Origin of the sequence: Marinobacter sp. UBA3604 (assembly GCF_002375325.1) — a bacterium.
Classification (GTDB): Bacteria; Pseudomonadota; Gammaproteobacteria; order Pseudomonadales; family Oleiphilaceae; genus Marinobacter; species Marinobacter salarius.
The window spans coordinates 55,820-96,927 of the sequence record NZ_DFMB01000014.1 but is presented as its reverse complement, the minus strand read 5'-3'; the positions used below and the strand labels follow the sequence as shown (position 1 = coordinate 96,927).

Annotated in this window: 33 protein-coding genes (1 of these 33 cut by a window edge); 8 read left to right on the top strand and 25 right to left on the bottom strand. The window is 59.1% G+C overall.

Going from position 1 to position 41,108, the window contains the following annotated elements; genetic code table 11:
• A partial coding sequence (locus B2590_RS04100) for a choice-of-anchor I family protein (protein WP_286811484.1) occupies positions 1 to 1,567 on the top strand: 1,567 nt, incomplete at its 5' end.
• Positions 1,568 to 1,627: 60 nt separating this feature from the next.
• Here the strand turns inward: B2590_RS04100 and B2590_RS04095 are convergent.
• The 7 genes from B2590_RS04095 to B2590_RS04065 all read right to left on the bottom strand — a co-directional run bounded on the left by B2590_RS04095 (position 1,628) and on the right by B2590_RS04065 (position 9,174).
• Complete coding sequence (locus B2590_RS04095) at positions 1,628 to 2,758, bottom strand: NAD(P)/FAD-dependent oxidoreductase (RefSeq protein WP_286811483.1); 1,131 nt, start codon at positions 2,756 to 2,758, stop codon at positions 1,628 to 1,630.
• Positions 2,759 to 2,760: 2 nt separating this feature from the next.
• Entirely contained in the window at positions 2,761 to 4,080 is a 1,320-nt protein-coding gene (locus tag B2590_RS04090; protein ID WP_286811482.1) for an SAM-dependent methyltransferase, read from the bottom strand.
• 287 nt (positions 4,081 to 4,367) lie between these two features.
• Entirely contained in the window at positions 4,368 to 5,663 is a 1,296-nt protein-coding gene (locus B2590_RS04085; protein WP_007154199.1) for a TRAP transporter large permease, read from the bottom strand.
• Positions 5,660 to 6,205 carry a TRAP transporter small permease subunit gene (locus B2590_RS04080; protein ID WP_286811481.1) on the bottom strand — a complete coding sequence of 182 codons (546 nt, stop codon included), beginning with the start codon at positions 6,203 to 6,205 and terminating at the stop codon, positions 5,660 to 5,662. The genes B2590_RS04085 and B2590_RS04080 overlap by 4 nt, the downstream gene beginning before the upstream one ends.
• Positions 6,206 to 6,304: 99 nt before the next feature.
• Positions 6,305 to 7,381, bottom strand: coding sequence for a TRAP transporter substrate-binding protein (locus B2590_RS04075; RefSeq protein ID WP_286811480.1), 1,077 nt, complete (start codon positions 7,379 to 7,381; stop codon positions 6,305 to 6,307).
• 182 nt (positions 7,382 to 7,563) lie between these two features.
• Positions 7,564 to 8,625, bottom strand: a complete 1,062-nt coding sequence (locus B2590_RS04070; RefSeq protein WP_286847862.1) for a PA0069 family radical SAM protein — start codon at positions 8,623 to 8,625, stop codon at positions 7,564 to 7,566.
• Between the two features lie 84 nt (positions 8,626 to 8,709).
• Positions 8,710 to 9,174, bottom strand: a complete 465-nt coding sequence (locus B2590_RS04065; protein WP_286811478.1) for an ATPase — start codon at positions 9,172 to 9,174, stop codon at positions 8,710 to 8,712.
• Between the two features lie 161 nt (positions 9,175 to 9,335).
• On the opposite strand from B2590_RS04065, the gene B2590_RS04060 reads away from it, so the two are divergent.
• Positions 9,336 to 10,409, top strand: a complete 1,074-nt coding sequence (locus B2590_RS04060) for a beta-N-acetylglucosaminidase domain-containing protein (protein ID WP_286811477.1) — start codon at positions 9,336 to 9,338, stop codon at positions 10,407 to 10,409.
• 14 nt (positions 10,410 to 10,423) lie between these two features.
• On the opposite strand, the gene B2590_RS04055 is transcribed toward B2590_RS04060, so the two are convergent.
• From B2590_RS04055 to ptsP, 4 genes are all read right to left on the bottom strand, one after another.
• Entirely contained in the window at positions 10,424 to 11,131 is a 708-nt protein-coding gene (locus B2590_RS04055) for an SIMPL domain-containing protein (protein WP_286811476.1), read from the bottom strand.
• Between the two features lie 82 nt (positions 11,132 to 11,213).
• Positions 11,214 to 12,953, bottom strand: coding sequence for a PTS fructose-like transporter subunit IIB (locus B2590_RS04050; RefSeq protein ID WP_286811475.1), 1,740 nt, complete (start codon positions 12,951 to 12,953; stop codon positions 11,214 to 11,216).
• Positions 12,950 to 13,924, bottom strand: a complete 975-nt coding sequence (pfkB, locus tag B2590_RS04045; RefSeq protein ID WP_286811474.1) for a 1-phosphofructokinase — start codon at positions 13,922 to 13,924, stop codon at positions 12,950 to 12,952. The genes B2590_RS04050 and pfkB overlap by 4 nt, the downstream gene beginning before the upstream one ends.
• Positions 13,924 to 16,752, bottom strand: coding sequence for a phosphoenolpyruvate--protein phosphotransferase (gene ptsP, locus B2590_RS04040; RefSeq protein WP_414673895.1), 2,829 nt, complete (start codon positions 16,750 to 16,752; stop codon positions 13,924 to 13,926). Before ptsP ends, pfkB begins: the two co-directional genes overlap by 1 nt.
• Before the next feature lie 167 nt (positions 16,753 to 16,919).
• On the opposite strand from ptsP, the gene cra reads away from it, so the two are divergent.
• Positions 16,920 to 17,903 carry a catabolite repressor/activator gene (cra, locus tag B2590_RS04035; protein WP_286810757.1) on the top strand — a complete coding sequence of 328 codons (984 nt, stop codon included), beginning with the start codon at positions 16,920 to 16,922 and terminating at the stop codon, positions 17,901 to 17,903.
• A 58-nt stretch (positions 17,904 to 17,961) separates the two neighbouring features.
• Here the strand turns inward: cra and B2590_RS04030 are convergent, their stop codons facing one another.
• Positions 17,962 to 19,014, bottom strand: coding sequence for a ChaN family lipoprotein (locus tag B2590_RS04030; protein WP_349677118.1), 1,053 nt, complete (start codon positions 19,012 to 19,014; stop codon positions 17,962 to 17,964).
• 132 nt (positions 19,015 to 19,146) lie between these two features.
• Here B2590_RS04030 and B2590_RS04025 point away from each other — a divergent pair, with 132 nt between their 5' ends.
• Both B2590_RS04025 and B2590_RS04020 read left to right on the top strand, forming a co-directional pair.
• Positions 19,147 to 21,093, top strand: coding sequence for a CASTOR/POLLUX-related putative ion channel (locus tag B2590_RS04025; protein ID WP_286810758.1), 1,947 nt, complete (start codon positions 19,147 to 19,149; stop codon positions 21,091 to 21,093).
• 190 nt (positions 21,094 to 21,283) lie between these two features.
• On the top strand, positions 21,284 to 22,873 hold the full coding sequence (locus B2590_RS04020) for an isocitrate lyase (protein ID WP_286847858.1): 1,590 nt from the start codon (positions 21,284 to 21,286) through the stop codon (positions 22,871 to 22,873).
• A 125-nt stretch (positions 22,874 to 22,998) separates the two neighbouring features.
• On the opposite strand, the gene B2590_RS04015 is transcribed toward B2590_RS04020, so the two are convergent.
• Genes B2590_RS04015 through B2590_RS04005 form a run of 3 tightly spaced genes read right to left on the bottom strand, consistent with a single transcriptional unit; the run spans position 22,999 to position 25,902 of the window.
• The gene (locus B2590_RS04015; protein ID WP_036210582.1) at positions 22,999 to 23,493 is read right to left on the bottom strand and encodes an acyl-CoA thioesterase; all 495 of its coding nucleotides are present in this window, start codon (positions 23,491 to 23,493) and stop codon (positions 22,999 to 23,001) included.
• A gap of 41 nt (positions 23,494 to 23,534) precedes the next feature.
• Positions 23,535 to 24,605, bottom strand: coding sequence for a M48 family metallopeptidase (locus tag B2590_RS04010; RefSeq protein ID WP_286810761.1), 1,071 nt, complete (start codon positions 24,603 to 24,605; stop codon positions 23,535 to 23,537).
• Positions 24,583 to 25,902: a YjgN family protein gene (locus tag B2590_RS04005; protein ID WP_286810762.1), complete on the bottom strand. Its 1,320-nt coding sequence runs from the start codon at positions 25,900 to 25,902 to the stop codon at positions 24,583 to 24,585. Before B2590_RS04005 ends, B2590_RS04010 begins: the two co-directional genes overlap by 23 nt.
• Before the next feature lie 194 nt (positions 25,903 to 26,096).
• Here B2590_RS04005 and B2590_RS04000 point away from each other — a divergent pair, with 194 nt between their 5' ends.
• Genes B2590_RS04000 through B2590_RS03990 form a run of 3 tightly spaced genes read left to right on the top strand, consistent with a single transcriptional unit; the run spans position 26,097 to position 30,174 of the window.
• Positions 26,097 to 27,911 (top strand): SLC13 family permease, encoded by a 1,815-nt coding sequence (locus B2590_RS04000; RefSeq protein WP_286810763.1) that lies wholly within the window; start codon positions 26,097 to 26,099, stop codon positions 27,909 to 27,911.
• A 39-nt stretch (positions 27,912 to 27,950) separates the two neighbouring features.
• Positions 27,951 to 29,420 (top strand): selenoneine synthase SenA, encoded by a 1,470-nt coding sequence (gene senA, locus B2590_RS03995; RefSeq protein WP_226910029.1) that lies wholly within the window; start codon positions 27,951 to 27,953, stop codon positions 29,418 to 29,420.
• A 10-nt stretch (positions 29,421 to 29,430) separates the two neighbouring features.
• Positions 29,431 to 30,174 carry a putative 4-mercaptohistidine N1-methyltransferase gene (locus B2590_RS03990; protein WP_041332547.1) on the top strand — a complete coding sequence of 248 codons (744 nt, stop codon included), beginning with the start codon at positions 29,431 to 29,433 and terminating at the stop codon, positions 30,172 to 30,174.
• On the opposite strand, the gene B2590_RS03985 is transcribed toward B2590_RS03990, so the two are convergent.
• From B2590_RS03985 to accC, 10 genes are all read right to left on the bottom strand, one after another.
• Positions 30,175 to 30,816 carry a methyltransferase domain-containing protein gene (locus tag B2590_RS03985; protein ID WP_286810764.1) on the bottom strand — a complete coding sequence of 214 codons (642 nt, stop codon included), beginning with the start codon at positions 30,814 to 30,816 and terminating at the stop codon, positions 30,175 to 30,177.
• Entirely contained in the window at positions 30,816 to 32,390 is a 1,575-nt protein-coding gene (locus B2590_RS03980; RefSeq protein ID WP_286810765.1) for a cation:proton antiporter family protein, read from the bottom strand. The genes B2590_RS03985 and B2590_RS03980 overlap by 1 nt, the downstream gene beginning before the upstream one ends.
• 105 nt (positions 32,391 to 32,495) lie before the next feature.
• Positions 32,496 to 33,443 (bottom strand): alpha/beta fold hydrolase, encoded by a 948-nt coding sequence (locus B2590_RS03975; RefSeq protein WP_286810766.1) that lies wholly within the window; start codon positions 33,441 to 33,443, stop codon positions 32,496 to 32,498.
• Positions 33,444 to 33,487: 44 nt separating this feature from the next.
• Complete coding sequence (gene purD / locus B2590_RS03970; RefSeq protein WP_075194257.1) at positions 33,488 to 34,774, bottom strand: phosphoribosylamine--glycine ligase; 1,287 nt, start codon at positions 34,772 to 34,774, stop codon at positions 33,488 to 33,490.
• A gap of 21 nt (positions 34,775 to 34,795) precedes the next feature.
• Positions 34,796 to 36,376, bottom strand: a complete 1,581-nt coding sequence (gene purH, locus B2590_RS03965; RefSeq protein ID WP_228210080.1) for a bifunctional phosphoribosylaminoimidazolecarboxamide formyltransferase/IMP cyclohydrolase — start codon at positions 36,374 to 36,376, stop codon at positions 34,796 to 34,798.
• 85 nt (positions 36,377 to 36,461) lie between these two features.
• Positions 36,462 to 36,779, bottom strand: a complete 318-nt coding sequence (gene fis, locus B2590_RS03960; RefSeq protein ID WP_007154166.1) for a DNA-binding transcriptional regulator Fis — start codon at positions 36,777 to 36,779, stop codon at positions 36,462 to 36,464.
• On the bottom strand, positions 36,776 to 37,771 hold the full coding sequence (dusB, locus tag B2590_RS03955) for a tRNA dihydrouridine synthase DusB (RefSeq protein WP_286810771.1): 996 nt from the start codon (positions 37,769 to 37,771) through the stop codon (positions 36,776 to 36,778). The genes fis and dusB overlap by 4 nt, the downstream gene beginning before the upstream one ends.
• A gap of 219 nt (positions 37,772 to 37,990) precedes the next feature.
• Positions 37,991 to 39,247 (bottom strand): DUF3426 domain-containing protein, encoded by a 1,257-nt coding sequence (locus B2590_RS03950; protein ID WP_085678870.1) that lies wholly within the window; start codon positions 39,245 to 39,247, stop codon positions 37,991 to 37,993.
• A gap of 62 nt (positions 39,248 to 39,309) precedes the next feature.
• Positions 39,310 to 40,206 carry a 50S ribosomal protein L11 methyltransferase gene (gene prmA, locus B2590_RS03945; RefSeq protein WP_007154163.1) on the bottom strand — a complete coding sequence of 299 codons (897 nt, stop codon included), beginning with the start codon at positions 40,204 to 40,206 and terminating at the stop codon, positions 39,310 to 39,312.
• 38 nt (positions 40,207 to 40,244) lie between these two features.
• Positions 40,245 to 41,108: the 3' portion of an acetyl-CoA carboxylase biotin carboxylase subunit gene (accC, locus tag B2590_RS03940; protein ID WP_036210545.1), read on the bottom strand. It continues 483 nt past the right edge of the window; only the last 864 of its 1,347 coding nucleotides appear in the window; its start codon lies off the right edge, out of view; it ends in the stop codon at positions 40,245 to 40,247.

The following is a 41,108-nucleotide window of genomic DNA, read 5'->3' as shown; positions in this document are numbered from 1 at the left end:
TCAGTATTACTCCGGCGGTGACACTTTTGATGAAGGCGCAGCGGAAATCGTGGCCCACGATCCGGCCAACCAACGTCTGTTTGTCATCAATGCCAACGATTCAACCGTGGACGTGCTGGACATCCAGGACCCGGAGATGCCGCTCAAGCTCAGCACCATTGATGCCACGGCCGAAGGTGCTTCCGCGAACAGCGTGGCGGTATACGGCGGTTTCGTGGCTGTCGCCATTGAAGCCAATGTCAAGCAGGACAACGGCAAGGTAGTGTTCTATAACAGCACCGACCTGAACAAGGTGGGTGAAGTAGAGGTGGGCGCCCTGCCGGATATGCTGACGTTTACTGGCGATGGCCAGAAACTCCTGGTGGCCAACGAGGGCGAACCCAGTGATGACTACAGTGTTGACCCGGAGGGCTCCGTTAGCATTGTTGACCTGTCCAACGGCGTGGCTGCGGCGACGGTAACCAGGGTCGGGTTCGCCAGCTTCAACGGTCAGCAGGCCGAGCTTATGGAGCAGGGCTTGAGAGTGTTTGGGCCGGGCGCCACCCTGGCCCAGGATCTGGAGCCGGAATACATCGCGATCTCTATCGACGGTAAAAAAGCCTGGGTCGCGATGCAGGAGGCAAATGCCGTTGCCGAACTGGACATCGCGGCCGGGGAAATTACCGCCATTATTCCGCTGGGCTTCAAGGATCACAGCATCATCGGCAACGAATTGGATGCTAGCAACGACGATAGCGGTATCAACATTCGCAACTGGCCGGTGAAGGGTATTTACCATCCGGATGCCATGACCAGCTACGGCTTTAACGGAAAAACCTATTACATCACCGCCAACGAGGGTGATTCCCGTGATTACGACGGCTTCAGTGAGGAATTCCGCGTCGCCGACCTGACGCTGGATGCCACGGCCTTCCCGAACGCCGCCGAGCTACAGGAAGACGCTAACCTGGGACGCCTGAACGTTACATCTACCCTGGGTTTTGCCAATTCCTGCGCGCCTAGCGATCCGGCCAACGTTACTCTCATGGGCGGAGAGTACGACCGTAGCTATGTGGAGAACAACTGTGTCTACAATGAGCTCTACGCCTACGGTGCGCGATCGTTTTCAATCTGGTCGGAAACCGGCGAGAGGGTCTTCGACAGCGGCAGTGAATTCGAGCGCATTACCGCGAGCCTGATTCCGGACAACTTCAACAGCAATAACGACGAAAACGCGTTCGACAACCGCTCCGACGACAAGGGGCCAGAGCCTGAGGCGGTCACCGTGGGTACCATCAATGGTCAGACCTTTGCCTTTATTGGCCTTGAACGGGTCGGGGGCATCATGGTCTATAACGTGACCAATCCGCAGAACCCGGAATTCGTCCAGTACCTCAATAACCGCGATTTTTCTGCCTCCCAGACCGATCTTGAGAATGGCATGGCCGGTGATCTCGGGCCCGAGGGACTTGCTTTTATCGCTGCTGACGACAGCCCCAATGGCAAGCCTATGTTAGTGGTGGGTAACGAGGTGAGTGGTACGACCACTCTGTATGGTATCGATGTGATTGAACTGGCCGCTGACTGACCGTCGTCGTGGTAAGGAAAGCCGGAGCGGGAGCTGCCCGATCCGGCTTTATACGTTCTCTCAGCCTTGGGAAACCGTCGCCAGTGGTGGAACCTGCTGATGCAGGAACCATTTTTCGGTGACGACCTTGCGGGTGAACCAGTGGGACCGCATCAGGGTACTGGCCAATGGCATTTTTACCCAGTCAGGCACTTGCCAGCCCCCATCCTGAGGCATGGCGCGATTACCAAAACGGCTGGCAATAGCTTCGCCGTAGGCTTGTAGGGCCTGGGCGGAATAATCCTCCTGGTCGCGAATAATGTCTGCCGCCATCAACGCGGACTCTATGGCAGGGCGAATACCCTCGCCGCTCTGGGTGTAAGCCAGGCCAGCAGAATCACCAATCAACAGCAGGCCGTCATCGGCCAGTGGTCTCTCCGCGTGGGCGTATAGCAGGTAGGCATGACCTTTGAACTTGCCCGGTAAATCGGCCGGTATGCGTCCTTCGGTTTTCATCTCCTCCACGAAAGCATTGAGGTGCTCGGTCAGTTTGTGATTGTCTTCCCGACCAAGGCCGATATTGAGGAAATTACCTTTTCGGAACACCCAGGCGTAGCCCTTCAGGTCACGGCAGAACCAGAGCTCGGGGGTGTCGCCACGGGCTTCGCACACCTCGGCCTGTTGAGGCGTCATCTCGAATTCCACCTCTTTGGCTGCCACCACGACTTCGTGGCTGCCGGGGCCGTCTCCCATCAGCTTCGCCACTGGGCAGAAATGGCCCCCGGCACCTACGATCAGGGGCGCCTCCCAGGTATCGTTGATCACCCAGTTGCCATCGCGACGAACAATGGACTTGACCGGTGTATTCAGTTGCTTCGGCACGGTTGTCCTGTCCAGAAGAAACGCATCGAATTCGCAGCGCCGTATGCCGTAACTGACAGTGTCACCGTGGTCATTTTCCACCGCCGATTGTCCCATCATGCCTATACGGAACCGCCGGATGGGCTGGAGGGTTCGCCCGGTGCCGTAGTGGTTGATGTCGATGTCGAGACTGTCCATCACCGCGGGGGTAACCCAGCCGGCGCAGGTCTTGTCCCGAGGGAAGTCCTTCTTATCGATCACCAGAATGCGTTTGCCAGTGTCCTGAAGTGCGTGGGCGAGGGTAGAGCCTGCAGGCCCGGCACCCACGATAATCAGGTCGTAGTAGTCCATGATTATGCCTCCGGAGCTGCGGGGGACGAATAGATATCCTGGCGGTTTTGTGGCAGTTGGTTGTTCCCGCCATGGGTGAAGACCACCTGGAACAGTTGCAGTGACCCGGCCCGGAAGGCGGCTATGGAGCCGGCGAGGTACATTTCCCAGGCCCGGGCAAAGTGCCCGTCGTACATCTCTGTGACCTTGTCCATGTTGCTTCTGAACCGTTCCATCCAGTGGGTGAGCGTCTGGGCGTAGTGCAGTCTGAGGTTTTCGACATCCAGCACCGAAAAGTCGCTGTGTTCGCAGATGCTCATGAACTCAGAGATACTCGGTGGGTAAGCACCCGGAAAGATGCGTTTCTCAATCCAGGCGTTCATCAGCATGGGCCGGTTGCGGCCGATGCTGTGCAGTAACGCCAGGCCGCCCGGCTTCAGGGAGCGACTGATCAGCTCCGACAGCGCCTGGTAATTGTCCGTGCCGACATGCTCCAGCATGCCGATGGACACAAAGGCATCGTATTGGCCGCTGATATTGCGATAGTCATCTTCAACGTATTCAATCAGGTGGTCCAGCTGCTGACGTTTGGCTTCTTCCCGGGCGTACGTCAGCTGTTCTTTCGAGATGTTGTAGGAATGCACCTTCACGCCGTAGTTCCTGGCCATATATCGCGCCAGACCACCCCAGCCACAGCCGGCTTCCACAACCGTCATGCCGGGTTTCAGCCGTAACTTGCGACAAACGTGCTCCAGCTTGGCCAATTGGGCCTGTTCCAGGGTCAAATCCGGCGTTTCGTAATAGGCGCAGGTGTACTGCATTTCGGCATGGTCCAGCCAGAGCCGGTAAAACTCGTTGCCCAGATCGTAATGGTGGTGAATGTTCTCCCTGGCTTCAGAGACGCCGGTTGAGCGAGGGTTGTGGTTGCGCCAAAGGGCTTCCAGCCATTTGGGCCATTTCTGTCTGGCGTTGTGAATTGAGCGGTAAAGTGTCTCCATCAGCTCCGAAAGATCGCCATCTACCTGCAGCCTGCCTGCGCTGTACAGGTCCCCAAAAGCAAGGTTGGGGTTGGTGACCAGCGTAAACAGCGCCTTGGGGTCTGTCAGTTTGAGCGTAAAGCGGGCATTGCCCTCTTCGGGGTCAATGAATTCATTGTTCCATAACTGGAACCGTAGCGGTGGTGACCCGGCCATGCGCATCAGCTTGGCGATCAGCCAGCGCTCATAACTGTGAGGCTCACGGTCTGCCTGCTGCTCTTCCAGGGGCAACGTCAGGACGTGAGGCCTGTTCTCCGGTCGGTCGTTGGTGGGCGCTGGGGTCTTCCGGGCGGTGCTTTGGCTCATGGATACATATCTCCCTTTTTCAGCTGGTTAATCACGGACTGACGTCGGCGGGTTTGGCCGACAGTGATTCAGCATCAGGGCGTGTCCCGATATCACAACTGAGAATCGCCTGCTTCGTCTTCAGTATAGAAAACAAGCGTGTTTTGTCATATCCCCCACCACACACCAAAGAATGGAGGGTTGCTATTGGGGCAATAGGTAAAAGGGGTAAAAGCGGGAGTGGCGGGCGAAAAAAACCGGGGCTGCAAGGCCCCGGTTTATCGGTGTGCTGTGGGCTGGCGCCGACGTCAGTAGGTCGAACTCATGCCAAACCATTCCGGGAAAATGACGATCATCGCCAGCACCAGTACCTGCATCAGGATAAACGGTAGTACCCCTTTGTAGATATCGGTGGTCTGCACACTGGGTGGTGATACACCCTTGAGATAGAACAAACTGAACCCGAACGGGGGTGTCAGGAAGCTGGTTTGCAGGTTCATGGCAATCAAAATCGCGAACCACAGCATGTTGATGCCCATGGCTTCAGCCACCGGCGCCAGGATTGGCACGATGATGAATGAAATTTCCACGAAGTCGATGAAGAAGCCCAGTACCAGGATGACCAGCATGGCCAGGATGATGAAGCCCCATTTTTCGCCGGGAAGCTGCAGTAGCCATTCTTCCAGCAGATAATCGCCACCGGTGTAGCTGAACACCATCGAGAATGCGGTTGCACCCACCAGGATGGCGAACACCATGGCAGTGACCTTCACCGTGTCCTTTGAGGCATCCCACACCATCTTGAAGGAGAACTGGCGGTAAATGATGGCCAGCACCACGGCACCGACACCACCGAGCGCTGAAGATTCCGTGGGGGTGGCAATACCGGCAAAGATGGAGCCCAGCACGACGATGATCAACGCCAGCGGCGGGATAATCGCCAGCAGCGCTGCACGGATTTCCTTGCCCCGTGACAGTCCGCTGTCATCCGGCATGGCGGGGCCGGTTTCAGGCTTGAAGCGGGTGAGAACAAGGATGTAGATGATGTACAGACCGACCAGCACCACACCTGGGATAACGGCTGCCCTGAAGAGGTCGCCAACCGGGAGTCCGAGCACATCGCCAAGGATAATCAGGATAATCGAAGGCGGTACGATCTGGCCCAGTGTACCGGAAGCACAGATAGTGCCCGTAGCAAGCCGCTTGTCGTAGTTATGGGCCAGCATTACGGGGAGAGAGATCAGACCCATGGCTACTACACTGGCACCGACAACCCCCGTCGATGCCGCAAGCAAGGCACCCACCAGGATGGTGGAAATGGCCAGGCCCCCTGGCAAGCCACCGAACAGTCTGCCCATGGAGGTCAGCAATTGCTCGGCCAGCCGCGTGCGTTGCAGAACCACACCCATGAAGATGAACAACGGCACCGCCATCAGTACCGTGTTCTGCATGACGCTCATGATGCGATAAGGCATGAAGGCGAACAGATCCATGCCTTCGGCATAGATCCCGAAAAACAGAGCAACCCCGCCAAAGGTAAAGGCAACCGGGAAGCCCAGCATCAGCAGGAGGAGGGCCGCTCCGAACATAATCATACCGATCATGCGAGACCCTCCGCGCCGTGCTTGGGCTCATAGGTCTTGTCGCCTGAAATAACCCGAATTGCGAAGGTCACCATGTTGAACCCGGCGATGCCGGTAAACACTGCGGAAATCGGAATCACGCTCTTGATCACCCAGCGATGGGGCAGTCCGCCGGGGTCTCCGCTACCTTCACCCATGCTGTAGGACTCAACGGCGAAATTGTAACCGTAGTTCCAGATCAGATAGGCGAAGGGGATAACAAAGAGGACGGCGCCAATGATGTTGACCCAGGCTTTGGTTTTGTCACTCCAGCGGGTGTAGAAAACGTCCACGCGAACATGGCCGTCCGTGCGCAATGCGTAGGGAATGCCAAGCAGAAACACGACAGAGTACAGGTGCCACTCCATCTCCTGCATACCGATCGAAACCTCATTGAAAGCGTAGCGGGCCACCACGTCGTAGAAGACGTTGCCGGCCATCAGAATCATTGCGGCGCAGGCCACCCAACCACAGAAAATGGACAAGTAGGCCAGGCCCTCGTCCAGCTTGATAATCCAACGCATTGATTGTCCTCCGCCGGGAAGCCGGCGATTTTCAATTGCTATAAACGACAAAACCGGGATCACTGCTGGAGCGATCCCGGCTCAGTTACTGCCGATATGTTACTCGACTTCTGCCATCGTGTTCAGGTAGGCCCGCTCGGAGATGTCCGTGTAGGCCCGGCTCTTCTCAAGATATTCCTGTTGGGACTCTACAATCTTTGCGGCTTGCTCATTGTTTGCCGCGGCTTCCTTCAGGAGCTTTTCATTGGCCTCGTGCATGGCCTGGAAGATCTCCTCAGGGAATTTCTTGATCTGTACGTTGGGGTACTCTTCCTTGATGTTGGCCCAGGCTTCCGCGTTTGCGTGCTGAGAATGAACCAGCATGTCATAGGAGGCTGTGCGCATGGCGACGCGCATAATTTCCCGCAGGTCTGCTGGCAACTTTTCCCATACCTTCTTGTTCACCAGGAACTGCAGCTCCGTAGCGGGCTCGTGCCAGCCGGTGTAGTAGTAGTCCGCAATTTGCTGGAAACCGAGACGCAGATCCAGGGAAGGACCAACCCACTCAACCGCGTCAATGGTGTTGCGCTCCAGGGCTGTGTACAGCTCGCCCGGTGGGATGTTGGTTGGATTAACGCCTACTTCCGCAAACACCTCACCGGCGAAGCCGGGGATGCGCATCTTGAGGCCTTGAAGGTCTTCGAGAGTGTTGATTTCCTTGCGGAACCAGCCGCCCATCTGCACGCCGGTGTTACCGCCCGGGAACGACAGCATGTTGTGAGGTTCGTACACCTCCTGCATCAGTTCCATACCACCACCGTGGTAGAACCAGGCGTATTGTTCCATCGCGTTCATGCCGAAAGGCATGCTGGTGAAGAACAGGGTGTTGGGTACTTTGCCTTTCCAGTAGTAGGACGCAGAGTGTCCCATGTCGTACTGACCGGCCTTGACCATATCAAAGACGCCGAAGGGCGCTTTGTGCTTGTTTGACGAGTCGATGCGGACCTTCAGGCGGCCGTCGGACATTTTTTCGACAGTTTCAGCGAACCGTTTGGTGGTGTCACCGAAAATCGGGAAGTTGGGCCCCCAGGTTTCAGCCAGGCGCAGGGTAAACGTGTCTTGAGCGAGAGCCTGTGTGGAAGCAAAGGTAGTTGCTACAGCCAGCACAGCCGCGGATAGAACAGAACGGATCTTCATTGCTCTTCTAGCCTCTTTTGTCGTTGTTGTGTTGAGAGCCTCTCCCTCTGTCAGGGAAAGTAACTCCTAATTCTAGTTCAAGTTATCAACAAACGTTAAGAAACGGAACGAAAAACCCGCGTCTGTACGACCTAGGTCTTACGACTTTCTCCCGCTGGTCAGCGTGAGAAAATGGTCATGGTCTAGAACAATCCTATCTGCTCACCCGCAGGACGCCTGAAGAGGTCGCTTCTAAGGGGGGCTGCCTGATGAAGGTTCAGGCCCAGTTGCCTCGCGCGCTTTGCGAAGCGCTGGCGGACAAGATCTGCGTAGGGGCCCGTTCCCGTCATCCGGCGCCCGAACTGGGCGTCGTAACTTTTGCCGCCCCGCAGATCGCGCATGCGATTCATCACATGACTGGCCCGGTCTGGAAAATGCCGCTGCAACCAGTCCTGGAATAGCTCATCCAGTTCCAGTGGCAGGCGAAGCATGATCCAGTTTGCCTGTTCCGCACCTGCCTCTGCTGCGGCCCCCAGAATGCTCTCGATTTCATGATCGTTGATGAACGGGATGACCGGCCCCAGGATGATGCCGGTCGGAACGCCGGCGGCCGCCAACTCACGAATGATTTTCAGGCGTGTGGCCGGTGCTGCGGTACGCGGCTCCATCTGCCGTTTCAGGGTGTTATCCAGTGTGGTCAGGCTGACCCGGACTGAGCAGAGGCCCTGGCAGGCTAATTCTGACAACAGGTCCAGATCACGCAGGATCAACGCGCCTTTAGTGATAATGGAAACCGGGTGGCGGTACTCGGCCAGTACCTTGAGTATGTTACGAGTAATTTCCCGGTGCTTCTCGACTGGCTGATAGGCGTCAGTATTTACGCCAAGAGCGATGGGCGACACCCGATAACCGGGTTTATCGAGCTCCCTCCGAAGCTGTTCCTCAGCATTGGGCTTGGCGATTAACCGCGTTTCGAAGTCCAGCCCCGGCGACATGTCCCAGTACGTATGGGTAGGCCGGGCAAAGCAGTATATGCACGCATGCTCGCAGCCCCGGTACGGGTTTATGGACTGGTCGAACGGCACATCCGGCGACTGGTTGCGGCTGATGATCGTACGCACCCGCTCATCCACCACTTCGGTTGCCAGGGAATCCGGGCAGGCATCGTCAGCGGGGTCCCGATACCAGCCGTCGTCGTATTGGCGGTCGGTAACAATGGGCTGGAAACGATTCTGTGGATTGAGCGGCGTCGCGCGAGTCTTCATTGGGAAACTCTCGATACTGTTTAAATATACAGTACTATCGATAGCTCGCGATTTCCAGTTTTCACGCTCGGAGAGTGGAAGACCTCAGACGTCATCCATCATGCCAATCTGTCGTGCCAGCCTCATGGCTTCGTTCTCCTCCATGGCGCGTAGGGATTCGGCGAGTTCCTTCGCTTCTGGAATCTCGGCTTTGCCGGCCAGGCTGTCATACAGGTCGATCAGCTGGTCGTGGAAGCTAAACACCTCTCTGACAATACTGTCGAAGTCGAGATTGGCGTAATGATCATCACAGGTGCGGTGGGTTCTGATGGCTTTGTGTTCGTCGTTCAGGTAATCGTAGAGTCTTGTTTTCAGAGCCCGAGAATCCGCCTGTTTCTCGAACTCCGCTGTGATGCGTTCCAGTTCGGCTTCATGATCCGCGAGGTAAGTCAGTAGCGCCCGGGCTCGTTCCTCCTTGTTCTTTGTTGAGCACTCCGACAAACATCGGGACAGGTGGGCGTGGAGCTCGCGAGCCCACTCAATCAAGTCTTCAAAACTTTTTATGTCCATTTGCCAGGCTCCTTATCCACATGGGTCATCGGAGAACGGATGTGAAGCATCACTACGAGAAGTCTAGCCGACATTGGTAAACTTGCCCGGTGACCCCCACAGTCTGATGAGATACTCTCTGGACGGTATACCATCTGTGTACTCGCGAAATGGAAACGCCAATGGCAGAGCAACCCCCGCTGGGAATCATTGAAGGCTTCTATGGACCGTTGTGGAGCTGGGAAGAGCGTCGGCAGCTGGTTGCGGCTCTGGCTCCCCACGGTTACCGGAACTACTGGTATGCACCCAAGGCGGATGCCTTTCTCAGGCGCCGTTGGAGCGAGCCGCATCCGCAAGCGGAAGCCAATGAGCTGGCCGACTTCGCCCGGTTTTGTTGCAGTCACGGAGTTCGGTTCGGAATTGGCCTGAGCCCGTTCGAGGTGTTCAATAATTTCGATAGCTCGGCGAAAACCGCGCTGACGCAAAAGTTGGCAGCGTTTGATCAACTGGGCATCACCGATCTGGCAATCCTGTTTGACGACATGAAAAGCGATACGCCGGAACTGGCGGCTCGACAGGCGGACATCATTCATTGGGTAGCAGAACACAGTTCAGCGGACCAACTGACGGTCTGCCCCAGCTACTACTCCGATGATCCGGTGCTGGACCGGGTGTTTGGTCCTCGTCCCGAGCATTACCTGGAAGATCTGGGCAAGGCACTGGACCCGTCCGTTCAGGTGTTCTGGACTGGCGAGGAGGTGTGTTCGCGGGAGATATCGCCGGGCCATCTGCAGCGTGTTGCAGAAGCGCTGGGGCGCAAGCCGGTACTGTGGGATAACTACCCGGTGAACGACGGCGACCGTATGTCCCGCCATCTGCACCTGCGGGCATTTACCGGCCGGCCGGCGGCCAACGGCCCGTATCTCTCGGGCCACGCCATTAATCCCGCGTTACAGCCAACCCTCACTGCGATTCCGGCCATCACCCTGGCCCGTAGCTACAAACAGGGGCCCGGCTACCAGTATGGCAAGGCCTTCCAACTGGCCGCCGAGGAAGTGTTGGGCAAAGAGTTGGCGCAGCAGGTACAGGCCGATCTGCTGCTGTTGCAGGATGCCGGCTTGCACAGGATCGGTACCGAACGCCATCAGGCGCTGGCGGAATGTTATCGCCGCTTTGATCACCCGGCCGCCAGGGAAATCCTGCATTGGCTGGCTGGCCGCTATCAGGTTACCGATGAAATGGTGCAGACCCAGTAACTGGCGGCAGTCGCCTAATTTAGATAATACTCAACCGTAGTCACTACCCTAACGGTTTTTATCGGCTGCTGGCCCTCGCTGACGCCGGGGGCCTGGTCGCGGGCCAGGATCTGGAACACGCCCTGATTGGCGCGGCGCAGGTTCCCCAATTCAGTTTTGGCATCCCTGGCAAACTGTGCGGCGGCCTCGCGGGCGGCGGCGGTTGCTTCGGCAATCATCTCTGGTTTGATGTCGTTCAACCGGTTAAACAGGTAAGTCGGCCCACCCGGGCCATAATCGGATGACAGAATGACGCCGGAATCCACCAGTTCACTCACCGATTGCGCGGCCTGGCGGATGCGCTCGATATTGTTGCTGCGCACCATCAGGGTCTGGTTGATGATGAACTTCTGGCCGTTGCTTTCCTGGTAGGGATTGGCGCGGGTGTCCGTAACGTCCAGACGTTGCAGTTCCACCGCGTCGGTATCGATGGCCTGCAGCTTGAGAAACGCCATGATGGCTTCGCGGCTGCTGTGGGCCTTCTCGCGAGCTTCGTCCAGGCTGTTGCCGGTGGCGACGAAACGCAGGGGCCACAGTGCAAGGTCCGCCTGTACCTCCCGTTCCGCAACGCCCTTGACGGTGACGAACCGGTCTCCGGTGCGTAGCCCGGTCAGGCCGTCGGCGATGAGCGATGCGGAAACAATGGCGGCAATCGCCAGGATCAGGGCAGACAGAATTTTCATCACGGCGTCCTTGTGTGTGGATCTGGCGGATACCATCGCCGCAAATACCGGGGGCGTCAAGCGCCCCCGGAGGGGAGGTCTGCTAAGAGGAGGCGGTTGCCACCTCGGCCTTGCCTGTCTTGATCATGGCATAGCCAAACCCGATCACCAGCGAACCGATGGCAATGGCGGCCACATAGGGCAGTACCGTGCTTACCGCATTGGGAATGGCGAGCACGAACAGACCGCCGTGGGGTGCCATGAGTTTGACGGTGAACAGCATGGACAGGGCTCCGGTGATGGCGCCTCCCACCATGCACACCGGGATCACGCGTAGTGGGTCTTTGGCCATGAAGGGGATCGCACCTTCAGAGATAAAGCACAGCCCCAGCACAAAGGAGGCCCGCCCGGCCTGCCGTTCGGCCTCTGCAAACTTGGCGCGAGCAATAAAGCTCGCCACACCCATACCGATGGCCGGCACCATGCCCGCGGCCATGATCGCCGCCATGGGGGCCGAACCACCGCTGCCTTCTGAGAGTAAACCGACACCGAAGGTATAGGCGGCCTTGTTCACCGGCCCGCCCAGGTCAAAGCACATCATGGCCCCGAGAATGCCGCCCAGCAGGATGGCGTTGGTGGTGCCCATGCCTTCCAGGAAACTGGTCAGCCCATCCATCAGGGCGGCAGCGGGTTCGCCGACCACGTAGATCATGCCAAGGCCGGTGACCAGACTGGCCAGCAGCGGAATGATCAGGATGGGTTTGAGGGATTCGACACTCTCTGGCATCGGCAGTTTCTGGCTGATGAAGCGCGCCACATAACCGGCCAGGAAGCCGGCGATGATGCCACCAAGAAAACCGGCGCCAAGGGTACTGGCCAGATAGCCACCGATCATGCCCGGAGCCAGGCCTGGCCGGTCGGCAATGGACCAGGCGATATAGCCGGCCAACAGAGGAATCATCAACTGGAAGGCGGTGCCGCCGCCGATCTGCATCAGCGCGGCTGCCAGGGTGCCTTCCTCTTCGAATGCGTCAATGCCGAACACAAACGACAGGGCGATCAGCAGGCCGCCGGCCACCACCATGGGCAGCATGAAAGATACGCCCGTCAGCAAATGCTTGTAGGGGCCGCGTTTCTCGCCACCACCTCCTGAGGTCGCTTTTTTCTGGCCTTCCTCGACAGAGGCATTGGTGATGGCGTCATCAATGGTGGGCCCCGGTTTTTTCAGGGCGCTGCCGGTGGACGTGCGCCAAAGCCGCTTGCCGGCAAAACGGCTGGGGTCGACTTCGATATCACAGGCCAGGATCACCAGATCCGCCGCCTCGATTTCCTCGGCGGTCAGCGGATCCTGGGCACCCACGGAGCCCTGGGTTTCCACGCGGATCTGATGGCCAGCAGCGGTCGCGGCGGCGGTCAGGGCTTCTGCCGCCATAAAAGTGTGGGCAACACCGGTGGGGCAGGCGGTGACGGCGACAATGCGTTTGCCTGCGCTACCTGAGGTGGCAGGCTCGGGCTGTGAAGCCTCTGTTGGTTGATAGGGCTCGGCCTGCTTTTCGGCCTGGTCCAGAATCGACGCGGGATCGGGCAGGGCGGCCGTTACCGGGACCTGATAGAGGCGTTTGCTGGCGTAGGCGTTCAGGTCCGTTGGTGTTCCTGTTGCGGCAACGACCAGGTCCGCCGAGGCGATGACATCCTCGGGCAGGGACGACAGTGGTTGCTGCGGGCTGCGAATGTCTGTTCTGGCTTCCCAGCCCTTTTGCTGCGCGGCCCGTTCCAGGGCCCGGGCCGCCAGGAAGCTGGTGGCCACGCCCTGAGGGCAGGCGGTTACAATGATCAGTTTCATGATGGCATCTCCCCATTGTTGTTGTGCCCGGGCCAGGGGGTAAAGAGAGTGACGCGGGTTTGCTGAATCAGTTGGGTGAAGTCGTCGGCCATTGGATCGCCAACGCCAATGTGGCGAACGCACTCGGCCGACAGCGCGGTGGCGGTCGACAGCACCTGTTCCGGGTGGTGACGTTCGAGCAGGCCGTGAATCATTCCGGCCAGCAAAGTGTCTCCGGCGCAGACGGTGCTTGTGGCGGTCACGGGCGGTGGCGACGCTTGCCAGTTGCCCTTCGGCGACAGCCAGAGCACGCCTTTTTCGCCCATGGAAATCACCACATTGGCGATGCCGGTGGCCTGAAGTGAGCGACCTGCCTCGGCGATGGCGTCCAGGCTCTCCAGAGGGTGCCCGGCCCATTCGGCCAGCTCTTCCGTATTGGGCTTGATGCCGTCTGGCAGCACCTTAAGCCCGGCTGTGAGGCCTGCGCCGCTGGTATCCAGCCACACCGGGATGTCTGCTTCGCGAGCCAGGGTGACCAGTTCCGCCAGTGCCTCGGGCGGAAAGCCGACGGGCAGGCTGCCAGCAATGGCAACGGCATCGAACCTGTTGTTCAAGTTACCCAGGCGTGCCTTTAATCGGTCCAGGGCATCCGCGGGTACGTCAAATCCGGGCCCGTTCAGATCGGTCACACGACCATCGCCCTCGGCAATTTTCACGTTGATGCGATTCTGCCCGGGGATGCGGACAAAGTGGTCTGCCAGGATGTCAGACGAGAACAGGCGATCGAAGGGCGCGGCGTTGATCTCTCCCAGCAGTCCGGACACGGTCACGGTATGGCCGAGACGTGACAGCACACGGCCCAGGTTAATGCCTTTGCCGGCAGCTTCCAGGCGTGTGGACCGAGAGCGGTTCACGTTACCCAGCCGGATTGAGTCGGTTTCGGCATTGAGGTCCAGAGCCGGGTTCAGGGTGATGGTGAGTACGCGGGCCATTACAGTGTCTCCAGGGCGTCGCGCACTTCGGCTGCGGTGGCCTTGCCCAGCGCCAGTTTCGCCTGTTCACGGGCGTGTTCGCGGCTAAGCCCGCGGATACAGGCTTTGACCAGTGGCACTCGCCGGCTGGTCACCGACAGCTCGTCCACATCCAGGCCCAGCAGTACCGGAATAGCCTGTGGGTCGGAGGCCAGCTCGCCACAGATACCTACCCAGCGTTCGTGAGCATGGGCGGCTTCGACGGTCATGCGGATCAGTTGCAGTACCGAGGGGTGCAACCCGTCGGACTCGGCCGAAAGCTGGCCGTGGCCACGGTCGATGGCCAGGGTGTACTGAGTGAGGTCATTGGTGCCCACCGAGAAAAAATCCACTTCCGGTGCCAGGGTGTGGGCCAGCAGGGCGCAGGAGGGCACTTCAATCATCACGCCCACCTGGAGGCCCTGGCAGGGAATCTCGGCGCGGACCCGTTCGACGATGGCCTTGGCCGCGCGAAACTCTTCCAGGTCTTTGACCATGGGAAACATGATTCGCAGTGGGCGGTTGTCGGCAGCCGTCAGCAGCGCGCGCACCTGGGTTTCGAGAATCTCCGGTCGCGTCAGTGACAGGCGAATACCGCGCAGCCCAAGGAAGGGGTTGTCCTCATGGGGAAGGGGCCAGTAATCCAGTGGCTTGTCGCCACCCACATCGAGGGTGCGTGCGACCAGTGGCAGGCCGTTGAGGGCGTCGAAGGCATGGCGATACTCCTTCACCTGGGTGTCCAGGTCAGGCGCGTCCGGGTGTTCCATGAAAATGAACTCGGTACGCAGCAGACCAATGCCATCGGCGCCCCGGTCGACGGCATCCGGGGTGTGGGCGGTGTTGCCAAGGTTGGCGCATACGTCGATGGTGTGGCCGTCGGTGGTGGTGGCTGGCTCGTTCCGGCACTCGTAGGCGTCCGCCTGCAGGCGGGTGAGTTGGTCCAGGCGACGGTCAATGCGGTCGCGGCGTTCGGCGCCGGGGTTGGGCACCAGGCAGCCGCGTTCGCCGTCGACCACCAGGTCCGTTCCGTTGCTGATGGTCAGGATTCGATCACCAGCCCCGACCACGGCAGGAAGCCCCAGCGCCCGAGCCAGGATGGCGCTGTGGGATGTGGCGCCACCACGGGCTGTGATCAGGCCGCGAACGCGCTGGGTGTCCAGCCTTGCCACATCGGAAGGGCCCAGATCGTCCGCCACCAGTACATAGGGTTCGTCCGGCGGTGTCGGCATGGCCACCCCACAGAGGTTGGCCAGCACGCGCCGGCCAACATCCCGCAAATCTGCCGCCCGTTCGGCCAGAAGCCGGTCTGCCAGTGCTTCCTGGGCCCGCGCGGCGGTATCAATGGAGAGCCACCAGCCGGCTTCGGCGGACGCGCCTTCGTTGATGGCTTCCAGGGCAGCCTGGTAGAGATCGTCGTCCTGGAGCATTTCCACATGCACAGACAGAATCGGTGCCGCCTCACCGCCTTCGGCCTGGCGAATCAGCGTGCGCAGTTGTCCGTCGGCTTCGTCGATGGCCCGGCCCAGTCGGCTGGTCTGTTCACCGGCATCACTGGCGGTGGCGGGGTAGTCCAATGTTGGCTGGCGCATGACGAAGGCGGGTGCCAGAGCCAGGCCCGGTGAGGCGGCGACCGCTTTCAGGGGTTCGTCATCGATCAGAGGTTCGGGTTCCGGTTCGGCAGGCGCCGGCTTGCTCTGTTGTTGTCGAAGCGGGGAGACGGTTTCTCCTAGCCCGTTATTAATGGACTGGCAAACGGCTTCTACCGCCTGTTCCGCATCGTCGCCGGTTGCGGAGATGATCAGGGTTTGCCCTCTGCGGGCACCGAGGCCGATGATCCGGGTGAGACTGGTTGCCGATACCGAATTGCCATCGCCGTCTTCCAGGCGGATGCGAATGTCTGCGTTGTGCTGACGGGCTTCCTGTACCAGCTGTTTGGCGGGCCGGGCGTGAAGGCCATGGGTATTCAGCAGGCGCACCCGGTCGCTGACCGCATTGGCCTGCTCACCGGAAAGCCGGGAAAGTACAGCATCCACGGACTGGCTTTCCAGAGGGATGTTCTGGGCCAGGAAATTATCGATACGCTCCAGCAATTCGCGGCAGTCGTCGCCAGGGCCCGCCAGACAGAAAACGCCGGCGAGGTCGTCGCTGGGTTCTTTGGGGGTTGCCAGTGCCAGCGCAGGTCGGATACTGCCAACGCTGTGGTGAACCAGCCAAAACCCCTGGCCCAGCCCCACGGGTGGCTGGCTGACAATTTCTTTCATAAAGCTGGCGTCGACACAGCTCAACCCCTGCAGCCGGGCAGCAGCGCTGATGGCCAGTTCGCTGGTGGTCCGGGTGTTAACACCCAGGCAAAGAGTCTGAGCGTCGCATTTAGGCACCACTGGTTCTTTCGACAATAGGGTCACCAGCGCCTCGGTGTCATCGGCTTCGGCCAGTTTCCGTGACAAGCCGGGTTTGTCCAGTACGCGGGTCAGGTGGCGCAGGATATCCAGATGCTCATCTGACTGGGCCGCAATGGCGACCAGCACATACACCGTGGCGTTGTCATGCCAGGTAACGCCGCCTGGAAACTGCAACACCCGGATGCCTGTGCTGGTAACCGCGTCGCGGCTTTCGGGTGTGCCGTGGGGGATGGCAATGCCGTTACCAAGGACGGTGGAGGACTGTTGCTCCCTGGCCAGCATGCCCGCGTGGTAGTCGGGAGTGGTCCGGCCTGCGTCCTGCAGTTCCTGGCTGGCCTGGTTCAGGGCATCCTGCCAGTCGGTTGCAGTGCAGCCCAGGCGGATATCATTGGCTGTTAGCGTCAGCATGTGGGTAGCCTCGCCTTGTTGTTGTGTGGTGCCGGCACTGACGATCAGGATATTGGTCACTGCCAGTGAAAATGGGAGTTGCTGAATCGTGTCAGCAGACATAAAATGAATCATGAAACAGATATGATCAGAAATCAAGCAATCTGTGCCCAGGAGGAATCGGCCCCATGACCCTTGCAGAACTTGCCCGCCTGGCGGGGGTGTCCCGCACCACAGCCAGCTACGTTATCAATGGCCAGGGGCCGGCCCGCCGGATTAAGCCGGCGACTATCGAAAAGGTGATGGCGGTTGCGCGGGACAACCACTTCCAGATAGACCCGCAAGCCGCGTCGCTGCGTGGTGGGGCCAGCCGCACCCTGGGGTTTATCCTGCCGGACCTGGAGAACGCCAGTTACGCCCGCCTGGCCAAATTGCTGGAGCAGGGTGCCCGTGCCCGGGGCTATCAATTGCTGATTGCCGGCTCCGGGGATGACCCGGATACCGAGCGCGAGCTGGCACGTTCTCTCAAGGCAAGGCGATGCGATGCCCTGATCGTTGCGAGTGCCCTGCCACCGAATGACCCCTTCTACCAAGAGTTGCAGGAGGAAGACCTGCCGGTGATCGCGGTGGACCGGTCGCAATCACCGGGTGTGATCAGTTGCGTGGTCAGCGACAATCGCAAGGGCGCAGCCACACTGGCCCGTTCAGTGCTGGAGCCGGGCACCGGGTCGGTGGTCTGGCTTGATGCGGTGCCGGCGCTGGCGATGACACGGGAGCGCCGCGAGGGCTTTGAGGAGGTGGCTCGGAGTCGCAGTGGACAATGGGCGGTCTACAGTGGCGAACACTATGACCGAGCCTCCGGCGCCCGACTGATGCAGCAGGTGCTGGCGGATCAGGGGCTTCCGGATGCGTTGATTACTGCCTCGTACACCCTCTTGCAAGGGGTGCTCGACGTGCTGCTGGAGCAGCCGGGAGGCTTGCCGCAGTCCCTCAGAATGGCTACCTTCGGAGATGACCGGCTGCTGGATTTCCTGCCGGTCAAGGTTCACTCGTTACCCCAAAAACACGAAGCCATTGCCGAGGCAACGCTGGACCGGGCGCTGGCTGCCATCGCAGGTCACGGCGAGCCGGAAACCGTTATTATCAACCGCTCGCTGAAACGGCGGTGTTGAGTCAATGGCCGGGGGCGGTGTTGCCGGTGCGCTTCATGCGGCCGCAGGGGCTTAGTCCTTAGTCACAGGTTGTTTCGGGTACCTTGCGGAACTTTTTCAGCATCGCCTCGCGCCCTCGTGCTTCGTCCCGGTACTCCTCGGGCAGGGGCAGCAGGAAATACAGGTAATCGCCCTTGTTGCGGTTTTCAATGACCGACAGTTCGCTTTTATCGGACGACGTTCCGGTAAAAACCGGGCTGATAACCGCTACGGTCAGGTCGGGCTGTCGCTGCAAAAGGGCCTCTACCGTGCCCAGGCGCTCCTCGCTGTGAAAGGTGCCCGTCAGGTGAATGACCTGGTGCTCGGGGTGGCGTTCCCTTGCGGCCAGTATCCGGCTTGCCATGGTGTTGTCCCGCAGCAACTGGGCGTGATAAGTGTTCTGCAGTCGCTCATTGTCGGCGGTGCCATGCCGGCCGCCCATGGTGCCAAAGAATTTTTCCCGGTAGGCCGCGCTGCCTGCGAAGGGCGCGTCTGGGATGTGGCGCTTCCGAGCTGCGTTCAGGTCCGCCAGATACTCGGGCCCCTCGCGCCCCACGCAGCGAGCGATATCGCCCGGTGCGTTTGCGGCGATGACCGGCAGGCCCTGGCGCCGGGCAAATTCCACCAGCGGTCTGTAGGCGTATTGGTAGATAGGCCAGGCGCCGGCATCCTCGACCAGTTCCATTTCGCCAATGTCGCCGGCCAGGTAGCGGTCCAGCACCGGCTGCCGGTCCACCTCGAACTGTTCCATGGATAACACCTGTTCAGGGCGATGCTGGTACAGATGAGCCTGCAGGCGGGATTGGAGCAGGTGAGCGCCCTGGTGGCCGTGATATTCGCCAATCATGACCACATCCTGTTCCGCAAGTCGCTCGGCCAGTTGCGGTACGGAAACCGCCGTGCCGGATACGGCCTCGACCACGGGGGCATGATAGTGGGTTTGTGGTGGCGCCGGTTCCGGTGTTGGTGCCAGCAGAGAGCAGCCCGTCATCAGCGGGATGACAGCAAGTGACAATGTGATCGGCGCATGGGACATGAAAAACCGGCCAGTCTTGCAGCCGCTCAGGGCCGCGTTGGAGAACTTGATAGACATCTATACGATGCTGCGGATTGCGTAGCCAGTCAATTGTTCATGAACGAGCGTGCTATAAGGCACCGCTCCGGTTTTATTCCATACGTTCTGCGCTATGCTACCGGCATTCCCCATCTGGCCAGAAGGACGATCATGATCCCCTTTCGTTTTGTTGACCGCGTGAAGTTCATTGTTGAGCGCCAACTCGTAAAAGGTGCGGGCTTTCAGTTGTTGGTGGTAGGTGTCTTTATCGGCATTATTTCGCTTGTCGGCGGCTTGCTGGTGATCCCGCTCGGAACGCCGTTTGAAGATGTCGGCGACGCCATCTGGTGGGCATTTCTTCGGCTGACGGACCCGGGCTATCTGGGGGACGATGTGGGTAACTGGCAGCGGTTTGTGTCCACCATTCTTACTGTCAGTGGTTATGTGGTTTTCATGGGCACGCTGGTGGCGATCCTGACGCGCTGGTTGATCGCCAAAATGACCGACCTGGAGCGGGGGCTAACCCCGGTTACGCTGAGAAATCACATCGTAGTTCTGGGCTGGACCAGCCAGACCTTACCGCTGCTGGGCGAGTTGCTGGGGTCATCAGGGCGCATGCGCCGTTTCCTGGAAAAACGTGAAACCAACCGCTTGCGTCTGGTGGTGCTTTCCGAGCATGCCTCGGCGGCCCAGGTGCATGAGTTACGTGACGAGCCCGGGATCGGGCGCAAGTCTCGTCAGATCATCCTGCGCGCCGGCGCTGCCATCCAGCCGGATGCCCTGCAGCGGGTTGCCTGCCTGGATGCTGCGGCAGTGATTGTGCCTAGCGCCTCCCATCAAGCAGGCAGCCTGGTGACGTCGGACGTGGAGACAGTGAAGGCGCTGCTGTCCATTGCCGCCCAGGCGCGGCATCTGGGGGCGTCGCTGCCCTTTGTCATTGCGGAGATACAGGATGTGCGCAAGCTCGCGGTGATCGAGCGCGCCTATCCTGGAGAGGTGGAAGTGGTGGCCGGCGACGCCACCATAAGCCGGCTGATGGTGCAGAACATCCTCCATCCGGGGTTGTCGGAAATTTACAACGAACTGCTGACCGCCGGTGAGGGTTGCGAAATCTACATCCGGGGTGGCGACGCCCTGGCGGGATTGTCCCTTGGCGAATTGGCTTCTCTGCGGCCCCAGGCAATTGTGCTGGGTATTCTGAAGCGCTCGGGCAAGGCCTGGATGGTGAGGATGCCGGCCTCGTCAGACACGGTGATTGAGGCTGGGGACCGCGTTGTCATGATGGCCAGGGACTACACCGAAACCGAGTCCGATTCGAGGGTGCCACCGCTGCCTGTTATCGCTCGAGGTGAACCCGCAAGCCGGGCCGTCTCGTTTTCAGGCGGGGTTCACCGAATTCTTGTGTTGGGGTGGAACCGCCGGGTGCCAAGCCTGATCGATGAGTTTTCCAGCTACAGCCAACGGCGGTTCGAGGTAGATCTCGTTTCAGTGGTGCCGGCCAAGGAGCGGGAACAGGAAATTGACCGCTACCTGGGGGGGCAGCGGGAGGTGACCTGCCGCCACATCGAAGCGGATTACATGGTGGAAGGCGAGTTGAGGCGCGTTGGGCCGCTTAACTATGAGTCCATCATGCTGTTGAGCAGTGATCGCCTGGCGTCCGGCGAGGAAGCCGACGCCCGTGCCATGGTGGGTTACCTGCAACTGGAAGACCTGTTGAGTGAAGGCGGTAAACGCCCGCAACTGATCATGGAACTGAGCGACCCGGACAATCGAAACCTGTTGATGGGCCACCAGAGCGAAATGCTGATCAGCCCGATGATCATCAGTCACGTGCTCGCCCAGGTCGCTCTGAGGCGGGAGCTGAGGGTGGTGCTGGATGAGCTGTTTACGGTGGGCGGTGCTGAGGTGCAGTTCCGGGATCCCCGGGACTATCCTTTGCCTGCCAGCGCGGATTTTCAGGTACTGGAGAAAACGGTCGCTGCGGAAGGAGAAGTGGCGCTGGGCATATGGCGCGCGCAGCCCGACTCGTTGGGGCGGCATCTGGCGCTGAGCCCGCCACGGGACGAGTATCTTGACCTGAATAGCGCTGATCGGCTCGTTGTTCTTTGCAATGCGTGAGGGAAGATGTCTTCATTCATACAAAAAATGCCGAATATAGATAATATAAATTTCAATTATAAAATCAAAGCCACTAAAGTAACCCTCAATGTCAGCGGTCTGGTTATTTTTTGAACGGACGCTGGCTCGCTGAAGTCGCTTTTATGCTTCATAAAAGAGCACCTCAAACCTTAGAAACAGGACTGAGACCATGCCATACGCAAAAGACGTTGACGCCATCGCTTCCCTGCTGAAGCAAAACCCGACCTGGAACGCCATCAAGCCCGAGCACGCGGCCCGCATGCGCGCCCAGAACAAATTCAAGACTGGTCTGGACATCGCCAAGTTCACCGCGAAAATCATGCGCGAAGACATGGCGAACTACGACAAGGACACGGCTCAGTACACCCAGTCCCTGGGTTGCTGGCATGGCTTCATCGGTCAGCAGAAGCTGCTGTCCATCAAGAAGCACTTCGGTACCACCAAGCGTCGTTACCTGTACCTGTCTGGCTGGATGGTTGCGGCTCTGCGCTCCGAGTTTGGCCCGCTGCCTGACCAGTCCATGCACGAGAAGACCGCTGTATCTGGTCTGATCGAAGAACTGTACACCTTCCTGCGTCAGGCGGATGCCTGGGAACTGAACCACCTGTTCCGCGCCCTGGAAGAAGCTCAGAACGCTGGCGACAACGCCAAGGCTGACGAGCTGATCAAGCAGATCGACAATCACGAAACTCACGTTGTGCCGATCATCGCCGACATCGACGCTGGTTTCGGTAACGCCGAAGCAACGTACCTGCTGGCCAAGCAGATGATCGAAGCAGGCGCTTGCTGTATCCAGATCGAGAACCAGGTGTCCGACGAGAAGCAGTGTGGCCACCAGGACGGTAAAGTGACCGTTCCTCACGCCGACTTCCTGTCCAAGATCAACGCTGTACGTCTGGCTTTCCTTGAACTGGGTGTGGACGATGGTGTGATCGTTGCCCGTACTGACTCACTGGGCGCTGGCCTGACCCAGAAGATCGCTGTTACTGAAGAGCCGGGCGACCTGGGCGACCAGTACAACAGCTTCATCGACGGTGAAGTGATCGAGAAGGCTGAAGACATCAACAACGGTGACGTTGTGATTAAGCAGAAAGGTCAGCTGGTTCGTCCCAAGCGTCTGGCGTCTGGCCTGTTCCAGTTCAAGCCTGGCACTGGCGAAGACCGTGTGGTTCTGGACTGTATTACCAGCTTGCAGAACGGTGCTGACCTGTTGTGGATCGAAACCGAGAAGCCCCACGTTGGCCAGATTGCTGCCATGGTTAACCGCATCAAGGAAGTGGTTCCCGATGCCAAGCTGGTTTACAACAACAGCCCGTCCTTCAACTGGACCCTGAACTTCCGTCAGCAGGTATTCGATGCATGGAAGGAAGAAGGCAAGGACGTATCCGCTTACGAGCGCGCCGACCTGATGAATGCCAAGTACGACGAAACCGATCTTGGCAAGCTGGCCGACGAGTGGACTGCCAACTTCCAGCGTGACGGGTCACGTGAAGCCGGTATCTTCCACCATCTGATCACTCTGCCGACTTATCACACGGCTGCTCTGTCTACCGACAACCTGGCCAAGGGCTACTTCGGTGACGAAGGCATGCTGGCTTACGTTGCAGGCGTTCAGCGTAAGGAAATCCGTCAGGGTATCGCGACTGTAAGGCACCAGGACATGGCCGGTTCCAACATCGGTGATGATCACAAGGAGTTCTTCGCGGGCGACGCAGCCCTGAAGGCTGGTGGTAAAGACAACACCATGAACCAGTTCTAAATAACGGTTCGGGTGTTGTTCCCGGGCTTGCCCGGGACCTGCCACAAAAAAAGCCCTGCCGGGATTCCGGCAGGGCTTTTGTCGTTTAAGGGGGTAAGGGCCATGGGGATAGGGAGTGGAATTCCTTAGTGGCGTTCACTCAGCTTCTTGCGGGTTTCCAGGCGACCTTCCCGACGGATTTCGGCGTTGTTGAAGCGGCGTTTCTCGTCGTCGGTTTCCGGCTCTACCGCAGGCACGTCCACGGGATTGTCGTTCTCGTCCAGCGCCACGAAAGTGAAAAATGCGGAAAGGATATGTCGGGACTCTCCGGTGTAGCTGTTTTCCGCTTCCACCCGAGCTCCGATTTCCATGGATGACCCCCAGCTGCGGTTCAGGGCAAGGCTGAACAGCAGGGTATCGTTGCCCTTGGCGGGCGCGCGGAAGTGAATGGAGTCCACCGCTGCCGTGACGCAGACATGGCCGGAGTGTCGTTCCGCCACCACCAGGGCCAGACGGTCGCACTTGGCCATAATCATGCCCCCGAACACCGTCTGATGTGCGTTCATGTCATTGGGAAAAACCTTGTAGACATGTTTGTCGATGGCAGAGGCCGCAACCGGCCTGGTGGGTCTGGATGGCATCGTGTGTGCTCCCTGTGATGAACGTATCGCTACTATACCGATCAGGGCATCTGTTTAAAGCGTTCGATGCGCTCGCCCGTTTCCGGGTGGCTCGACAGCATGTCGCGAAGGCTGTCCCACCGGCTAGTGCCTTCCTCGGCCTCTGAGGAACGGTCCTCGCCATGAGCAGCCATCAGGCGCTCCATGATGGTAACGAAGTGGGTCGGGTCCAGGTCGTGGTCCGTCATTGCTTTCAGGGCATAGGCGTCGGCCTCCCGTTCCATGTCACGGGAGTAGGACAGGCTCATCATGACCGCCGGAACCACTACGGTTGCGTCGGAAAACGCAGACAGGTCACCGGTCATCATCACGATCAGCCAGAACGTCAGTGACGATTGCACCATGCCTTTCATGCCATGGTTATGGGCGACATGGCCGATTTCATGGGCGAGGATGGCGGTCAGTTCGTTATCATCTTCGGCGAGGTTCACCAGATCGTCCGTGAAGATCATCGTGCCGTCCGGCAGTGCCATGGCGTTGGCACCGATGGCAGGAGACGAGCGGAAAATCACTCTCAGGTCTTTGCCCGCTACCGGCGTAAGGAAAGGCTCGAAGTGGGCCTGCAACGCCTGCTGCCGTTCCTCCGATAGCCCAGAAGGTTCAAGCCAGGTGCTGTCCAGCGTGGTGAGTGTGGAGTCGCCAACCTGCTCCGCTATACTGTCCGGGAGCGTATTGGCCACCGTCTGGGCCGCCCAGGGTACGCCCCAGACAAATGCGGCACCAGTAGTCGCGACGGTGACGACGACCGCAACCAGAATCAGCCCCAGATGATTTTCCAGCGCGTGCAGCAGGCGATTGCCACGCCCCCGCCGGGATTGCCGGCTAAGCTGATCTACCGCGGCGTTGTTGCCGGTTTCGAATACGCCATCGTCAGGCAGGTGGAGGTAGCGGGGAGTATTGCCAATCCGCGGTGATATCGTCACATCGCTGGGTGAGAGGCGCAGTCGGGTGTCTCCCGCATCAACGATGATCACGCCAGCGGCGGAGCGCAATACTGCGCCCCGCCGGCTGGAGTCATTACCCGAATAGAACTGGCCTTCGATCGTGACTTCAGATGGCGGCGAAGTCGACATCGAAGGCATCCCCCAGTTCCTGTCCCAACGCGCTGGTGCGGTTCTGTTCGGCCGCAACGAAGTGGTTCAGATCCCCGCTGACCATCATGCCCGTGCAGGAAGCCCGGTACCTTGCCATGCGCACCTTGGCCCAGGGAGTGAACAGGCCAAGGGTGAGGACTACAAAGAAACTGTTGGACAGGTAAATCCACACCATTTGCAGTGGCTGCAGGCGGGACTCAAAGCCGTGGCGGTCGAGGTGGACGGCATTGAGGAAGAGGTTCGAAATGCCCGCCATGAAATAGCCGAACAGTGCCAGGTAGCCAGCACCGGCAATGATCGACCCGACGGTAAAGTCGACATAGCGCATGGAGAGGAACGCCGCAACACCGAAGGCAATGGCGATCAGCAGGCCTTTCCCGAAGAAACGGTAGTAGGATCCGGTATCGGCTTTGAGTGCGAACTCGGTGGTACCGTATCGGCTGCCGTTGGCGATGAACTCGTGGGTTTTCTTCATCACCAGTGGGGTAAGCAGCAACAGGGTCAGCATGTTCAGCAGTGGCCACACAAACGCCACCATAAAGGCCTGGCCATAACGGCCCTGAAAGTCGAAACGGATGTTGCGATAGGCACTGTTGACGGCTTTGAACCGCAGCGAGCGCACCATGATCCAGGGTACGAGGGGGATAAACGCAATGGCGAAGACCACTGCGGCTTCAACATACATTTCAGAAAGCACCACGTAGACAACCAGGACAGCCAGAGCAATCAATCGGCCTTTGAGAATAGTGATCGGGCTGGCCAGGTACTGGAAGCTGGCGCCATCGAGTTTGGTGTTGCCATAGAAGTATTGATTGTTACGCACTGTAGCCCAGGCCGAATAAATGCCAAGGGTGACAATGGTCAGCAGGATGTTGACGATCCAGATTCCGAAATATTCACGGCCGTTGCCGGTGAACTCCAGCGGTGCCTCCTGTTGTGAACCGGGCGGGTTGGCCGTTGCTGGCTCGGCGTCTGACGACGCTGACGGTTGGGCGCCGGCGGTTTCCGATTTGGGGGTTACAGCGGCAGCCGGCTGTTTCGAAATCTGTACATCGGCTCCGGCTTTTGTCAGTCGCTCATGGTAAATCAGGGCGTCCGCGTGACTGAGACCGGACTTGAGTGTCTTGGTGGCACCGCTGAAAAGGCTTGCAGTACGTTCGTCTGAGATCCGAAACAGGGCTTGTACATTTTCCCTGACCTCAGCTTCGCTGAATCCGTCGAGAATCCGCCCGGCAAACGTTATCTGATAGAGTTCGTTGTGGAGTTCTTTGGTCATGACGTCCCTTGTACCTGTTGTTCCCTGATGGGGTGCTCATGTCACCCGTTGTAATCGAAAAGTGGGGCTGCGCTCGTAAAAGACCGCTACGGGAAGAAAATTACCAGAAATTCATGTGGCATGTGCGATATCAGGCACAAAAAATCCATGTTAAACCGACGATAAACCGTCGGACGTAAAATTGAGGGTTAGGCGTGACCACAGAGCAGGGAATTGTCTTCGCAGTGTTGGCGGCCACGTTGGTTCTGTTCATCTGGAACCGGCTGCGGTTCGATGTGGTGGCCATGCTGGCGTTGTTGGCGATTGCCATTGCTGGGCTGGTGCCCACTGACGATCTGTTTGCCGGCTTTGGTCACCCTGCCGTGGTGACCGTTGCGGCGGTTCTGGTGATCAGCCAGGGCCTGGTGAATGGCGGTGTGGTGGACAACATAGCCCGGTTCCTGGGGAAGGTAGGGCATCGCCCCACCATACAGGTGCTTACCCTGACGGCGGTCGTTGCGCTCTGCTCCGGTTTTATCAACAACGTGGGTGCGTTGGCGCTGTTAATGCCGGTAGCGGTGTGGATGTCCAGGGAGGCAGGGCGCTCGCCCTCATTGTTGTTAATGCCACTGGCGTTCGGTTCGTTGCTTGGAGGCACCATGATACTGATCGGTACGCCTCCGAATATTATCATCGCCAGCTATCGGGAAGGCACCGAAGCGTTCGGCCTGTTCGACTTTGCGCCGGTGGGCGCTGCGATCACCTTTGCCGGCATCGCTTTCATCGCCCTGGCGGGTTGGCGATTGACGCCCAGAAGGGGCGACGAAAGTGGGGATGACGACAAGCTTTTCAGCGTTGGCGACTATCTGACCGAACTGAAGATCCCTGAAGGATCTCCCCACGCTGGCGCGACGCTCCACAACCTGCTGGCGGAAAGCGGGGAAGACCGGGATGTGGTGGTGCTGGCGCTGATTCGCGACGACAAACGCCAGCTTGCGCCATCAACCTACAAGGTACTGCAAGAAAATGACCTGCTTCTGGTGGAGTCGGACACCGAGAGCCTGCAGGCGTTCCTCGACAATACCGGCCTGGAACTCGGTAGCCAGGATGACGCCGACACCGAGTCCGAAGAGGACAAAGCGGCACGGAAAAGCCGTAAAAAGGAACTGAATGAAGGTGAGGTGCAGCTGACCGAAGCGGTGATTACCCCTGAGTCTTCCCTGGTGGGGCAGACGGCCAATCGTCTCAACCTGCGCGAGCGCAACGGCCTCAATATTGTTGCCGTTGCCCGACAGGGGCATCGGCTGAAGCGCCGGCTGGGGGATATCCGCTTCAATGCCGGTGATATTCTGCTGGTGCAGGGCTTCGAAGACACACTGACCGGTACGCTGTCCAACCTCGGTTGCCTGCCCCTGGCCGAGCGTGGGTTGCGCCTGGGCTCTTCCCGCAAGACCCTGCTGGCGTCCGGCATTTTTATCATCAGTATCGTTGCCATTGTCAGCGGTTGGCTGTCAGCCCCGGTGGCGTTGGTGTCCGGCGCTGTGGCCATGGTTTTGACCAAGCTGATTGACGCCCCCGGTGCCTACCGGGCCATCGATTGGTCTGTGATTGTGCTGCTGGCGGCGATGATCCCGGTGGGACAGGCGCTGGAAACCACGGGTGGCGCAGAGCTGATCGCCGGCCAGATGCTTGCAATTGGTGACGGACTGGCCCCGTCGGCCGTGTTGGTCATGGTTCTGGTGGGAACCATGTTGTTGTCGAACGTGGTCAATAACGCAGCGGCGGCCATTCTGGTGGCGCCTATCGCGCTGAGCCTGTCCGCTGAACTGGGCATGGCTTCCGATGCGGTGCTGATGGCGGTTGCGGTCGGCGCGTCCTGCGCCTTCCTGACGCCCATCGGTCACCAGTCGAATGCGCTGGTGATGGAGCCCGGAGGCTATCAGTTTGGCGACTACTGGCGTTTGGGCTTGCCGCTGTCGATCCTGGTCACCGCTGTTGCCGTACCGATGATCCTGCTGGTTTGGGGGTGATGAAGGGTGATGAAGAGTGATGAAGGGTGATGAAGAGTGATGAAGGGTGATGAGCGCGAGCATCGAGAGCGTTCCCTGTACCAGGCTCTCTGTTATGCTGAAGGCGAGAAACGGGTAATCGACGGAGCCGACATGACGCAGAGCGAACAGGCGCAGAAAACAGAACTGCTGGCCGAGTTGGAGGCGACCCGCCAACGGACCTTTGAACTGGTGGACTCCCTCAGTGATGAGCAGCTTGAGGTGCCCTACCACCCGGGCGTGAACCCGCCACTTTGGGAAATGGGGCACGCGAGCTTTTTCTACGAAGTGTTCGTTTTTAACCTTCTGGATGGAACCCCGAGCTACGATCCGTCCATGGATGACCTGTGGGATTCGTTTCACATTGATCATGGAGACCGTTGGAGTCGCAAACTCTTCCCCGGCCGTGAGCAAACCCTTCAGTATTTCAACACCATCTACGATCGTGTTGCGTCGCGCATCGCACAGCAACCACTGACCGACGAGGCCCTGTACCTCTATCGCTACGCCATTTATCACCAGCACATGCACATTGAGTCGATGACGTGGTGTCGGCAGACGGTTGCCCTGCCTGCTCCCCCCGGCATTGTTGGCGCCTTGCCAGAACGTGTGGAGCCTCTGCCCGGCGATGCACTCATCCCCGGCGGTCGCTACCAGATTGGAATGCCGGGCGAGTCTGACTGCTACGCCACCACCGACTTTGCCTTTGATGGGGAAAAGCCGCGTTTCGAAACCACGGTGGAGCCGTTTGCAATTTCCCGCACCCTTGTTTCCAACCGCGATTTCCTGGCGTTCGTTGAGGATGATGGCTACCGGCGACCTGAACTCTGGTCTTTCGGAGGACGCAAGTGGTTGAGTACCGAGACCGATACTGCCCTGGTGCATGGCAGCTCCCAGCCAATGTTGCGGGAGCCCAGGCATCCACTTTACTGGCGCTGGCACGAGGGCGAATGGCAGGAGCGAGTGTTTGACCGCTGGCAGGCCCTGAATCTGGATGCGCCTGTCGTCCACGTCAGCTATTGGGAGGCCGAGGCCTATTGCCAGTGGGCCTGCCGCCGCTTGCCAACAGAAGTGGAGTGGGAGGCTGCGGCACTGGGTAACCGGATTGGCGAGGATTTTCGTCGTTTTCCCTGGGGGAATGAACGCCCAACACCCGACCATGCGGATCTCGACGCCACCCACATGGCGCAGCAGCCGGTGTGGGATTATCCGGCGGGTGATAGCCGCTCCGGCTGTCGCCAGATGATCGGCAGTGTCTGGGAATGGACCAGCAGTCAGTTTCTTCCCTATGACGGATTCAGGGTCGATATGTACCCCTTTATGTCTACCTTGCAGTTCGGTGATCACAAGGTGACCCGGGGTGGTGGGTGTGCGACATCTTCATGCCTGATCCGGGGCACTTACAGGCAAGCCTATCTGCCCCTTCGCAACGACGTGTACACCGGGTTTCGCACCTGTGCGCTGTCGGATTCGGCTTCTGGTACACGCTGAGGATCTTGATATGAATGTCTATGAAACCGACGAACTACTCGGGCAGTACCTGGGGTTCCATTTTGGTGAAAGCCATTTCGGAGTGGGGAATTATCCCGCCCGCTGCGCCGGTATCTGCCAGGAGTTGATGGCAGGCCGGGATAAACGACGAGCGCTTGATCTTGGGTGCGCGGTGGGCCGAACCGCCTTTGAGCTTGGCCGGGTCTTTGACCATGTGGTGGGAGTGGACCTTTCCCGCCGGTTTATCGATGCGGCGACTACCCTGCAGAAGACCGGAGAGATCGATTACTTCCGCCGCGACGAAGGGGAACTTGGCGAACGCGTAACGGTGAGCCTGAATGCCCTGGGGCTCGACCGGGCGACTGAAAAAGTATCGTTTGCCACCGGCGACGCCAGCAACCTGGGGCCGGAACATGTGGATTATGACCTGGTCTTCGCGGGCAACCTGATTGACCGTCTTCAGGATCCGGGCGCCTTCCTGGAAAGCATCCATAGACGCCTGGCTCTGGGCGGCACCCTGGTGATCAGCTCGCCCTATACCTTGATGGATGAATTCACCCCGATTGCCAACTGGATTGGCGGATACGAACGCAATGGCCAACCCTATACGGTCTATCAGGGTATGAAAGAGATACTCTCGCACCATTTTGAAGAGATACAGCCGCCCAGGGATGTGCCGTTTGTCATCCGGGAAACCCGCCGTAAATTTCAGCACACCATTGCGGAGCTCAGTGCCTGGCGTCGAACCCGGTGATCAGTCCCGGCGGGTAAAAAATGCTGTCTGGGTAGGGTGCCCAACGTCGGGTACGTAGTCTCCAATGCCTCCAAATCGCACGTCATAGCCGTTGCGCTCGGCCACACCACGGGCCCAGCGCTGGAACTTGGGCCTGTCCCATTCGAATTTGTGGTCTTCCTCGCGGAATTCACCCGGCGCCAGGTCGAACAGGGGGTTGTACTCCCGATTTGGCGTGGTCATGAACAGATACCCTGGCCGGTATTCCCCGAACACCGCGCGTTCCACCCTCGACAGCTGCTCTGGCCGGACATGTTCAATGGTTTCCACCATGGCGGCCGCATCGTAGCCGGTCAGGGCAGGATTGCTCTCGGCGTAGGAACCGCGGACCAGCCGGATCCTCGGAGTTTCTTCGCACAGGTATTCAGCGAGCGCTGCACGGGCCTGCTGAAGAGACACGCCGGAATCCTCAAGGCCGGTTATGCTCTCGAACTGTGGGTCGGCAAGCATGCGGTAGAGCAGGGAGCCGGAACCGCAACCCAGGTCGAGTACACGCCTTGCCCCAGTCGACTTCAGGGTACGCAATACGAAATCCAGACGCTCCTCGTGGAGGGAGGTCATCTGGGTCATCATGCTGTTATCCGGAGCCTTGAGTTCGTGCATCAGGCTTTTGCGTTCTCCGTTGGTGATGGTGCCTGGCCGTCGCGATGCAACACCTGGCTTGCCAGGGCGACGCCGGTTTCGCTCATGGTCAGGTAAGCCTCGTCCGCACCCGCTTCGCGAATTCGCTCTGCTTCGTCGGCGTACAGGGTATGCGCCACAATATAGCCGGTGAAGCCCTTTTTCCGAAGGTTTCTGGCGGCGATCAGTTTGCCTTCGATGTCACCCATGGCAAGGATGACGGCTTCAACCGCGGGCATGTGCAGCCCCTGCCAGAAAGAGATGTCCTCCGCGTCACCAAAGACCACGTTGCGTCCTTCCTTCTGGTGTTTTTCCACCTTTGCCGGGTCGGAGTCAAGCGCCTTGATCAGTGGCTCCTCACGAGCAAGCTGGTCATAGGCGGCTGAGCCGGTACGGCCCATACCCATCACCAGTAATCTGGTGTTGCCCAGGGAGATCGGTTGTTCGTCGGGGTGGCGCCGCTGGCTCTCAAAGGGAGCCAGACGGGCACTGAGGCGCTCATAGACCGTGTGGGAAAGCCGGTTCACGGGGGCAGACACCACGAAGGACAGTGCCACGGTGATGGCCAGGGGGACCAGCCACTCCGGCAGGGCGACACTGGCCACGATAAGGCCAAATTCACTGTAGTTGGTCAGTGACAGGGCGCTCAGGAAACTGCTGTGAGAGCGCAGGCGGAAGGCCAGCAACAGGAAGAAAAACAGCACCCCTTTCAGGGGCACTACCAGCAGCGCTACGGCTGCAAACAGCAATGCCTCGCTATCCGGCAGGCCGCCAATGCCGATCTGAAGGAAAAAGCCCACAAGGAACATTTCCTTTACGCTCCAAAGCGATTTGGCCAGTTCCTGGGCACGTGGGTGGTTGGCCAGCATGGCGCCAAGCACCAGGGCGCCAAGCTCCGAGCTCAGCCCCACTGCTTCAAAACCGAGCCCGCCAAGAACCAGAGCCAGTAGGAGCCCGAGCAGAACCAGCAACTCATCGTGACCACTAGCATCCAGCAGTTTGAACAGCAGTGGTCTGAGCAGGGGCAGGCCAAAGATGATCAGCGCCCACTGGGAGGGCGTCTGGCCGGCGGCCAGACTCATCACCACGAGGGCAATCAGATCCTGCATGATCAGGATTCCGATGGCGACACGCCCATGGAAGGCTCTCAGTTCACGCTTTGTTTCCAGCACCTTGGCGGCCAGCACGGTACTGGAAAAGGAGAGTGCGATGGCGAGCAGAAATGCAGTCTGCCACGTGAGTTCCATCAGCAGGTAGAGGCCGGGGGTAAACACCGCACAGGTGATGCCAAAGTGAAGCAGGCTGCCGCCGATGACTTCAGGGCTGATGATGGAACGTAGCTTCAGCTTCAGGCCAACGGTAAACAGCAGCAACAGGACGCCCAGGTGGGCGATGTGTTCAAGAACATCGGTAGCTTCAATGGCCAGGTCAGTGGCGGCGGAGAGACCGCTCAGCACAAACCCTGCTGCCAGGTATCCCACCAGGGGCGGCAGGCCAATGGCTTTGACCGTCAGGCCGAGGACAAAGGCAAAGGATATCCATAGTGCTTCGGGCATGGGTCACTTCACGGTTTAGAAACAAGGCTCTGGCAAGGCTACCGTGTTTCCGTCGGGCCGTGTAGTCAAAACTGACTTGTCGTGCCAGTTATCACGCGTTGGCGATCACTTTCCCTGGCCGGTGGCGGTTGCGACGAACTCGCGGAACAAGCGTGCGGATTCTTCTGGCACCTCGACCATGGGGGCGTGGCCGACGCCTTCCAGAAGCACTTTACGGGCATCTGGGATTCGCTCGACGAACACATCAGCGTTGCGATAATTGATCACCCGGTCTTCCATACCCCAGACCACCAGAACCGGTGCCTGGATGCGGGTGATGGCATTGCGGAAGTCATCCTCGTAACCGGTATCCCGGATGGCATCGAAAATCACTTCGTTGACGTCGCGGTTGGCAATGGCCTTCTCTTCCATGACGTCGTAAATGGGCCAGGGCACGAAGGGTTTCTTCTCCAGCGCAAAATCAACCAGGCGTTCAAAGTCGCCCTCCTGGGAGGGGATCAGCGGATTGTCACCGCCCATGACCAGGCTGACCAACTCGCTGTCGTACTCAAAAATTCCCGCCGGATCAAAGAGGGTGGCGGTGAGGATCTGGTCCGGGTAGGTCGCTGCATAGAGAGCGGTGATGGCGCCGCCCATGGAGTTGCCCATCATGTGCGCTCTCTGGACGCCCAGAGCATCAAGAATCCTCGACAGGTGCCTGACCTGATCATCGAATCGATATCCCAGGTCCAGCTCCTTGCTGCTGTCACCATGGCCGGGCAGGTCGATGGCATAGACGTTGAACTCATCCGTCAACTGCCGCGCCAGTCGGGTCCAGTTGTCCTTGTTGGCGCCAAAGCCATGGACGAGCACGATGGTGTCGCCGTCCACCGGCTCTGCATTGCTCAGGTAGGCAATGGTCATCTCACCAACGGTGATACTGGATTCCTCCAGCCCGGCACTGGAGCGTTCCCAGCCAATGGCGTTGTCATACAGAGCCTGGCGGGAACAGGCACTGATCATCAAGGTGATGATCAGTATTGAGAGGGTCGACAGGACAGATCGTTGAGCCATCAGAGCGTTCCTTGCGAAGAGTGGGCAGATTCGGGCCTGCGCTATCAGGTGTTTTCCCTGGCAATCGCGCGATAGGCAATGTCCTTGCGATAGAAGGCACCGTCCCATGAAATGCGCGCAGCTACCTCGTAGGCGCGCTTCTGTGCCTCTGTGACGGTATTGCCCAGGGCCGTGGCGCACAGCACTCGTCCACCGTTGGTAGCCACCTGTTCCCCGTTCAAACGGGTACCGGCGTGGAAGACCTTCTCGCCCTCGGTTTCCGATTCTGGCAGCCCGGATATGACGTCGCCCTTGTTGTAGCTGCCAGGATAGCCGCCCGCAGCCAGCACGATGCCCACGGAAGCGCGCTCGTCCCAGTCTGAACGGCACTGGTCAAGCTTGCCGTCAATGGCAGCCCCGCAGAGTTCCACCAGATCCGATTTCATCCGCAGCATGATGGGCTGGGTTTCCGGATCGCCAAAGCGGCAGTTGAATTCAATGACCTTGGGGGTACCTTCGCCATCGATCATCAGGCCGGCGTACAGGAAACCTTTGTAGGGGTGGCCTTCCGCGGCCATGCCGCGCACGGTGGGATAGATTACTTCGTCCATGATTCGCTTATGGACATCCTGAGTGACCACAGGAGCCGGGGAGTAGGCCCCCATGCCACCGGTATTCGGACCAGTGTCACCGTCGCCCACACGCTTATGGTCCTGGGAGGTCGCCATGGGTAATACGTGCTCGCCATCTACCATGACGATAAAGCTGGCTTCTTCGCCATCCAGGAATTCCTCAACCACGACGCGGTTGCCTGCATCACCAAAGGCGTTACCGGCCAGCATGTCGCGGATGGCGTCTTCCGCCTCCTTCAGCGTCATGGCAACAATCACGCCTTTGCCCGCAGCCAGGCCATCGGCTTTCACCACGATGGGTGCGCCCTGCTTGCGTACATAATCCAGTGCCTGGTCCACGTCGGTGAAATTGGCGTAGGCGGCGGTGGGAATGTTCTGGCGATCCAGAAAGTCCTTGGTGAAGGCCTTGGAGCCTTCCAGCTGTGCGGCACCGGCACTGGGGCCGAACACCCGCAAACCACGCTCTTCGAACAGGTCTACAATGCCATCAACCAGCGGCGCCTCGGGGCCGACAATGGTCAGTCCCACGTTATTGGCCGCGGCAAAGTCCGCCAGGCCGTTGAGATCCATCACGTCAATGTTGATGTTTTCCAAGCCTGGCTCGCGGGCGGTGCCGGCGTTGCCGGGGGCAACAAACACCCGGTCAGCGTCCGGTGATTGAGCGGCTTTCCAGGCCAGTGCGTGTTCGCGTCCGCCGGAGCCTATAACAAGAATATTCATGATCGGTTCCTGTGTGTCGGATTAGTGCCGGAAGTGGCGCATGCCGGTAAACACCATGGCAATGCCGTGCTGGTTGGCTGCGTCGATCACTTCCTGGTCACGCATGGAGCCACCGGGCTGGATCACGGCGGTAATGCCGGCTTCTGCGGCGGCGTCGATACCATCCCGGAAGGGGAAGAACGCATCGGACGCCATCACCGAGCCTTTTACCTCAAGGCCTTCATCGGCGGCTTTGATGCCGGCAATCCTGGCGCTGTAAACGCGGCTCATCTGGCCGGCTCCCACGCCGATGGTGCGGCCCGCCTTGGCGTAGACAATGGCGTTGGACTTGACGTACTTGGCCACTTCCCAGGCGAAAAGCAGGTCGTTCAGCTCCTGTTCGGATGGTTCACGCTCGCTGACCACCTTGACGTCTTCCATCGCTACCATGCCCAGGTCACGATCCTGAACCAGCAGGCCACCGGTGACGCGTTTGTAGTCCATGGATTTGGCGCGTTCGCCATCGAACTCGCCACAGGCAAGCAGGCGTACGTTCTTCTTGGCGGCGACCAGCTCCACTGCTTCTCGTGCGATGGTCGGGGCAATGATCACTTCCACGAACTGACGGTCGATGATGGCCTTGGCAGTTTCCGCGTCCAGTTCGCGGTTAAAGGCAATGATGCCGCCAAACGCAGAGGTGGGGTCGGTGGCGAAGGCCAGGTCATAGGCCTGGAGGATGTCGGCGCCGATGGCCACACCACAGGGATTGGCGTGCTTGACGATCACGCAGGCGGGATCGGCAAAGGGCTTGACGCATTCCAGCGCGGCATCGGTGTCGGCGACATTGTTGTAGGACAGTTCCTTACCCTGAAGCTGTTTGGCGGTGGCAATGCAGGCTTCCCTGGGGTTGCGCTCGGTGTAGAAGGCAGCCCGCTGGTGGGGATTTTCTCCGTAGCGCATGTCCTGAACCTTCAGGAACTGGGTGTTGAAGGTGCGAGGGAAATCGGCGTTGTCGTTGTCGGCGGTGCGGCCGCCGAGATAGTTGGCGATAGCACCGTCATAGCCGGCAGTGTGCTCGAAGGCCTTCACGGCCAGGTCAAAGCGCGTGGTGTAGCTCAGCTCGCCGTCGTTGGCTTCCAGCTCTTTCAGAACACGGCTGTAATCAGAGGCGTTCACCACAATGGCCACGTCGTTGTGGTTCTTGGCAGCCGCGCGAACCATGGTAGGGCCGCCAATGTCGATGTTCTCAATGGCGGTGGCAAGGTCGCAGTCCGGTTTGGCGATGGCATTCTCAAATGGGTAGAGGTTTACAATCACCATGTCGATGGGGTTGATGCTGTGCTCTGCCATCACCGCGTCGTCGACGCTGCGACGACCAAGGATACCGCCGTGGATTTTCGGGTGCAGGGTTTTGACCCGGCCATCCATCATTTCCGGAAAGCCGGTGTAGTCACTGACTTCGGTGACGGGTACCTGGTTTTCCTGCAGGAGGCGAAAGGTGCCACCGGTAGAAAGCAGTTCGATGCCGCGATCGGTCAGTGCACGGCCGAATTCAACGATACCGGTTTTATCGGATACGCTGATCAGCGCACGACGGACGGGGGTATTAGCCTGATTTGCCATGGGTCACTTATTTCTGCTGGGTATGAACGAATGAAGGCCTCGCGAATGGTGTCCGGGAGGCCCTCGTTTCAATCGGGTAGCTGGATTATAGCAGACCGTACTGTTTGAGCTTCTTGCGCAGAGTGCCGCGGTTCAGGCCAAGCATGGTCGATGCCTTGGTCTGGTTATTGCGGGTGTACTTCATCACCTGCTCGAGCAGCGGGGCCTCTACTTCCGATAACACCAGTTGGTAGACCTCGGTCACCGGGGCGCCATCGAGTTGAGCAAAATAGTTTTTAAGGGCAACTTCCACGCTGTCGCGCAGGGTAACCGTGTTGCCGCTGCTGTTCACCGTTTGCAACTGATGAATATCATCGTTGGCAGGTGGGGTCAGGTTGTCTTTAGCCAAAGTCTCAGCGGTCATGCTGCGAATACCTCTCCATTTCGTAAGCCTGCAAAGTACTGTTGAATACTGTCTTTCTGCGCCATCGCGTCGTCAATGGCGTTGAAGCGTTTTCTGAACTGTTTGTCTTCGTCGTGGGACTGGAGGTACCAGCCCACGTGTTTCCTGGCAATTCGTACGCCCATGGTCTCGCCGTAAAAGCGGTGCAGGGCGTCCAGGTGTTCGCTTAATACCTGTTCCACCTCATCCACAGGCGGCTCCGCAAGGTGTTTTCCGGTTTCCAGGAAATGCAGGATTTCCCGGAAAATCCAGGGTCGTCCCTGTGCTCCACGGCCAATAAGCAGCCCGTCAGCACCGGTGAACTTCAGTACATGCTGTGCCTGTTCCGGCGAGTTTATGTCGCCGTTGGCAAATACTGGAATGCTCACCCGGGACTTTACGTCGGCGATCGTGTCGTACTCGGCCTCGCCTTTATAGGCATCGGCGCGGGTACGACCATGAATGGCCAGGGCCTGGATGCCAGCGTTTTCTGCCATGCGGGCGATCAGTGGCGCATTCCGATGTTCCCTGTCCCAGCCTGTGCGCATCTTCAGTGTCACCGGGATGTCCACGGCAGCCACGACCGCTTCCAGGATATCCCGCACCAGCGCCTCATCTTTCATCAGTGCTGAGCCGGCGGCCTTGTTACACACCTTCTTGGCCGGGCATCCCATGTTGATGTCGATGATCTGGGCACCGAACTCGGCATTCAGCCTGGCGGCGTTGGCCAGCATTTCAGGGTCGCCGCCGGCGATCTGCACAGAGCGGGGCTCGGGTTCACCTTCATGGTTCATGCGCGTTTGTGACTTACGCGTATGCCACAGTTTGCTGTCCGCAATGACCATCTCGGATACAGCCAGTCCAGCGCCCATTCGCCGGCAGAGCAGGCGAAAAGGCCGGTCTGTTACACCGGCCATAGGTGCAACAATCAACGGATTGGGCAGGGTGTACGGCCCGATTTTTGCCGTTGGCAGCATGATCTGAATCCGTGTAACAGCGGGTTAAGCGAACGTCGGATGTGATCGGCTGCTCAATAAGTAACCGATCCTGATCCGAAGGGCGGTAATGATACCGCTGGCAGAGATCCTATTGAAGGGGCGAAGCCATGAAAAAATTGATTATTTTTCGTCCTTTCTGGTTGACTTTCAGTCTATTCGGTGGCCGCCCCCGCTTTCTGTCGAGTGAGGACTTGCTTACTCCTGATAGGCGCGGAAGGCGATATTGTAGTTCACGGCGTCCTTTCCAGGGTCGCGGATGTTGATGACGATCCTGACCGGGGTATCGGTCGGCATCGCCTCAAGATCACGGCCGTCTCCCGCCAGGTACTCGTCCGGTGTGAACACACTCTGGGCGACCACATCACCATTCAGGTTGGAGAACGTCAGGGCGATGGCGGGGAATGGCTGTTCAAAAGCGGCCCGGTTGATGATGACGGCATCAACCACCAGTTGGCTGCGGTTTTCCGGATTGGTTCGGACCACCAGTTTGCGGCTCTGGATGGCATCCACATTGATCAGTGGTTTGAGTTCGCACCCGGCGATTTCGCAGCCCTGTTCATAGAACGGGCGCAGTTCCGGTATGGAAGACAGGCGGTCGAACTGGAACCAGGTGACTTGCGCCACCAGGACGCCGATCAGTGCCAGGATAATCAGGGTCCATAGGACCGTTCTCACGCGGCCCCTGCCATTGCCTGCCACAGAGACCGGCTCCCTGCGCAGGTTGCTGTAGGGGGAGCCGGCGATAAGAGGTTCGTTGTCGGTTACCGGCCCGGCATCATAGTCGAAGGACGACGATTGGGGTTCATCGACGTAGAAGCCATCGGCGTTGTCCACCGGTTCCAGGCTCAGGTCTTCGGGTTCCCGTGGTGTTGCTTCGGGCTCACCCCAGACCTGTTCATCAAATGGCTCGTTCTCGAGTGGTTCTGATTCCGGTTGCTCGAATTTCGCAGGTTCTTCTTCTGGCGGCTCGGGTTCAACAGGGGCAGGCTTGGTCTTGCGCCTGGTGTCGTCTTCTTCGGACAACATCGCCTCGGCCCAGCTTTCATCGATTTTTTCGTGGGTTACGTCGTCGTTGTCGGTCTCGAACGTGCCACCGCTGCGCTCGTCGACAGTGCGAAAGCTGTCGCTCAACTCGTCGTCGGAGAAGGTCAGCCGGGTACCAGCGTATGGGCCCTCGGCAGCATCTTCCTCAGGGTTGTCCGCAAAAATCAGGTCATCATCCGAGGTGAACCCTGGATTTGCCGGAGCATCCTGCTGTTCCGGTGCGGACGGGCCGCTCTTTGGGCTGGATATGCCTGAAGCGCCCTCGTTTATCCGGTGTTCGACGGCATTGAACACCGCCATGCAGTTGCCGCAACGCACTTTTCCGCTGGCTACGCTCAGCTGTGCGTCGGTGACCCGGAACCGGGTTTCACATTTTGGGCATCGTGTCTGCAGGCTGCTCTGGGTCATGCTTCTTTCCTGTAGGCGGCATCGCTACGAGTCACGGAGTTTAGTTGGTTCGGCAGAATTCGTCACCTGTCGTTGCGCCGTCCTGTGAGCCGTATCCACTCCTCGCGTTGTTCCGGCTCGTCCATGATGAACCAGGGCTCGTAGGCTTCCATGACCTCCCGGGCCTGGTTGGACAGTATGCCGGACAACACAATATCACCGCCCGGTTTTACCTTTGCTGCCAACCTGGGTGCCAGGCCAATCAGTGGCTGGGCCAGTATGTTGGCCAGCATGATGTCCGCCATGGTATCGGGTTCATCCCCGGGCAGGAACAGGTCCAGCCGGTCTTCTTCGACCTTGTTGCGGCGAGCATTTTCCCGGCTGGCTTCCAGTGCCTGGGGGTCTGTGTCGACTCCGATAACGTGGTCAGCGCCCAGTAATAGGGCTGCAAGACCCAGTATGCCGGAGCCGCAACCATAGTCGATCACTTGCCGTGAGGTCACGTCCTGACCATCAAGCCATTCCAGGCATAGAGCCGTGGTGGGGTGGGTTCCGGTGCCAAAGGCCAGGCCGGGATCCAGCAGCAGGTTGGCGGCGTGGGGATCTGGAGCGTCGTGCCAGCTGGGCACGATCCATAGCCGGTCACCGAAGCGCAGTGGCTTGAAGTCATCCATCCATTCGCGTTCCCAGTCCTTGTCTTCCACCAGGGTAACGTCGATGTCGGGTAATGATTGTTGTGTCTGCTGGTGCCAGGCATCCTTAACGGCGGCGCAGAGCTCTTCAATATCGCGATCGGACCCGAACAGGCCGGTGACACTGGTCTGGTGCCAGAGCGGCGTTGTACCCGGGTCGGGCTCGTACAGGGGCTGGTCTGCGGCATCTTCCATGGAGACGGCTTCTGCGCCCATCTCCATGAGCAGATCCTCAAGCTGGTCCGCGTTATCCGGATCAGCTGGGATCTGTAGTTGTATCCAGGGCATGTGGGTGTCCTGTTTGGTAGACGAATCGACTGATCGGGTCAGTCCCGAATCAGTTTTTCCAGATAATGGATGGTGAAGTCTACCTGTTTAAAGCCGCCATCGCGTACCAGTTTTCTGTGCAGCGCCTGGTTCGTCTTGATGCCCTCGACCACCAGTTCATCCAGCGCATTCTTCATGCGGCGGCGGGCAATTTCCCGATCGTCTCCCCAGGTGATCAGCTTGGCGACCATGGAGTCGTAGAATGGAGGTACGGTGTAGCCGCTGTACAGGTGAGAGTCTACCCGTACACCGTTACCGCCAGGCGCATGGAAGTGCTTGACCTTGCCCGGGCTGGGCACAAAGGTTTGCGGGTCTTCGGCGTTGATACGGCATTCCAGCGCGTGGCCGGAAATCTTGATCTCGTCCTGGGTGTATTGCAGGGGCAGGCCACTGGCAATGCGCAGCTGCTCGCGAACGATATCGACACCGGTCACCATCTCTGACACCGGATGCTCCACCTGCACCCGCGTGTTCATCTCGATAAAGTAGAAGGCGCCGTCCTGGTACAGGAACTCAAACGTACCTGCACCCACGTAGCCAATCTCCTTGCAGGCGTCGACACAGGCTTTCAGGGTCTTCTCACGCGCTTCCGGATCGATATTCGGCGCCGGGGCTTCTTCGATGACTTTCTGGTGCCTGCGTTGCATGGAGCAGTCACGGTCGCCAAGGTGGATGACGTTGCCGTGGGTGTCCGCCAGTACCTGCACTTCGACGTGGCGGGGGCGTTCCAGATATTTTTCGAGATAAACCGTAGCATCCCCGAAAGAGTTCTTGGCTTCCGACTGTGTGACCTGCACGCTCTTCAGCAGGGCCGCTTCGGAATGCACCACCTGCATGCCGCGGCCACCACCGCCAGAGGCGGC

Bases quoted from the DNA above. Each gene is read 5' to 3' on its own strand.
- B2590_RS04095 (WP_286811483.1), bottom strand. From the start codon at position 2,758: ATGGACTACTACGACCTGATTATCGTGGGTGCCGGGCCTGCAGGCTCT.
- B2590_RS04090 (WP_286811482.1), bottom strand. From the start codon at position 4,080: ATGAGCCAAAGCACCGCCCGGAAGACCCCAGCGCCCACCAACGACCGA.
- B2590_RS04085 (WP_007154199.1), bottom strand. From the start codon at position 5,663: ATGATCGGTATGATTATGTTCGGAGCGGCCCTCCTCCTGCTGATGCTG.
- B2590_RS04080 (WP_286811481.1), bottom strand. From the start codon at position 6,205: ATGCGTTGGATTATCAAGCTGGACGAGGGCCTGGCCTACTTGTCCATT.
- B2590_RS04075 (WP_286811480.1), bottom strand. From the start codon at position 7,381: ATGAAGATCCGTTCTGTTCTATCCGCGGCTGTGCTGGCTGTAGCAACT.
- B2590_RS04070 (WP_286847862.1), bottom strand. From the start codon at position 8,625: ATGAAGACTCGCGCGACGCCGCTCAATCCACAGAATCGTTTCCAGCCC.
- B2590_RS04065 (WP_286811478.1), bottom strand. From the start codon at position 9,174: ATGGACATAAAAAGTTTTGAAGACTTGATTGAGTGGGCTCGCGAGCTC.
- B2590_RS04060 (WP_286811477.1), top strand. From the start codon at position 9,336: ATGGCAGAGCAACCCCCGCTGGGAATCATTGAAGGCTTCTATGGACCG.
- B2590_RS04055 (WP_286811476.1), bottom strand. From the start codon at position 11,131: ATGAAAATTCTGTCTGCCCTGATCCTGGCGATTGCCGCCATTGTTTCC.
- B2590_RS04050 (WP_286811475.1), bottom strand. From the start codon at position 12,953: ATGAAACTGATCATTGTAACCGCCTGCCCTCAGGGCGTGGCCACCAGC.
- pfkB (WP_286811474.1), bottom strand. From the start codon at position 13,924: ATGGCCCGCGTACTCACCATCACCCTGAACCCGGCTCTGGACCTCAAT.
- ptsP (WP_414673895.1), bottom strand. From the start codon at position 16,752: ATGCTGACGCTAACAGCCAATGATATCCGCCTGGGCTGCACTGCAACC.
- cra (WP_286810757.1), top strand. From the start codon at position 16,920: ATGACCCTTGCAGAACTTGCCCGCCTGGCGGGGGTGTCCCGCACCACA.
- B2590_RS04030 (WP_349677118.1), bottom strand. From the start codon at position 19,014: ATGTCTATCAAGTTCTCCAACGCGGCCCTGAGCGGCTGCAAGACTGGC.
- B2590_RS04025 (WP_286810758.1), top strand. From the start codon at position 19,147: ATGATCCCCTTTCGTTTTGTTGACCGCGTGAAGTTCATTGTTGAGCGC.
- B2590_RS04020 (WP_286847858.1), top strand. From the start codon at position 21,284: ATGCCATACGCAAAAGACGTTGACGCCATCGCTTCCCTGCTGAAGCAA.
- B2590_RS04015 (WP_036210582.1), bottom strand. From the start codon at position 23,493: ATGCCATCCAGACCCACCAGGCCGGTTGCGGCCTCTGCCATCGACAAA.
- B2590_RS04010 (WP_286810761.1), bottom strand. From the start codon at position 24,605: ATGTCGACTTCGCCGCCATCTGAAGTCACGATCGAAGGCCAGTTCTAT.
- B2590_RS04005 (WP_286810762.1), bottom strand. From the start codon at position 25,902: ATGACCAAAGAACTCCACAACGAACTCTATCAGATAACGTTTGCCGGG.
- senA (WP_226910029.1), top strand. From the start codon at position 27,951: ATGAAGGGTGATGAGCGCGAGCATCGAGAGCGTTCCCTGTACCAGGCT.
- B2590_RS03990 (WP_041332547.1), top strand. From the start codon at position 29,431: ATGAATGTCTATGAAACCGACGAACTACTCGGGCAGTACCTGGGGTTC.
- B2590_RS03985 (WP_286810764.1), bottom strand. From the start codon at position 30,816: ATGCACGAACTCAAGGCTCCGGATAACAGCATGATGACCCAGATGACC.
- B2590_RS03980 (WP_286810765.1), bottom strand. From the start codon at position 32,390: ATGCCCGAAGCACTATGGATATCCTTTGCCTTTGTCCTCGGCCTGACG.
- B2590_RS03975 (WP_286810766.1), bottom strand. From the start codon at position 33,443: ATGGCTCAACGATCTGTCCTGTCGACCCTCTCAATACTGATCATCACC.
- purD (WP_075194257.1), bottom strand. From the start codon at position 34,774: ATGAATATTCTTGTTATAGGCTCCGGCGGACGCGAACACGCACTGGCC.
- purH (WP_228210080.1), bottom strand. From the start codon at position 36,376: ATGGCAAATCAGGCTAATACCCCCGTCCGTCGTGCGCTGATCAGCGTA.
- fis (WP_007154166.1), bottom strand. From the start codon at position 36,779: ATGACCGCTGAGACTTTGGCTAAAGACAACCTGACCCCACCTGCCAAC.
- B2590_RS03950 (WP_085678870.1), bottom strand. From the start codon at position 39,247: ATGACCCAGAGCAGCCTGCAGACACGATGCCCAAAATGTGAAACCCGG.
- prmA (WP_007154163.1), bottom strand. From the start codon at position 40,206: ATGCCCTGGATACAACTACAGATCCCAGCTGATCCGGATAACGCGGAC.